This window comes from Paenibacillus sp. O199, from assembly GCF_001636635.1.
Classification (GTDB): Bacteria; Bacillota; Bacilli; order Paenibacillales; family Paenibacillaceae; genus Paenibacillus; species Paenibacillus marchantiae.
Map to the genome: position 1 here is coordinate 549,656 of NZ_LGRP01000001.1, position 57,017 is coordinate 606,672.

A 57,017-nucleotide genomic window follows, 5' to 3' on the forward strand; every position below is an offset into this window, starting at 1 on the left:
GTCCAGAAGCAGGTTTTTCAATTCTGCATCCTTGTCATATGCTTCTTTGATGTTTTGCAGGAACTGCGAACGGATGATACAGCCACCGCGGAAGATCATGGCGATGTTGCCGTATTTCAGATCCCAGCCATATTCGTCTGAAGCTGCACGCATTTGAGCAAAACCTTGTGCGTAAGATACGATTTTACTTGCAAACAGCGCTTTGCGCACATTTTCGATGAACGCTTTTCTGTCGCCAGAGAATGCTTCAGTTGCTGGTCCGTTCAAAATTTTGCTTGCTGCTACGCGTTCGTCTTTCATTGCAGACAGGAAACGGGAGAATACGGATTCCGTAATCATGGACAATGGTACGCCGAGATCCAGCGCGCTTTGGCTTGTCCATTTTCCTGTTCCTTTTTGTCCAGCTGCATCCAGAATGACATCAACCATTGGTTTGCCGGTTTCCGGATCGTATTTGGAGAAGATGTCTGCCGTGATTTCAATCAGGTAGCTATCCAGCTCGCCTTGGTTCCATTCAGAGAAGATTGCATGCAATTCTTCAACGGACACATTCAGAACGGATTTGAGTAAGTGATATGCTTCACCGATCAACTGCATATCCCCATATTCGATACCGTTGTGCACCATTTTCACATAGTGTCCGGCACCATCTGGTCCGATATAAGTGCTGCAAGCATCGTCGCCTACTTTAGCGGAAATGGCTGTCAGAATGGGTTCAACGAGCGCATACGCACTTTCTTGTCCGCCTGGCATGATTGCCGGGCCTTTCAGAGCGCCTTCTTCCCCACCGGATACACCTGCACCGATGAACCGGAAGCCTTTGGCTTCCAGATCTTTGCTGCGGCGTTGGGTGTCAGGGAAGTATGCGTTACCTCCATCAATGATGATGTCGCCTTCGTCCAAGTGTGGCAACAGTTGTTCAATGGTTGCGTCCGTTGCTTTACCCGCTTGAACCATGATCAGGATTTTGCGCGGAGATTCCAGGGAAGCTACGAACTCTTCAATCGTAAATGCGCCTGTCAGGTTTTTACCTTCGGCTTCTTTGAGAAGATCGTTCGTTTTCTCCGGGGAACGGTTAAATACCGATACCGAGAATCCTTTGCTTTCAATATTAAGGGCAAGGTTTTTACCCATTACTGCAAGTCCGATGACACCGATCTGTTGTTTACTCATTATGTCCTCCCAATACTCTTTATATATAGTAGGTTAAAATTCGAGATCAACAATCCGTTATTACTGAACTGTTTTTTTCCAGTCTGCTGCGAATTTCTCCATGCCTTGATCTGTCAGCGGGTGTTTGGAGATTTGTTCAATGACGGAGAATGGAACAGTAGCAATATGTGCTCCTGCCATTGCTACACGTGTAACGTGGTCCGGATGTCTTACAGAAGCCGCAATAATCTGTGCATCCAGGTTATGTGTACGGAACAGCTCAGCAACTTTGGCAACCAATTGCACACCATCTTCGGAGATGTCATCAAGACGTCCCAGGAACGGGGATACATATGTTGCACCAGCACGAGCAGCTAGCAGCGCCTGGTTCACTGTGAAGATCAACGTTACGTTGGTTTTCACACCTTTTTTAGTCAGGTATCGGCAAGCTTCCAGTCCTGCAAGTGTCATTGGCAGCTTGATTGTGATGTTTTTGTCGTTGTTATTGATTTTGATCAGTTCGTCTGCTTGAGCAATCATCTCTTCAGCTGTGATCGCATCTGGTGTTACTTCCGCAGATACGGATTCAACTTCAGGTACTTCACGCAAAATCTCTTCAATACGGTCTTCGAATTTCACGCCTTCTTTGGCTACCAGAGAAGGATTCGTTGTTACACCAGACAGGACGCCGATTTTGTATGCTTTTTTGATGTCTACCAAGTTTGCTGTATCGATGAAAAATTTCATATTCAATTACCTCCAAGGGATATGTTTATTGTTTTTTTATGTTACAGATTTGCATTAACAGCCAAAGGAACTTCAATATCATCTTCAGCCTGCTGATCGGCAGGTTGGTCAAACCACCAGTGGTGCCCTTCCGCAGCGAGCATCTCATCCGACTCTGCTGGTCCATAACTTCCCGCAGGGTACAGATGAAGTGGGAGCAAATTCTCCTGGAATGCATCCAGAATAGGTTGTACCCAAGCCCAAGACAGTTCTACTTCATCCCAATGGGCAAAGAACGTTGGATCACCATGCAATGCGTCATGAATCAAGTTCTCATAAGCCTCGGCCAGATCCTCACGATCTGGTGACAGATCGATATGAACAGGTTTGAACTCCCCTTTGTTTTGCGGGTCGCTGGCATTCAGCTGCAGCGTCATGCTCTGGTCAGGACTCATCTCAATCACAAGCAGGTTCGGTTTGGAACCGTTAACCACGTTAGCCTGTCCAGATGGTTCTTTGAATTCGATGACAATGCGAGTTGATTTCTCCTTCATTCGTTTACCGGTACGGATATAGAAAGGTACTCCGCGCCAGAAGAAGTCATCAATCTGCAATTTTGCAGCGATAAACGTATCATTCATCGTATTCTCGGCAACACCGGGTTCAGCTGCATAACCGCTAACGGATTTACCTTGAATGTTTCCTGCAGCATACTGTCCGCGAATGACACTTGCACCCACGTTTTGCTTTTGCAGTGGCTGAATCGATTCCATAATGTGTTTTTTCTTCAAACCGACTTTTTCCGTGGTGCTGTTATATGGAAGCTGGATCGCCATCATCATAAGCAATTGCAGCATATGATTCTGGAACATGTCACGCACGGCGCCTACATGATCATAATAGGATGCCCGTTCTTCCACGCCAACAGTCTCATTAGCGGTGATCTGCACATTGGAGATATAACGGTTGTTCCACAATGCCTTCATGATCGGATTGCTTTGATGCAAGGTTTCAAGACGCTGCACCATCGGTTTTCCCAAATAGTGGTCAATCCGATAAATTTCTTCTTCTGTGAACGCCTCGCTTAATTTGCGATTGAGATCACGAGCCGATTGTAGATCATGTCCAAATGGCTTTTCGATCACAAGGCGTTTCCAGCCCTCAGTTGATCCAAGTCCACTACCCTGAATGTTCTCTGCAATGGGTTCGAAGAATTCTGGACCAACCGAAAGGTAGAACAGACGATTGGATGGAATGCCAAGTTCAGCCTCTCTTTGTTCCACTAAATTTAACAGCTCTATATAATCTTCCTTATGGCTTATATTCAATACACTATAACGGAAAGCCTGCACAAATGATTTCACAACTTCAGGATCAGCAGGGCGTCTGGAAAATTCATTTAATGATTTTTCCACTTGTGCCTGAAAGAATTCATCAGACCATTCTCTGCGTCCTAAGCCAATCAGCGAGAAGGATTCCGGAAGTTTCTGCTCAATGTATAAATTATATAAGGCTGGATATATTTTTCTTTTGGCTAAATCGCCAGTCGCACCAAATAAAATAATGCTCGTTGGTTCCATCTCACTATTCTCCTTCCAAGTAACTCTGGTTTCTTTGCTGTAGTTACACTATAATACGTTTCATAGCCATACAAGTAATTAATATATTTCACAGGAGCTATAGACGATATCTATGACAACAAATTATGAATTATATAAGGTATTTTATTGGGCTGCCAAAACAGGAAGTTTGACCCAAGCCGCCAAAGCGCTATATATTACTCAACCAAGTGTCAGCCACGCCATCAAACAGTTGGAAGAAAGCTTTGGTCTCACGTTGTTTTACCGGAATTCCAAGGGAGTTGCGTTAACACAGGAAGGTGTGAGTTTGTATTCCTATATTGAGCAATCTCAGATTCTGATCTCGCTGGCCGAGGAGAAAATGGCTGCATTGAAGAGTTTAGACAACGGAGAGCTAAGGATTGGTGGCAGTGATTCGCTGTTCAAGCATTACATGCTTTCCTATCTGGAAGAATTCCATGTGCTCTACCCTAACATCAAGCTGCATCTAAGTCATGGGACAACGCCTGAAGTCATCACGTTTTTGAAAGAAGGCAAAATTGATTTGGGTGTTGTGCGGATGCCCATCGTTGATCCGCAGCTTGAGGTCAGGGAAAGTATCCAACTCAAAGACTGCTTTGTCGCGGGCGAACGTTATGCTCAACTGAAGGATAAAGTTATGACATTGGAAATGCTGCTGGAGCATCAACTCATTCTTTTCTCCAGAAACAGCCGGGTTCGGATGGCAATTACGGAGCTGTTCAACAGTTATGGCTACACACTCAAACCTGAGATTGAGGTCGGCAGTGTGGATTTGTTAATCGAATTTGCACGGAGGGGATTGGGCATATCGTATGTCACCCGTGAATTTATTTCCAAAGAACTGGAAGAAGGATCTCTCTTCGAAATTCAGCTTGATGTTGCCCTGCCCCCTTCACATGTAGGCATCATGACAAAGCGTAATATGCCAATTTCACTGGCAGCCAACCGGTTTATGGATCTGATTTTCAAGGCGGATTAAGATTCGTCGGTCTACTGGTCTACAAAAAAAGTGCCTCGTCATCCCCAAAGGATGATGAAGCACTTTTTGTTATATCCATTTTTCTAAGTAAACAACCTACCAATTCTCATCTTAATTCAAGTTCTCTCAATCTGCTCTCAATTCTCTCAGGAATCATAGCAAACAGTTGCTGCCAGGGCATGAACAGACTGGGCTCAAGTACAAACTCCTCAAACTCCATAGAGGGTACAAACGCCTTGGTCTGCAGAAAACTTCGCACGCTGGCGTCAATTTCTTCATTGGTCTGGAAATAACCTTTGAACATCTCGTTTACGAGCAGACCATCACAACCCGCATTGGCGCCTGCTGCACTATACAAATCCGGCAACAGTTCAAACACCACAGGGATCGGAGAAAAGGCATGTTTGCCAGGTTGCGAGTAAAGACACACGTGGCGTCCAACCACATTAACTCGATTTTTCAGCAATCCCCGAAGTACTCTCCCATGGAAGCTGGCTTCACAGTCCACGACTTCACCGTCATGGCCCACATATATCCACACATGCTCCATTTCGTACAAATGCCCAATTTCATAATCCCACCAAATCGAAAATTCAATCACATATTGGACCGCCTCAACCGGAAAATGAATCTCCCGTTGAAATGACGGTGAAGGTCCTGATTGATCCAGAATGGAAACGCCTACAAAATCCGGGTAAAAGGGTTCATTTCGATCAAACATCAATACAGGTGCATAGCTCATCGCGGTTTCCAGCATTTCCTGCTCAGTCATAGTCATGGATCGTCCCTCCACATTCTTTGAGTGCTACTACTGTAACAAGCCAATGTTATGCCTATCTTAACAGAGAATCCGGAATGTGTTAATTGGAACAAAATTTAAGCCCGTAACTGGAAAATTTTCCGGTCACGGGCCTAAAATCGGTCATTTGATAGGAGAACGAGATAACGTTATCCCTTTGAGTTTTTGGATGATTTAGAAGCTTTGATCGCCTGATCGGAAACAGAATCCACACATCCAATCGGCGGTCCCAAAATCGCGTCATTTTTGATGGATGCCACCGCCGTCCTGTACGCCTCCTCATCAATACAGTATGCACGATGGGCTACTTCAGGCGGTGTTGCAGCCAGGAAGTCAGCCCCCAGCACAATGTCCGGTGTAGGTTGATCAAAAATCGTCAACAAGTGTACATCATCGGTCTCCGCCACAAACCAGTGAAACCATCCTTGAGGGAATATCGAAACCTGGCCTGGCTTCAAGTGATAACTTATCCGCTCCCGCTTGAACGGATCGTAAACAGAAGTGGTAATTTCCCCGTTGATCAGAACGACCATCTCGGTCACATTTGTATGCCAATGTGGCTGCACAATAATACCTTTGCTCATGTGTACATTGAAGAATCCATTTTTGATCGTAGGCAGCTGCGGTCCAAATAACTGGGTAATATAATTGCGCGAATCACGCTGATAATTCAACACCGCTGTCGAATCGGCCGCCAACTGAACATTCGGGGCTTGTAGAATCGGATTAGTCATACCGCTGTTTCCTCCTTGTAGGCGTACATCTCATTGTTGTACTGTATGCGCTAATTAGCGGAGATAATACCGAGGACACGGTTCCAATGCAATTTTTATCCGACCGTGTAACTTCATTTGTCAATTAGGTGAAGATCATCCACTCATAAGTAGAACACAAAAACACCCTTTTCCTGTTAAAACAGGTCTGGGGCGTTAAGTGTTTTATCTATAGGCTTGGCTTATATTAAGCAAGGCCAGGGTATCTTCCCCCTGCGGCAAATCCTTTGGGAGATATCCGTTCAATCTCAGCCCATTCATCATTGGTGAAAGAAACGTGCAAGGCACCAAGATTCTCATGAACTCTCTCCAAACTGCGAGTACCAGGAATCGGAACGATATGTTCTCCCTTTTCGAGTAACCAGGCGAGTGCAAGCTGAGAAGCAGTGCATTCTTTTTGCATAGCCAGTTCTTGGATCAGGCGCACCACCTCCAGATTTTTCTCGAAATTCTCACCCTGGAAACGTGGATAATGACGACGATAATCGTCCTCTGGCAGATCGTCTATCGATCGGATCTGACCAGTTAAGAAGCCGCGCCCTAATGGACTATAGGGTACGAGCCCAATGTTCAACTCGCTGAGCAATGGCAATATCTCATCTTCGAGCTCACGACTCCACAATGAATACTCCGTTTGGAGTGCTGTGATGGGGTGAACGGCATTCGCACGACGAATAGTCACTGCAGACGCTTCAGACAGACCTATATAACGGATCTTTCCCTGCTGTACCAGATCGGCAAGTGTTCCCACCGTTTCCTCAATGGGAGTATTGGGATCAGGGCGATGTTGATAATAGAGATCTATATAATCCATGCCCAGGTTGTACAGACTGGCATCTACTGATTTTTTGATATACGCCGGATCTCCCTTGGGCCCCTGGGTATGTGTTATACCGAACTTGGTCGCTACAATAGCATCGGCTCTTCGCCCTTTGAGCGCGCGCCCAAGCAATTTTTCGTTGCCTCCAAATCGCTGCTTTTCATATTCACCGTACAGATCAGCTGTATCGAACATCGTTACTCCCGCATCCAGTGCACCCTGGATTGTATGAACGGATTCTTGGTTGTCTGGCATCATCATCACGCCCAGCCCAAGCCCGGATACCTGCAATTTATCGCTTCCCAACGTTCTTGTCTTAATCATGTGGTTCCCTCTTTTCGTTAATAAATAGAAAGATATTGAACTTGTATTCATTCTATTTCACGAACAAAGACCCAACCACAGTCTGTTTATGCTAGTACTAGAATTACCACCCTGATCGTTATTGTCACTCCACAACGGGGATGTACACACAACAATGAATACCTGACTGTTCGTTAAGATTGCTCATGGAAAAGATATCATAGGCATGGGCAATACCATCCGTCCGATCTGTTGTCTCGAGAAAGATCCGGTTGACTTTTTTCTGTTTAATCTGGTGCAGGCTCCAAATATTTTGAAAATCCGTGCTGTCTTCGATCAATTGTTGAACTATCTGGTAAAACTCAGGTTCACCCGGGTACTTGTCATAGTACGTACGAAACACCGCTACCGAATGCCGTGCAAATTCATCCCAATTATGCATACGTTCCCGGAGCGTTGCATCTAGAAATAACATTCGCATCATGACACGGTCGTTCACGTTCATCGAGGAAAAGTCAAAAAGCTTCTCATTCGCTGCCTCATTCCATGCAAGTACTTCAGACCTTTCATTCGTAATAAATGAAGGGTATGCAAGTTGACTAATGATACTCTGCCATCCCCCTTCGAGATGTGAATAGGAGGCAGGGAATTCATGCTCTGCATTGGGGTCCCATAAACGAAATAGGTGTCCCTTCTCTTCCTCACTTAACTGGAGTGCACCCGCTATACTTTCCATAACCTCTCTAGACGAGTTAACCTCTCTCCCCTGCTCAAGCCACGTATAATAAGTTGCACTGACACCCGCAAGCACGGCAACTTCCTCACGTCTTAATCCCGGCGTTCTGCGTTGTCCATACGATCCGGTGATCCCTGCTTGCTCTGGCTGAATCCGGCTCCTCCGAGATTTCAAAAATTCACCTAGTCTTTTACTTCGGCTAATACCTGTAGTCATAAATAACCTCCCTTAGATATTCAGATTTCTATGGATTCAAATACGGCTCTATCCAAAATGGATGTAATTGAACGCCTTTGATATAATTCTTTTATTATCATTTTGCAAAATCCTTAGTTTACAAGAAGCTTAGCATTGATTTATACAGAACGAAAGGAGCACAACATGGTCCCAACGATCGGAGACATTTACTGTGTATACGTCGAAAGTTTACAACAATATGCTGCCTGCCAGGTAACTGGCCTGAAAGAAACCGGGAGTAAGGGGTCACGCCAGCTGGCCGCAATCCTGCAATTGGACTGGTCAGGAGATCAGCCGCCCGATGAAACGGAACTTCTGGATATGAAACCGTTGAGCTGCAATTACTATTTTTGGAAAGGCAATTGGGATCACAGCTTCGTGAATGCTGAGGTTCCACCGCATTATGTTCTTGCAGGTAATCGGGCTCCACTCATAACGGAAGAAACCCGAAGTTATAGCGCAGGATGGCAGATCGGAGAGAGTCTGTATTGGCAACATCAATGGGACGCCATCGATGAATCACGAAGGGAACAATTCAAACAAGCTGCCGAAGACTATAGTGAAATTCCACTAGGTGATGCAATGGTGAGAAAAAACACCAGTATCCTGCGCAACTTCAGACCAACCTCTGCCGAGGATGTCGTCGCACTAGTCCAGTTTCCTTGTCTTACACATATCGAAATGCGTGGATATACGGAAGACATTATTCCTTTTTTGGAGCAGAATCCCTTTATATATGAACTTCATATTCATGAACATGGACAAACCGCGCTGGATTTAAGCAAAACACATCTAACCAAACTTGTGCTGGATATGAACCGTGTGAACAGCTTGACTCTTCATTCCAGGATCGAGTTTTTAAGCTTTATGGGAGACGTGTCCCCTGACTTGCATGTGAATGCTTATGAAGAAGGCCACCAAATGACGTTGAATGTAGCAGCGACCGTACCTCAGATTACAGCGTTATCTCGGCTTGGAGGTTTGTATGTTCGAGAGATTACGGAGCTTGATTTGCAGCCTGTTGTACATACTTATCCTGAGCTTTCAGAATTAAGATTGTGGGGAAAACCCGGCAACGTAAGCAATATACAGTCAATTCAGCAATTGACCTCTTTGCAGACCTTATCCATTAACGATCTTTTTGGATTTAAAGGAGAAGATTTCCCTGGCCCCGAGCAGCTTCCCGAACTAAGTACACTCAGGCTGACCAGCCTTCCCTCAGACGCCGCCAAAACCATTAAGGCAAACTATAAAAAGGCAGCTCAAACCCGAATCGCTCTGGAGATTGGCAAACCACGCAAACCGGAATGGCTTGCCGAAAATCTCAACAATCCTTTTCGGGATTGGGACGGGAGGGATCACATCAAAGCAGCGTATGCCAAAAAAGCAGCTCAAACCTACAAACAACACCTCAAAGAAATTCGAAGATTAAGTCAAAATATGAGCGATTTGGACCTTATACAGAAACAACTGATGTTATTAGTGGAGAAGTACACTGAGACGTTTAACCAAATGGAGGCCAAAGCCAACTTTATTGAAACAATCGAACGTGAAGAAATTTATAATGCCCTTGTTGAATTGTTGGATCAATTGGAATCACAACCGGGAATTGACCAGACAAGTGCTATTAAAGTTAATCGCAAGGAGCTGGATGAAGTGTTTGAACACAGGAGAGATTTTTAGATTCAGGATGTGTGAGATAAGAGGTTCTTTCTCTTACTTTTATCCGCAAAACGAGCTAAAGATAAAAGCCTGACTCCATAGGAATCAGGCTTTTATCTTTTTCGTGTCCATTCAGAACTATTTTACGGAGCTTCAACAGTTGTTCCACAATATTCACAATCCGTGGATTGCTTCCGATATACCTTCGCCTTCGCACCACATCCCGGACAACTCACCGAAACCTTCCTTTGTGGTTCCTCGACCTTTTCTTCAGCGTCTTTTTTATCGGATATATTAATCTCTGTATAGTGGATTGTATTGTGACTGGTGTAACTAACGGTATTGCTATTGTAACTTGAATAAGGCAAAGGGTATGCCAATTGCATAAATCATAAAAATGATCCAAAAAACTTTCTCAACATCAAGATTCCTTCAAAAACAAATCTTTATAACCGGCTTCTATCACATCGGGAATCAACAAAATGGTCATGGTGTCTATTATGTTAGCTAGGAGATCCTCATCGTTGTTCCACAATACTCACAGTCCGCAGACAAATTCGGATATACCTTTACCTTGGCTCCACACCCCGAACAATTCACAGATACAGGTTCTTGCGGTTTCTCGTATTCATGATCGTGGTACTCATCCTCATAGTACCCTTCATCATCATATTCCTCGTCACTGTCGTAATGGTATTGATACTGATCAGCCTTGGGATGGAATTTAGGTCGACTACACATTTTAATTCCTGTAACAAGTACGATAACGCCAGGTATAAAAAGAATAATCGTACTAATAATAGCCATTTCGGTTCCCTGGGATATTAATAATATAGATAATAAGATGGTCAGAGATGAAAGTATAATGAATATAATTCCAAAAAATTTCTTCACAGCTTTTCCTCCTATGAATTTATGATTTGCTTGTCACGATCTGTTGATTCCGCTCTTTCAAACGGGACTTTAATCGGGATAGTTGTGAAGCAAGATGCTCGCTATTCACCAGTTCCCCTGCTTCGTAATGAGCTGAAAGCTCACTGTTTATCTTTTCAATATCCATCAAAATCTGGCGGTCATTATATTCAAGTGAATGTGGAGTGATCGGGTCACTATATTTTACAAGTTCTATTAATGTTTGAACGGTCTTCCTATCTTCTTCCGCAGTCAGAACGGAATGGCGCTCCATCGTGTGAAACAGCTGCTGCAAAGCGTTTTCAATCAAATGTAGATTGACCAATTTCGTTTGCTCAACGGCTTCATTACGACGTGTACTTTGAATAAAGATCAAAATGATGCCACACAGAATGAGGGCGATAGCTAAAGTTACTGTATGTAACAAAACGAACCAGCGGAGACCATGATCTGCTAAACCTGTAAACAGAGAATATATCATTACACAAATCAGATACATCACCAACACAATCCCTAGTGCTGTGTAACCAGGAACCAATTGTTTAAAGCGATCCATATGTAGCATGACATACCTTATATAAATCCAAATCGCCGTAATCGCGACATAAGAAGCCACAAGATTCATCCAGAAAGAAAACGATACAATGGCATGATTAAACACTGTAAAAGAAACGACTGAGGCTACAAGCATGCTGATCAGATAGATGGCATCCAAAATGAAAAGGTTGCTCCGTTTAATTATCACTATCCCTGCCCTCCATCTTGCAGATTGTTTCCGCAATCCAGACAGAATTTCTGACCGGGCTTCACTTCGTGTTGGCATTGACTGCATTTCAAGGACAGACTGGAGCCGCAATTGCCGCAAAATTTAGTTTGACCCGAATTCATATGATTGCACTTAGGGCATGGGCTAGGCATCGGTTCGTGACACTGAACACATTCCAAAGCATTCTCCGCATTATCTGCCCCGCAGGATGGGCAGGCATAATATTTGTCACCACAATTAGGACAAAATTTGGTCCCTTTTTGCAAGGCATGTCCACAGTTGTTACAACCGGTCATTGCTGATTTTTCGGCAATTGAATTCCCACACTTGCTGCAAAAAGAACTATGCTCCTGGTTCGGATGACTGCAATGTTTGCATATGCGTACAGCAGGTGTTTCCGTTGTAGCCATCACTTTGGACATCTGGGACATCTCGCTGCTGAATGATCCTCCCAGTCCAACACCCATCCCCATACCAAGCCCTGCACCCATTATATCCGATTGCATGCTTCCTTCATTTTTGGCTGCACCTTCAAGCGTATCGAATGAACGCTCCTGTTGATAGGTGTACCCGATAATATCCATTTCGGCTTTGCGTGCCAACGCTTCTCTCAAACGAATGACCGAAGGGTCCTCTTCAGGCAGATTGACATTGTGGATATACAGGTTGATTAACTCAATACCAAATTCTTCGAAAGCAGATGCAATCGTATCAGCAAAATGTCGTGATATTTCTGCGATATAAGCATTGATTTCCAGTACACTTACTTTTCTATGTATTAGATAGGAAGACAGCATGGAGTTAATGTTCATAATAATTAGCCCGCGAAAGTAATTGACCATATTAGCCTGGTTAAATTCAGGCAGTGTTCCCACAAGTTTGACCAGAAATTTGCGAGAGTCTGCTATTTTTATTCCCATCTGTCCAAATGCTCTCACGGGAACGATAATATTATATTTTGGGTCCTGTATCTGAATTGGATTTGCTGTTCCCCATTTCACGTCTAGTGCGCTTACTTGGTTGACGTACCACACTTCTGCTGCAAAAGGTGATTTACCTCCGAACGGAAGGTTAACGAGCCGGTTTAAGATCGGGATATTCGCTGTACTTAGCGTATGTCTTCCTGGCCCGAACATATCAAGCGCCCTTCCATCCTTAAAGAGGATCGCCTGTTGGGATTGATTCACAATCAACTGGGTCCATGTTCCCAATTCATTCTCAGGATGTTTCCAAGCAAATACATCTGGTGAACCGTCATACTTGATTACATCAATAATGGCCATTTCTCTTCCTCACTCCAGTAGTAGAATACTATAATTTCATTGAAACAATTGTACTAACAATCGATTTCTAACAATCGCTTTCTAACAATCTAAAGTTAACCATTTTATATCTTACTTATCTGCTAATCTTTCAACTAAAATGTTTTTTCATGTTTAGGCATTGCTATTTTACCATTTATAACCTCCTTTCGCACTAGTATAGTTCATATTTCATGAGATATTTTTCCTATAGATGAATGGTATAGACACTAAAAAACCTCCTGTATATCGACAATATACAAGAGGTTCTTGTGATAGTGGAGTCCCTCTGGTTAATTCAGGAGATTATCCATATATGATGCGGGATCGGCCATGAACGCTTCGAACGTCGAAATCGTTCCAATCACCTGATGTTCAATATCTGCGTAGCCAATCATTTTTTTGCTTGGATTCCAGACGATCAGGATATGGGAGTACTGATCCACGTCAGAGGATATACGCAGCAGTTTCTGTCTGCCCATCTTCATTTCAACCGTATCGACCAGATGGAAGAATTCGATGTATCCCACGCCGGACGATTTGTTCGGCAAGTCGATTCTTCGCGGACCTTCCGTTAGAAAACGGATTAATGCATCCGGCAGCTTGTACGATTTGAGCACATGCAATTTATTGCTCAGATTGTGAAAGTCTTGCGGCTCATGAGCTTTCAAATACTCTGCCATTTCCGCATTCTTCTGACTGATCGCAATCGTATACGCCCGTTCCCCATCCTTCTCTTGAATAGTTACATCCGCTCCACGCTCTACCAGAAATTGAACCATCTTCATATGGTTGTTGCGAGCCGCTACCGTAAGTGGTGTAGCCTTGTATGGATACACCATATCGGACTCGTTGTAATTGATGTCCACGCCCTCGTCTAGCAAATACTGAACCATCTTCATATCGTGATTTGAAACGGCTTTTCTTAATGTTTTTCCACCATATTTTCGAATATCCAGTCCGAGGCCCTTCAGCACTGTGATGTTCTTTTTGTTACTGTAATAGGCTTCATCATACGCATTCGACTTCACCTTGCTCAACCCGTTCAATTTGGCACCCTTCTGATGCAAATATCGGATGATCTCTTCCCCGCCATATCTGACCGCCTTGAGGATTGCTGGATTATCCTCCACATTTAGGTTTACTCCGTTATCTACCAAAAGCTTGACCACTGCCTGTTGATTGGTGATTAGAGCAATATCCAATGGCGTCAACGCTATGTATTTACTCAGCGTAATCTCTCTTTCGAGATCCATGCCCTGTTTAATAAATTCTTCTACAGCAATAACATCTCCCTTGTAAATCGCTATGGCGTGATCAGGCAACGTTTCAAACGTACCTTGATTTCCGATTTTGAACAAAAGATGTAACCTCCTTCTGGTTAAATATCTCATGATTACTAGTCCTGTGATGCTCATTATAATTAGTATACCTGCTATCCTTTTCATTTGTACAAACCTCTACCAAAATCATGATTCCAGTCCTAAAGCCTTTCAAACAAACCAACCCCGAAACATAAAGTTCCGGGGCCAATATCATCCTTTAAACTACATCACATCAACTCAATCAATCATGCGCTAAATTCGTTGGGTCTGTTGGCACAATATCAACCCCCTTCTCTAATCCCTTAATGGATTTAAGTTGAGAAGTGATGACTGCAATAACGATAACAAACACCCCTGCAATAATAAACAACAACGCAATGCCTCTTCCCGGACCAACGCCGATATATGATCCTACGGTCGAAGCTAGTGCTCCACCTTCCACCAAAAGCGGGTTGAAGACACGGTCTGCCAAAAAACCTGCGAGACTATAGGATACAATAAAACCCAATTGCGATAATATGCCGATGATTCCCCACACCCTGCCTTGCTTCTCGTTGGATATGTTATTACGCACTAATACATCTGCACTCATATTGATAAAAGGCAGGGAGGCCAAAAACAGGAAACCTGCAAAGATAATGATAAAAATATTGGTGGAAAATCCCAAGAGGGAGAATGATATTCCGGACATAACCAGACCCAGAACAAGTATTTTTGAATATTTTTTACTCATGGTGAACATGCTAATGCACAGGCTGCTAATCAGCATACCGATCGCGCTCACAGATAGAAACGTGCCAAGCATCCTTGAATCCGAAAATGATAAGATCATAGGACCAATGAGTGTCTCAAGAAATCCAAGATAAAACGTGATGATTGAAATAATAATGACGAGCAGAAGCACGCCTTTATTCGTCGTGACTTCAATCCAGCCATCGTTTAGCTCAACAAGCCAAGGCTTCCTCTCATCATCGCTTCGCGCTGCTTTAATGCTTTTCCGGATAACAAGCACCGCTAGAATGGCAACCATATACGTCAACATATTAATGACCAGAATGACTTCAATGGTTGTTATACTGAGCAGAATTCCCGCTAGAATGGGCGAAAATAGAAACTTGGATGATTCGGCGAGCTGCATCAGCCCGCTGCCCTTTGAATATTGATCTTTATCGAGTAAATCGGTGGCTGAAGCCTTATAGGCTGGACTTTGAATAGCCGAGAACACGGAACTGAAAGTGACCCCAACATAGAGATACCATAGTTCAATATTTCCGATCAGGATCATGATCCAGATAAAAACGAGACCACCGGCAGAACCAAGATCACCTATGACCATCATCATGCGCCGGTCAAAACGATCTGCAAGGACTCCACCTATAGGACGCAACAAGATATTAGGCAAAAAGGTAAACAGTGTAATCAGCGCCACAGCTGTCGCCATATGGGTTTTCTCAAATGCGTACACTCCAAGGGAGAATGCCGTCATTCCGATCCCCATTGTAGATATGAGCTGTCCGAACCATACCATCAGAAATTTGCCAAATGACTTGTTCTCCATCTGTTTCATTGGATAAACCCCTCTCCAATTAACCGTGTTAGAACCCGTGATCCGTTAGCCATTTACCTAAGCTACTCTCTCTCGCTTTAAGGTCATGCTGTTTGTTAAACTTGCCCATGTTACGATCTGCCACCAGTTTGCCGTCCATCATGAATAAAACCCGTTCAGATCGAGCTGCGACTTTGACATCATGGGTAACGATTAATATCGTTGTTCCAGAAGCATTAATGTCTCCAAGAATATCCATGATTTCATTGGTTGAACGTGAATTCAGTGCTCCCGTGGGTTCGTCGCCAAACAGAATATCAGGCTGATTGATCAGTGCCCTGCAGATGGCGATCCGTTGCAATTGCCCACCCGATGCCTGAGTGATATTGTGGTTGGCCAGTTCATTAATCCCCATTTTTTTCATCAAATTGAGTGCTCGTGTATTAATGGAATCTCTACTGCTTTTTTTGGCCAGATAAGCAGACAGAATGATATTGTCGAGTAGATTCAGATTTTTCAACAGATGGATGTTCTGAAATATAAATCCCATCTTGTTCAAGCGAAGCTGTGCCAATTCTTTCTCCGAGAAATCCGAAATTATCTTGCCAGCAAAATAAACACTCCCGCTACTTACCTGATCCATGCCGCTGACATTGTATAGCAAGGTTGATTTTCCTGATCCCGACGGACCCATAATCGAGACAAATTCGCCCTTCTTCAATTGAAAATTAATATCCTTCAAAATAGGATGCTTCTCACGCTCACCAGTACTGTACGATTTGTTCACGTTTTTGGCTTCCAGGATTATAGTCATGGTTGTCCCCCTATTCGATAATCATTTTGGAAATGCTGGATTCTTTGATGGATTGAATACTGATTAGAGCGGTACAGATAATCGTTACTGCCAGCAGCAGCGGACAAAGTACGTACGCCTGTAGCGGGTCAATGACAAAAAACATATGAGACGCTCCGAAAGAAGCCATTATTGCACTGATCAACCACTCGCCTGCAGTATTCGATAGCACGGTTCCTACAAAGACGCCAACACCCAAAACAATAAGGGACATTGATACATATTTGAATTTAATTGTGGAGATGGAAAATCCCAGACTTCTGAAAATCGCGATATCACCGCTGTCCTTTGCGACAAGCATTTTCAGGAATAATGATGTGATCAGGATCGTAACCAATACTGCTACAACAAGCGCCAACACCGTAACCAGCTTAAGCTGATGAATTGTTCCTCCGAGTGTTTGATATAAGTAGCCTTTTAAATCGGTCACCTTTGCAGGAGAGAACGCTTGCTCATATTCCGCAATTTTATCTGAAATCTTACTACCGTCATCTTTCAAATCCAAACTTACGACATACCAGAGCACACGATCCTTGTTATAGGGCAGCCGTGCTTTGGCAGTCTTTCCACCATTGGTCACATCCTGATATACACCACTGACGGTCATTGTTTTTTCCTGTCCATTTACGATCAGTACCAAGGAATCTCCTGTCTTCTTCTCCATGTCTTTACTGTTCGCATCAGACAAAGCAATTTCATTTTCATTTTTCGGTGCTGCGCCATTCACGTAAGACAAAGGAAAAACGTCAAAGTCACCTGTCTCTACGCTTAAATGATCATAGCTACCTTCACTGTTAAACACTTTGAATTGGCTTGTGACAAGGGGTGAGTATCGAAGTACGTTCTTATCCTTTTGAACATAATCAATTAATTCAGCGTAACGCTGTTCGATATCTTCAGAATGCCTCAGATCAATACGCATATCGCTTTGACCTACACCCATGTAAGAAATGAAGCTAGGAGCTTGTAACGTATGGAGGAAATTTATAGGTACGATCATAATAAATGAACTTATAATAAACACAAACAACAGCAAACGGAACATTTTCATTCGTTGGATGACTTCTTTTAAGCCTAGAAAAACTGGAACCGATAACCACCGATTTTGAGACAGGCTTAGTCTGTTTTGACTTATTCTCGTCTCACCCATACTGCCCGAACGTAATGCCTCAACAGCTGAAATGTGATTAAAACGCCGAAGCACACGGTTGCAGAAAAATACAACGATGGCAAATATGAAGACAGCCGCAAACAATGTTATGCCGTAGTGCAACCATGTCTTGGGAGCTGCCCCCATGTAGAGCAACATATTGGACATGAACAAACGGTTAACCCATAGTGATGCTAGAAATCCTACGATAGAGCCCAATCCTGCCATAACAACATATTTGCTCAAGTAGAGTTTCTTAATATTACGCTCGGATATGCCGATAGCTTTCATGACGCTAATCTCTCGATAATCTTCTTCAATAGTTGCGAGCATAGTGAAACGAATGCAGAGTAAAGCGATCACAATCAAGATCAAACTGACCAGAATGACTATAGCTGCGACTACCCCATCCGTCAACGCATTCAACAACTGAAACAGATTGTAGTTCACAATAGGACCAGCGTTCGGCAAACTCGTATTTTGATAGGCTTGGGTAAAGTCGCTAATCATCTTGGAATCTCTAAGTCGAAATTCAATCAGATACTCCGACTCTCCCGTATTTTGTTTCAAGGTTTGGAATTCACTCTGACTGATGACAAAACGTTTGGAGTGAATGATCGATGGATTCATTTGAGCATCACGTACAAATTCCACAATCTTGTATGTTCTGCTGAAAGAACCGTCTTTAATATGAATACGGTCACCAATGCTCAATTTCTTCTGCTGCAAGTAGTAAACGGGAACCGCGATTTCTCCATCATTCACCTGCACAATCTCACTATCCAGATTCAGCAGAAAATCAAAATCCTGATTTTGTACAACAAAATCAAGATCCATGATACTGTTTTTCTGGGCCTCCGCTCCAAAAAACAAATGAGAACCGTCAATGTTAATCATTTCTACGATCTGGTGTTTATCTACCATTTCATTTGTCTGTGCCCATGTATTCACCTTCATTATATCCAGTTTACCTGCATGCATTTGCACAACATGAGGCGTCTTGGATTCTGTAAATAAATAGTGAATTGAATTGGTTAACTCCATAATCATTCGTGTACCTGAAGAAACAAGTAAAGCCGCTAGTAAAATAAAAACAAATAGAGCGATGTTGATTCCTTTTTTCCTAAAAAGATCATTTCTCAACATACGTAATAGCATGAATAACACTAGCTCCTTTGTATGGAACACTACTTTGGAATAATCAGGTACACTTTATGTAATTAATTTTTGCCGATATGTCCAACCCTACAGACCAAAGCTCATGTTCCTCTTTTCCTGTAAAATAACCCCATTTATTATGTGACCCGATTGTATCAATAAATATGAACAACTGAATCAGTCTGCGGTCCAGTTCTTACTAATCCCTGAGTCTGAGTGAGGTGGATGAATTGAGAACTTATTTATTCCTATGCTATGATAATGATTCAAACCTTTTTCTAATGAATACTCAATTTATGGGGTAAGTCCCAAATAAGAAAGGACACTATGAATCCTTCATCCATACCATCCATGTTGCATCAAATCATCCCGCCGCTGGATCTGCGCAGTTGCTTAGTCAGCGTGCGTGATGAGATCATATACGAACACTACCGTAATCAAGAAGCAGCTACCCATATTGCCAAAATCAATTCCTGTACCAAAAGTGTGTTGTCCGCGCTCATCTGTATTGCTATGGATCAAGGGGTGCTGCCTGAGGCTGACACGCCGATCTCCACCTTTTTCCCTGAGCTGGTATCAGACTCTGACCCCCGCAAACCTGAAATAACGTTAGAGCAGTTATTAACCATGACAGCTGGATTCAACTGGGACGAATTCGGAGGACAGAATTCATTTCCGCGTATGACGCGTACGGATTACTGGGTGAAGTTTGCGTTGGAGCAACACTTAAGTCATGTGCCAGGTACATATATGGAATACAATTCAGGGGTATCGCAGATATTGTCTGCCATCCTCATGCAAAGTACAGGTATGTCCGTAGCTGGGTTCGCGGAACGTTACTTATTTGGCCCGTTGGGGATTCAACAGTATGAATGGGAAAGTGACCCACAAAGTGTACATACCGGGGGGTTCGGTTTAAAAATGTTGCCGCAAGATTTACTAAAATTCGGACAACTGTTTTTGCAACAAGGCATGTGGAACGGGCAGTCGCTGATTTCGAGTGATCTTGTTAGCCGCTCTACAAAACCTGCCATTTCGGTTACTCCACCCAATCATGGTAGTTACGCTTGGCATTGGTGGGTAGATGCTTATACCAACGAAACTTCGGAAGCTAAGGTTGCGGAACAGCCCACTTCCATACTCCACTATTATTACGCCCGTGGATTTGGTGGTCAATTTGTATATATCGTCCCGTCCCTGGAACTCGTTGCCGTGCTCACCAATGACAAACGAAAGAAGGAAAAACCTCCACTGGATGTGTTCCCCCAGCGGATTGCTCCTGAACTGTTAAAATGCTTGTAGCTTTCTTCGTTTTCATTTAATGGGTAATAAATAACCCCCAACCGTTAGGGAGTTTTCCCGAATAGTTGAGGGTTATTTATTACGGCTTTATTAGAACTAGACATGCCAGGCTCTCGATTATCGCAAGCCTTGCAGTTCAGCCTCTGAACTTCCTACCTCCGTCTTTCTATCACGGTAAGATCTGGTATTAATTAGATAGTATAACGTTGCGTAGATCGTAAGAATAAACGTGCCAAAGAACATACAGAAAGCCAGCGATGGACGACTTACACTCTCATGCATAAGTTCAACCAGCGTCTCTCGATTGGTTAACGCATCCCAGCTGTTCAAGCGATATACACGTCCCAGCAGAACACCGTAACTCCCCAGTGCACAACCCGCTAGCACAAATATCCATGAAAACCATCGTCCCAGTTTGTGATGGATCACTTCCTGAAGCTGATACATCGAAAGAAATCCGAGCAATAAACCCGTCCAAACGAACATCAAAACCACAATTAAGTCATACCAGTACTTGTAGTCCAATCCATTGCCTCCGCCATAATAGCGGGAACTGCGTGCCGTCAGGTGGACAAGATCCGTTACAATGTAGGAAGAGTTCGGGAAGAACAATAGCCAGAGCAGTCCGCTTGCAACGACAAACCATGTTGCCCCTTTCCATTTAACATGGCTAAAGCCATAGGCCACATATGAAAACACAAAAGGAATCCAGCCCAAAAACAGATTCCAGATAAGGAAGCGAAAATAGCGCTGGTCCAGCCAATCCGCAGCTGCGTAATACAAACCTAGAGTCACCACTGTGACCACACTAAGGAAAATAAATACTTTGATATAATTCAGTTTTCTCAATGATATTTACCTCACTTGATCCAATGAAATACATTCAGTTCCGAAAATAACGGATAATCTCTTCCTTGTTCTTTTCCACACGCAGATTCAGTCCACGTTTATCCTTTAACCCATATTGCTGTAGTTCATGTCCCGGATCAAGCACCAACGGTTTTGTTACTACATCCTCCAACAAGTTCATTGTCAGTTGATAGGCTTCACGCAGCTTATCCACCGGAATAATCGATTCATATCGCTTGATCAACTCAATCAGACGTTCCGCATACACTAGACGCACCATACTGTCCGCACTCATCAGTTGTCTTGATGCGAATGCTGTGACTGCGGCAATAATCAGCGGATTTGCATGATATCTGGCAATCGACGTAAGCTCATCAACCGCGTCCCAGTTCATGATGGATAATTCAGAGGTTAACTGACCTATTCTTTCTTCCATCCATGTCTGCTCCAGCTCTTGCGGCACATCCCATTGTTTATATTCTGCATAAACACCACCACGATGCATCTGAACAGCGCTCCCATAATGTTTAACGAATAACGCTTTGGGAACACTCCAATCGATTTCCATCCAACCACCACCATACCTGTCTCTATTTTCGCTTATAACCAGCACACATTACATAAATTTACTGTTGAAGACCATACTAGGATCATACCATTTCCCAAAGGAGAATCAAATTCACAATGAATCCAAATTCAATGCAGCCTCCAGACCGAATACAACCAGCTAACAACACAAATTCAGACTTCACACCCCACTTGAACCATGGCGGGCATGAAATGTTCGATATGCATGAAATTCTGTCAGGAGCCATCAACGTATTGGATCAATACATGATCTTCAGGACGTTTGTACAAGATACTGAACTTCTTCATATTCTTGATCGTCAATACAACTTCATGTTATCCCAATATAATCTGACTGCAGAATGTTTCTCAACCGGGCACAAGCCTCATCACGAGACTGCAACCTACATGATTCCGAACATCGTGCAACCTGTGTATGGCCTCAAGCCGTCCGCTCCGAAAAAGCCAAATCAATCCCTTTCGGATGTCAAAGATGCAGGCATCAGCGGTCATATGCTGGGATTAATCAAGTCTCACGCCTCTTTGCTGGCTATGTCTGCACCTGAAATTACGAATGGCGCCGTACGCCGGGTCATCGCTTCGCAGGTTCAACAGTTTATCGAGATGGCTTACGAAATTTTCACGTATCAAAATCAACATGCCTACTATCAAGTGCCTCAACTCAGTACAAATGATACCACACAGATGCTTCAGGCCTACGTTCCAGCAAACGGCACACCTCAGATGCCAATCAACAATAAACCACCTCTCCATTAATTTAAAATAAGCTTAATCAACAAAGAACAGTATCTTCAACCCACTCAAGGTTGAAAGATGCTGTTCTTTGTTATTTCCAGAATCAACTAATATTTACAGCATGTCTTGAATAACACATTTTATTTTAAAAGAATTCTCCCTTGATTCGATTACCAGAAACTGGTTTAATCAGAATGTGGTCACAATTACTCATTATGTAACATGGGAGGTTTTTGAATGCGATTGAATCCATCGATTAAACTTGGTTTTCTAGCCATTACATTAAGCTTTACGGCCATCAGTGCAACTCTGATAACATCCCAAACTACATTGGCTGCACCTGTCCCAGCTTCCAAAGCGGTATATCATCAATTTCAAATGTATTCAAAAAATGCAGTGAAATCCACGCCCAGCCTGGTTCAGGCACGTAAATATCTATTGAATCATATCGATGAAGTCGGACCTTGGCAGGCCACTTTGATGACCCTTCAACTGGAGAATTTGCAAAAGATCAGACTGGCTGACTTGGATCAAAAAATGTATACGGAACTGTTTCAAAGCGTTCTCTATGAAGCCCATTCCAACATAGGTTATGAACAAAAGCTTACATATAGCAATCTGCTCAAAGTGATTAAAGATCCGACGGTTCGCAAGCTCTTGCAGGAAGCCTCCGATCTGGGATTCAAACTGGAAACTAGTGAAGGTCTATACTATCCCATCCTCAATTATGAGATGTACAAAAAGTTTCAGCCCTACGTGAAACCTGACATTGTTGCTTACATTGATATTATGGCTGCGGAATCCAACCAGCCCACAACTTCCGATGCGGCCTTTATCATAACCTGGGATGAACTCATCCGGCGTACTCTAGAAAAGGAAGCTTTCCTGAACAACTTCCCAAGCTCTAATCGTACGTCAGCAGTTAAGAATTCACTGTACGTTGGTTACCTGTTTTATGGAAGTGATAACTCTCCCGCCTATGACTGGTACACGGAAGAAGAAATTCGTACTATCGATCCAGAAGTGAAAAAAGCATATGAGAAGGCTGTGGCAAATAGGGAGCCTAACACGAAGAGTGTACTTCTGGATACAGTGGATAAGATTTTGCATCTTCTCGATAAGAGTAACGACGAACTTACCCCAGAAATCAGAGAGATTACTGACCATGTTGAAAGCCTGTTTGCCAATAATTAATAAATAATAACCGGTCCAAAATGGATGTTGTTAGTTCACAATAAAATTAGCTACAATCTCAAAGCTAAAAAGAAGCGGCACTCCTCTTTACAGGATGTGCCGCTTTAACATGCCTTGAGCCCTTCTTATTCCATTCCAGAAAAGTATTATCTCGATACCGATGTAAGTTTGTCTGGATTCACAACGAGATAGAACCCCTCAATTCGCTCTCCAAGAGAGTCCAGTTCCAAACACAGAACTTCGGACAACTGTCCGTTTTCCAGTAACACAAGGTGCTGCTCTCCGTTGATAAATGTAGGCACCCAATCTCGTTTTCGCAATCGGGTAAGCACCCGGCGAGAGGTCAACAAGGCGAGTACACCCTTACGAACCCTCATCGTTCTCATGACCGTATGCACACGTCCACCGCCATCTGCCGTAAATACCGGTTGTTCAGCAAGCAGCTCCAGCATCTCGGAGACATCATAATTCAGAAAAGCCGTTGTAAAACGAGCCAGCAATTGCTCTTTTGCAGCATAATCTGCAGAACTCTGTTCCATCGGCGGAAGTCTATCGGGAAGCTTGCGTCTGGCCCGGCTAAAGATCTGACGGCAGTTGCTCTCTGATTTGCCCAGCCAATCCGCTATTTCCGTATATTCATACTGAAAAGCCTCACGAAGTACAAAAACGGCACGCTCCATTGGGGAAAGCTGTTCCAGCATAACCAGATAAGCGTAGGAAATCATCTCCTTCTGCTGTACGGTTTCTTCCGGAATGTTACCCATTTTACCATCACTCATCGGCTCGGGAAGCCATTCTCCAACATAACTTTCCCTTTGATTGCGGGCAGAGTTTAGCAGATTCAGACTTCGGTTTACGATTAGTTTAGCAATATAGGACTTGGTATTACGGATATCATCAAGAGACTTGCTCTGAAGCTCTGCAAAACAATCCTGCACAATATCTTCAGCCTCCACAACACTGCCAAGCATGCGGTAAGCAATGGAAAAGGCATAGGCTTTGTAACGAATATACAATTCACCAACTTCCAGAGAAGACACTTCTGGCTCATTGGTGAGGGAATTGAATTTCATGAGAATGGCCTCCTCTGGCAGATGGTAGGATGTTTACTTAATTAAAGCAGCCTGGATACATCCCTGTTGTAATGGCAATCCGGTTCCAGCTATTAATTGTGTTGATCGCCATGATCAGATCCACCAGTTCGGCCTCACTGAAATGGTCTCTAACTTTTTCATACAATTCAAGTGGTACGCCTTGTTCCGAAATAAGTGTTACGGCCTCAGCCAGCTCCAGCATAACACGTTCTTTTTCCGTAAACAAAGGCACCTCGCGCCACACACTCAGCAGCAAAATGTGATCAGCATAATCTCCAAGCTTCAACAGATCTTTAGCATGCATATCAAGACAGAACGCACAACCATTGATTTGGGATACACGGATTTTCAGTAGCTCATATAACGGTTTGTCTTCAAACTGACCTGAAATGTGCTGCTCCAACGCCATCATTGCTTTGAAAGCACCCGGGTTAGCCACTCTATAATTCACTCTTAAACTCATTGCATTCGCCTCCGTATTTTGGTCTACAATCTTAAGACAAACCAAGGCTCACATTTGTGACATTTTTCTATAAAAAATTTCTTCAGCATACTCAGGCACAGAATATAGCTCGATTAACAATTAAGTAATTAATCTGCGTGGAGCATAACCGACATGAATATAGTTCACGTAAAGCGTTATGTATAAACAGGGGTTTCCGTATTTATGTTAGCTGTTTGATGTTTTGTTTGTGATTTTGAACAAATAATCATTAAACATATTGATACACGAAACAAAAGAGTAGTAACATACGGCTACAAAGTAAACTTTCCTGACATAAAAAAATGAACGATTCATTATCCTAGCAAGGAGTGACTTCCATGATAACTTCCAATTCCAATCCTCAACTTACATCTGAACTGCCTCGCGGCTGCACGTTCTCCGCAGAAGACTGGCATGTATTATCTCAATATTGGTATCCCATTGCCCAGGCAAGCGAAGTGACAGATAAACCACTTGCCGCTCAATTGCTTGATGTCCGCCTGGTGCTGTATCGCAGCAACGACAAAGTTGTAGTTGCCAAGGATCTTTGTTTTCACCGTGGTGCTCCGCTCAGTAAAGGTTGGGTAGAAAATGGGGAAATTGTCTGCCCATATCATGGTTTCCGTTACAACTGTGAGGGTAAATGTACCGCCGTACCTGCACACCCCAGCTCCAAAATTTCTCCCAAATTGAAGCTTATCGTATATCCTGCAGTCGAACGTTATGGCCTGATTTGGACTTCACTCGCCGGTACCGACGAGCAGATTCCCGCATTCCCGGGATGGGATGATCCAGATTATATCAACATCTTGCCCCCGAACTTTGATATCGCAGGTTCTGCTGGACGTCAAATGGAAGGGTTTCTGGATGTATCCCATTTTGCCTACGTGCATACCGAAACGTTCGGCGACCGGAACAACACCGAAGTGCCCCAATACAAAGTAAAACGCGTAGGCAATGAACTGCTTGCCGAATACTGGAGTTCTGTCAGCAACTATGGCAAAGGTCAGGATAATGTCGCACCCGAAGGTTTTCAGTGGCTGCGTGAATTCCGGGTATTTCCGCCATTTGCCGCATCACTTACGGTTCACTTCCCGGAGAACGACAAGCTTAACATTCTGAACTGTGCCTCTCCCATCTCTGCACGTTTTACGCGGTTGTTCTGTCCGATTACCCGTAATTTTGACAAGGATGCTCCGATTGAAGATACAATTAAGTTTAACTTGCAAGTATTTGAGGAAGATCGGGAAATGGTGGAATCACAGAAGCCAGAGGATTTGCCACTGGATCTGCATGCAGAAGCGCATATTCCCGCAGACCGTACCTCTATCGCTTATCGTCAGTTATTGACAGAGCTTGGTTTGGGACGAAATTACACATCATAAATTGAAAACAAATGGACAAAAAAAGAAGCGTTTCTACGAACGCTTCTTTTTTGTATAATTGCTACACTTTCACTCGTGACAATGTACTGGGTTTTACCCCATTTAAATGCCTTATATCGTTCACTTACCCTTGATTATTCGTGTTCACAGGAGGTTCTGTATAATACGGACAGCCTGGTTCGTGAATAATGCGTGGATCAACCCATGTTCCCCAATATGGAAGTCGATTCACATAAGGCTGCACGTTGGGATGGCTATTCGAGTTAGGCATGTTGGTGCTCGGGGAAACTTGAGTAACACAGTCCACTGGCGGACCAACGATTACCGTTTTTTGAATTGGAGCAAGCGTTTCCTTCACCTTGTTCTCATCCAGACAATACGTATGAGCCAGAACACTCGCAGGTGTTAGCCGTAAAATATCCGAACCAAATATGGCTTCAGGAACCGGGGCATCGAAGATAGCCAGCAGATGAGTCTGATCTACCGTTGCAATTTCATAGTGCCACCAGCCTTGCGGAACATTCGCTACTTGACCCGGTGTGATCGTAAAATTCAACAACTCTTTGGTAAACGGGTTAATAAGGGAAACGACCGCTGAACCACTGATACAATACACCAGCTCGGATGCATTCTGATGAATATGAGGATCAACCACATTGCCCGTGCTAAGAAAAATGTCCAGCAAGGATACGTTACCCAATGTGTTTAATTGCTGAATGGAGAGAACATTAATATAGTTATTTCCGTCTTTTTGGAAGAAAGAATTCTGGTTCACGTCAGCTGTAAATTGGGTGGTAGGTGAGGTGAAGTCCATATAAGAGGTTGCCAAAATAAAACGCCTGCCCTTCGCTCTCGGTTTAGGTGATAACCTATAACGCCAGCTTATGCTCTGGGCTTCTATGCGTGAGCCCATTTATGCTGCAGGGTTACGACACAGCTACCAAATCATATCCCCCTTCACCGTACCACGTTCTATTAACCCCTCTGTGTCACTCCATTGCATCGCAGCATAGGCTAATATCATCAATCAAACACTGGAGGCATGCATCATGGCATACGGACCTGGTTCAGTTCCTATCCCGCCAACTGCGGGTTATCCTTACCCTTATTATCCACCGCCACCCTATCCATACCCCTACCCTTATCCATATCCCTATCCACCCATCGTACCTTTTCCGCTGCCCTTTCCCATCGGACATATCGGAGGCCCAGGATGGCATGGCGGTTACCCGGGAGGTCCGCACGGTTCATTCCCTGGAGGCGGCTATCCTGGCGGACCACATGGCGGAGGACCCGGCGGCCCTGGTGGACCTGGCGGAGGTTTCCACGGCCATCGTTTCTAATGGTAAAATAGCAATGCAGGAGCTGCTGTCGGCAGCTCCTGTCTTTGTTCAACTTTCTTTAAAATATCCAATGCCCTTCTGTTGAACAGATTCTACCTGCTCAATACTCAATCTCATCCATAATCTTCAGATTACGGTTGGACACTTCCAGCAAGTCTGTAAATGTCTCAGACACATAATAAACAAAGTCCGGATCATGCACATACATAATCACTTGCCCGTAGGTTCCTTTCTCTGTCGGATCAAAATCAAGCATCAAATACAGCGAGCCTCCCGCCATCGTTGCAAAAGGAATCCACTCTTTATGGAATAAGTAGGGCTTAATCTCCGGGTCTAGTTTGCTGATCTCTTCGTCAGAATAGTACTCGTCCAATTTCTCATCTACTTCACAGAAATATTGTTTGGTTTCCCGAATTTCCTTCAATGACATCAGATAAAACGGATTACATTCCTCTGCTTCCGCATCACCCGGATACAAGATATGAAATGCATAACCACTGCCGTCTTTACTCTTATAGAAGGAACGGAAATCCTCCGGCAGCCGGACGCCATACTCTGTTTCAAATGCATTTAGACTTTGCTCAGAGGCACCCTCCCGATGCTGGTATTCGTCGTATAACTGCCGAATTTCATCATCATGGATTTTTTCGTTCAGGAGCTCATTCAACGCATCAAACAAATCATTCCATTTTGCATTAGCCTCAGGTGTCATACACACCCCTCCCTTTTCAACTCTTTTCAACCCGTTCCTGCACATATTCCTGATATCCCCAGAACGCCTCTTCTTCTCCTCCGTCTTCGATCAGAACCATAACAGCGTAGGAAAACAGATCCAGCCACCGTTCCATCAATGCAATCTGTTCATTTGAGATCAATTGATTACTCTGCAACATTCCTTCAGGTTCGACGGCCCATGCACGTCCAAGGTGAGTAATTCCCCATAGTGAAGCCATAATTTCACGATCCAGCATAGGTTGTTTTAGTTCAGGAGCCAAAACATGCAAGATTTCCATGAGTTCATGAAAATTTTCTTCATTTAGGTTACCGCGAAAGGGGCGCAAGCTACCAAGAAAACCGGTTTCCATTGTCGAATGCTTCAGATCATCGCAGGCAAAGGCATGACATTTCAACAAAATTACTGCTTCTTCACGCTTCATTTCAACCCCCACTTTACCCAACCTTACTTTATCCAGTCTTGATCTTCAATCATTGGTGTTCACCAACGTAAAGGTTCTTCTCCACGCCATAACACGTAGCGCTCAATTTCACGGAGGGTGCCTGTGCCTATACCATACTCATCCATCTGATCAGAGTGCAGATCTAGAATATGCAGCATGCCCCCGAACGTACCCACTGCAAGCTTGGACTGGTCAGGCGAGATCGCCAAGGAATAGATGGTGCTGCCTACAAAATGTCTCCACACTTCCTGCCCATCACCATTCACACAATATAAATATCCGTATGCGTCACCAAGCACCATGCCTGCATCCAATTCTACTGCAGCGTAAACACGGGCATTCTCATCCATTACAGGCCAATCTTCCTTACTTTCATTACCATCAATCGTTTCCAACTGAACTTGTATTGTAGCACCGTTATAAAAGTGACAGGCATTAAACCATACCTTCAAACTGTCTGCGGTGAAAACCGCATAATGAGGATAGCTGGACTCAGGATAAAGCGAATATGTCTTATTCTGTTCGCGATCCAGAACCATATGGTTACTGACCTGACTACCGTAGGCAATCCAGCGACCGTCACGTGAGACTGCGGCATGACCCATATCAATCTGTGTATCTTCCAACTCATATTCTTCGATTTCTGCAGGATCCGGGTGCAGCAGGGATACCTGCTCTTGGTCTACCAGGTAGATTCCATAATTGGAGAAGATAAGAACAGATTTCCCATCATTGAATGGAATAAGTCCTTCAATTGTGCGTTCCGGATGCTCACAGTCAGCAAGGGATTCAATACGTGGCAAAGCCATCTGAATACTGGATTGAATATCTTCCCAGCGATACACCGCAAGCTCTTTTCCTTCTAGTCGACGATCTGGTTGTCTGATGATACGAATACCTTCTGATCCGGCCAGCGCATAGTCTCCACCGTCTGGCGAACAACCTGCGAAGGTATACTGAGAGAATAGCAACCATCCATGTTGATCAGCCGTATATACACAGCCATTCTCCGTGAAGGTGCTGGTTGTGAATACTATTGTTTCTGTGTTCAGATAACCTACCACCCGAACGGCCTGCATGGAAGATTGAAAATGTTCGTTCATTGGCCATGTTGCAGCAGGCAGTTCAAGCCGAAGCCGTTCCAAATCCCCTTGAAGATTGGCTTGCTTCACCATATTCCACACTTCAGTACTAATCGAGGCTCTGGCATCCTCCGCGAGCTCCGATTCATCCAGTTGCTCTCCTGCCATGCCTCTGCGTACAAATGCATTGACATCTTTTGCGTATCGTTTGCCTTCACTTCGCCACGTTTCTGCAATATTTTCTTTCAACCAATTCAATTGTTATTCCTCCACTCCGCCTCTATTGATGACTGTACAATGATTTGCCAGCAAAAATTGATCCAGATCGTGATCCCTTGCACCTTCCGTCCCGTGCATCTCTTCATAGAAAAGCGCAATTTCCCTGCCGTTCGCATAATTAAAACGTAAATATCCACCCATGGAGACCATAAAAAGCTTACATGTGTACTCATTTTCCATCACTGCATCCCACTTGAATTTACTCTTACACAAATCGGCCAGTTCTTTCATAGAGCCTTCACGCTCAACGTTAACCAAGTGGTAGAACGTGTGGTTTCGCAGCTCATTCCACGGTTCAAAAAACGCCGGGGTCAGCGGTTTATCCTGATGGTAATATCCGCAATAGATCCGGTCCAATGTCTCTCCAAAGTCAGCTTCTGAGCAAGTCCACAAGATAATATGCTCATCATGACGCGGGAGCCATAACAATCCCTTCACCTCTGGATGAATCGCCAGGAAATCACCATCCACCGAACTGCCGATACTGATGCACTCCTGAAGCTGATCCTGGGTAACCGGTGTATCCTCCGTATGCATCCAAAAATCATATTCAGCAAAAGGTTTCAATACCTCCTGATCCGGCCGCTGCACATTCATCCAGCCCGTGTACGTTCCTTCCCCGTATTGTTCCAGCCATTGGCGATATGACGCAGGTAACGAGGTAGAATACTGTTCTTCAAAATGATCCAGTTCCTTAGCCGGTATGGGCTTCAACGCACGAGTTACTATATACATTCACGACATCTCCCTACGATCGTTTCGTTCAATTCACCAGTCATTCAACCGGTCAGCAAATTCAACTAGCCTAAGCCAGTTCTTCCTGCACAATCTCGGTTATTACGCCTTTGCGGTTTACAATGCGTATGGCAAATGCATCATAGCCGTCACGTTTCACCTGCTCAAAATCCATGCGCTCTCCCGTAATTAATTCGAAGGTTCCACCTTCATCCACATCTTCCCCGAACTCTTCATCCCACGGCACATTGTAGAAGGCAGATAGCTGTACTTCAAATATGTCTTCTCCTTCGACGTCCAGGTAGGGCCGTAGCGGCCTGTTATTCAGGTCTTCCTCTGGATATGTCTCACACAACATCGCATCATAACCTTGTTTGGCTGAATCGATGAGTAAGTAACGTTCTCCTGTTATAGTGTGCTCTGCATATACAATGAGAGGTGTCGAATCATGCCAGGTTATCAGATCATCTTCGGTTAAGTCACCATAATAAAAAATATGGAACTTGTCATGCCCATCGCTCGTCTGCAACTTGCCTTTCCATTCGACTTCATGAGTCTGAACATCCGAAATCTCCCGAACCGAACCTTCCAAATATGTAGGTCCTTTATGTACACCAAATAAATTCATCATCTCGCCTCCGCTTTATTCATTCGAATGGTTACGACTTTATGTTCTTCATCCACATCCAGCTTCACATCGATGTCCAACTTATCATAGAACAAAGCCGTAACGTTGATATAAGGATCACGAGCAGCTTCGCTGCCTCCATTGCTAGAACGACTCATCCCCTGATGAATAATGGATTGTACCAGCTGTCCATCCTCTTTTCCAGTATTTTGATAAGTATAAATCACCTCTTTGTCCTTATTATAAAAATTCAACAACGTTGTAAAATCTTTAGCATTAATATATTGCTTTTCGGATTTTACATATTCATTCTCTGTGGATTGATATCTCACTGTACCCGCCAGATAGGGATTATCTTCACTGGATCGAACATCAAACTCCTGATAAGCGATGTGAAAAAGGTATTGAATATGATTCACATTTTTGACTCGCGTTCTGCTGGTTTATCCAGTCTTATGCTGAAGTTTGGTCAATGTGCGGATAACCAGCTCCCTGTTCTTGGCGTTCTTAATATAAGCGGGAATGGAATGTGAAGCCGTCTTCAAAGGTACATTTCCAGGTTTCACGCGCAAATCAGCCGAAATATATGAGATCAGATAGTTTAAATGCTCCCGATTAACAGCCCATAACACCTTACCTCTGATATAGTCCAGAAAGTACAATTCCATATCAAACACAGGATCTCGCCCCTCTCGAATATCGGGATAATACCCTAGGTATGCTAGCTTTTTATGTAATTCGACATCATTAACGGTCCCGCAGTGCGGGCATTCAATATGTGATGCTTTGTGAGTTATCTTTTTCTCATCCGTCACTTCAATATTGAACCAGCGCTCACATCGGATGCAATTGTTCTTGGCATTGTACTGATATTCTGTCTCTTGAATTCCATGAGCGTAACATTGCGAACATTTCCATGCTAGATGATCTTCTTCTATGACAATAAAGGCGTGCCCGCCGCATGGTTTACATTTCACATCGACCTGCTCTCCCCGGCGAAGAACAGCGTAGAAGCTGTATTTATAATCCCCTTCATCCTCGAAACGTTTCATTTTCAATCCTGCCTTCCCCCTACATGATGACAATCGCTAAAAGCAATCACTCAGCATTTCCCAGTTGTTCTACCTAAAATTATATGTAACTCCAGTGCTTAGCACAAGAAAACACAACGTAAAAAAGAGTACCTTACTCCAGATCATCATCTGAAAGGTACTCTTCTCCCCTATTAAATTGAATGAATCAAAGGTCAAGCAAAAGGGATACAAGCAATCCCATCGAAGCTATAAAACCTACTACCGGCCCACCTTCTTCGAACGCTTCCGGCATCATGGTGGAGCAGATCATTGCAATAATGCCTCCTCCGGCAAATGCCCCAATAGCCGCGGCCATCTCATCAGGAAGCTGCTCCAGGAACAGGTATCCTCCCAATGCTGCAAGTGCAGAGATGATCAGTACACCCAGCCACAAGAGAATAATCTTGGAGCGGGAGTATTTATTGCGTTGAAGTCCAACCGTACTGGACAGACCCTCCGGAATATTACTCACAAAGATAGAAACAACCAACACAACACTGACACCTTTCCCGGCGAGTAGACTGGCCCCCAGCATGATCGATTCGGGAATGGCATCCATGACCGTCCCTGCAAAAATACCAAGTCCGCTCTGGCTGGAATCTCCGTTCCCGGTGTTTTCCGAACGCTTGCGCCCTGCTCCCCCTTTACTGGAAATGAGCAAATCGAATAGCGTGTACACTACGGCCCCTGAGGTAAATCCAATCGCCGTCGGCACAATTCCACCATCATTGAGCGCATCCCCAATTAATTCAAATGCAGCTGCACCAATCAGGGTACCTGTACCAAAAGCCATGATCCAGCCAATAACTCGTTTCGGAATTTTCAGAAACAGCGCAGCAAGTGCTCCTATGACAACAGCCGAGGCGGAGATGCCGCCCCACATGAATGCAGTCCACATCCGGGATGACCCCTCTCATGTTCATATATGATCTATCACTCCATTAACCGGAGCATAGAGAACAAAAACAGGGGAGATGACCAGATTAATATAAAACCGCTAACTTTAAACCATCATTTTGCGTAGTGAAGATATATATCTTGAACGAATGACGAAGAAATAGAAGGTCTGTGCCAGCAGAAATGCACCAAATACGGTTAATACCGGAACAGTATAATTCGTAATACCGAATTCAGTCAGAAACGGCTTAACAACAACGAGCGTTTCAACAATTGAGATCAGGATTGGGAAGAAAAAGAGAACCGCGATCTGAATTGTGGATGATCGCTTCATCTCCTGAAAACTGAGACCCATTTTAGACAAGGAATGCACCATTTTCCCATCTGCCTCCAGATCCGTGTGCAGCCTGAAATAGAGAAAGCTCGCTGAGGAGATCGAGAAGATCAGTCCAATGAATATCCCCAAAAAGGTGAAGAGTGCCGTTGTCTGTCTGAATTCTTCGAAGTCAGCATATCGCGTCGTGAAAAAGCCCGAAAAATCTTTATCATTAGAGTTATTCCTAATGATTTCATCCATGCCCGCCAGCCGATCGCTTACCATCACTTCAGATGATTGCCGATCGGGCACCGATCCCCCCCATGAAGGGATATGATAAAGATATTTACCGGACACAGCATCTTTGTCCAATTGTCCGGCAAGAGCCTTAAACTCTTCATCACTTACAATAACTAGGGCTGATGTATACAGAAGCCCGTTGAATTCCGGTTCATTTCCAGTGTATTTAATATCGAGTGTAACAGGCCCTGAATTCATATCCAGCGTTAACTGATCGCCCTTGGCATAGGAACGAAATCTTTCTTCATGTCGAGGCTTCTCCACATTGCGTGAATCAATGAATATACTGGAATGAGCTGAGAGCTTATAGGTCGGTTTGTTCTGGATTGTGTTGAACTGATTGAAATCACTTAGAGACATCACACTGATGCCGCTATCATCCGTACTTGTCCAAAAATATTCCAGATAAGCGTTCTGATATTGAAGACCCGCAGCGTCAAGAACCTCATTGACGGGTGCCATGTTAGGTTCTTCCGATGCACTGTACACGTTATAACGAATCGGAAAATAATTGTCTCTAAATACTTGTCGATTCTGTTGATCCAGCGACAAAATGACCACTGCACTCATGGAAGCAATCGCAATAACCACCGTCACCATAAACAGCATGCGTGCATTATCTTTTATTTTGTAACTCATCTCGGAAATCCATAGCAAGCGTGTACCATGCCACACCCGTTTGCGGTTACGTTTCAACAGACGAATGGCCAGCACGGAAAGCTGCGAGTAGAAAAAATACGTACCTGCAATGCCTGTCACAGCAGCGATCAGAATACTCTCACTCGACAAACTGCCGTATAGCGCAATGAATCCCGTAGCGAGAAACGCAAGCCCAAGAATAGAGAATACCCATGATGCTTTAGGTTCCTTTTTGGGTTTGCTCGTGCCCGTTAGCAGCTCCAATGCGCGCTTATTTCCGATAAAGATCAGTGTGAACAGGGAAATGCAAAAGAACAGTACTAAAAAAGCAATCACTGTAATCAACATGGCCTTTACCGGGAAATAAAAAGGCAGGTCTTCCATACCGATAAATCGGGTGGTTAACATCAGGAACAGCTTGGATAATAACATGCCTCCACCTATTCCAGCCACAATGGACAGACATCCGATAAACATATTTTCCAGAATGACCAGTCTTCGAATCTGTCCTGGTTCCGCGCCCAAGATGGTTAAAATACCGAATTCCTTGTTCCGTGATTTCAGAAATGCACTAATGGAATACATAACAAAGAAGATCGCGAAAACGTATACGATGACGGAGGCAACCTGCATTCCCGCTGCCGTAGTCTTACCAATCGGCAATTTCTCAACAAACGGATGATAGATAAACATCGCATACGCGAAGAATATCATGACCATGAATGCACTACTTAGGAAAAAGGCGATGTACGCTCGCCCGTTTCGGCGAATGTTGTTAAAGGCGAACTGAGGAAAGCTCATGCGAATTCCCTCCCCAGAAGGATAATGTATCAATAATCCGTTGAAAGAACGTCTGTCGGTTATCGCCACGATGCACTTCGGCTGCGAGCTTGCCATCCTTTATAAATACAATCCGATGGCAGTAACTTGCGGCAAGTGGATCATGCGTGACCAGCATAATGGTTGTTTTCTCTTGCTGGTTGATCTGTTCAAGCGATTCCATTACCGCTTGAGATGAGGTGGAATCCAGCGCACCTGTCGGTTCATCGGCCAGTACGATGGATGGCATATTAATCATGGCCCTGGCAATGGCTGTTCGCTGCCGCTGTCCGCCCGAGATTTCATAGACTCGTTTATCCAGAATGTGATCAATTCCAAGCTGAGTGGTAATCCGATCGAGTCTGCTCTCCATCTCCTTCAGCTTGACCTTGTCCAGCGTCAAAGGGAGTACTATATTTTCAGCAACGGTCAAGGTATCGAGCAGATTAAAATCCTGAAATACAAATCCGAGTTCCCGGCGTCGGAACATGGCGAGTTCTTTCTTTTTCATATCAAACGGATTCATGCCATTAATCAGCACCTTGCCTGAACTTGGCTCATCAATGGTCGAGACCATATTGAGCAACGTCGTTTTCCCACTGCCCGATGGCCCCATAATCCCTACAAATTCACCCTGCTTGATGGTCAGATGAATATCACTAAGGGCTTTAGTCTGCACTTTGCCCTGATACACTTTGTTTAGTGCCGAAACTTGCAACATTTCCATGGTGTTTCCCCTCCAAATAAACTATGCTTTCTTTTCATATCCTTATCCTAAACGACCTCCTCCAACCCTGCTATCGATTTACCTTAAACTTTCCTTACACAGCGTTTAAGGTTATGTTCCCCCTTCTTCCTATTCCATAAAAAAAAGCACCTCGCCCATAGGCAAAGCACTTCTATTTTCGATTCATCCAGCTGAATCGGACCAATGTTCCTTCATCGGGTTTGGAGAACAATTCTATCTGGTTACCCAAACGTGTACTGATCTCACGGACCAGATATAGTCCCATACCTGTAGATTCATGATACTGTCTTCCCCGCTCTCCGGTGAAGTAAGGATTAAACACACGTTGAATATCTTCAGCCGATATGCCGATACCCTGGTCCTGAATATCTAATACGATTCGTTCTTCCTCAATATAGGCGGTAATCATGACTTTTTTACCAGCTTTGCTATCTGAGTAATTAACGGCATTGGTCAAAATCTGGGTAAACATGAACCGCAGCCATTTGGAGTCACTGTAAACTCGAAGGTCGTTGTCCATTCGAATATCCGGTGTAATTCCTCTGCGAATAAACAAACGTCGATTCTCAGCTACGCTGCTTCGAACCACCTCGGGTAGAGACAGAAGCTCTACGCGAAAATCCCCTTCGAACTGTTCCAGGCGTGAAGAATGAAGTACCATTTCCAACCCTTTGCGCATTTTATCCAGCTCATCCTGTATGCTGCCTGCAGTTTTATCATCATCCACATCTTCCAGGGTCAACTGAATGATGGACAGTGGTGTCTTCATCTGATGGACCCAGCGATTCATGAACACAACCTGCTGCTCACTATGAATTCGCAATTGACCCATCTCATTCTGACGGTTACGCTCCAGTTCATGCATCAATTCCTGTAAAGAATTAGCCACAGGGGCATTACCAAGTGATTGGAAAGGTTCCTGTACCAGCCGTTGTGGCTGCTGGAGCACACGGTAATATGGATGGAGCTGGAAATAACGTACGATCAGATACACGAGCAATACAACTGTACTGAGAAACATGCCATAAAGAACAATCCTCATGGGGCGATCCTCACCAGAAAGCCAATATACACTTGGGACAAGCAGCATTTGCAGCAAATAAAATCCGATGAGGGGTAGCTGATCTCTTAAGAACAGTTTCATTGTCGGTCCTCTTGGACAGGTGACTCCAAATCAAGCAATCGGTAGCCCGCTCCGCGAACGGTTTCCAAAACCTCTTCTGCCCCCAGATCCTTCAGCTTGCGGCGAACACGTGTAATGTACACATTCAACGTATTATCATCAATAAAATGCTGATCTTCCCACATCAGTTCGAGCAAACGTTCCCGGCCCACCACCCGACCGGCCTTGGCCATCAGCGCTTCGACCAATATGGATTCCTTCTGAGTCAGCTCTACGGAAAGACCATCGAACTCCAGTACATATCTTTCGGGGTACAGTAGCATAGAGCCATTTTTCACTTTCATTTCTGGTTGAACAGCTGCATACATCCCATATGCTCTACGCAGGTGACTACGAACTTTAGCAAGTACGACCTCGTATTGAAAAGGCTTCGTAATATAATCATCCGCCCCATGTTCCAGCGCCATAACCTGATCCATGCCACTGTCACGAGCCGAAATAAATAGAATGGGACATATAGAATGCGAACGGATCTGTCTACACCAGTAGTAGCCATCAAATTGAGGTAGATTTACATCCATCAATACCAAATCCGGACCGATCTGCATGAATTCATCCAGAACATGACGGAAATCTGCCACAATCTGCACTTGAAAACCATTTCGGATCAGATATTCACCCAGCAATCCTGCGAGCTTGGCATCATCTTCAACCAGCAATATCGATTGCATCGTCAACCTTCTTTCCGTTCCCTGACATATCTTCTACATCTAGTTTACCATTCTAGTCAAAAACGGATTGGAAATAAAGGATTAGACCACCAAACGTCCACGTTTCTCTGCCAAGCCAATAGTCGCTTCCACTCCGGAATTAAATTCAAGAAAGTCCTGTTCTACCCCGTCACTGAAAATAACGCCGTCCTCCGGCATCTGGGAGACAATCTGCAAAGGCTGTTTCGGATGAATCTGTCCAAACACCAGATTGGCTGCAGTCGTCCGGCTGGGGAAGGGTTCACGTACTGTAAAATACAAATAAGGCGCATCCCAGCCAAAGTGATTCATGTCGCTCATGCTCCCCTGTGTAGATGCCGTCGCAGCGATATGTGCTTCTGAATAACCCTTCCCTCTAGGGTCCGAGTCTGAATGAGAGCTTATGCTGTCTCTATCGGGAATGAACCCTTCACCCCATTGGATGTGCTGCCACGCTTCCGAGCCCACGACTCCAGCAGCACCTGCCAGCACACTTTTGAACCAGCCCGTCGATCCCATTCCCGTGGATACAATCACTCCGCTGGAGGATTGTTGTTCTACCGATGAACCCATGCGAACTTCATAACGAGCAGATACATGCGTCTTTCGGCCAATGAACAGATCGTTGACGCCATAGAGATACTGCCCATCATTCAGCTCCACTTTGGCCAGAGTCACTTCTTTCAGAGAGCGACGTTTACGAATAACATCGGGAATAATGAAGCTCAAATCCTCTACCGTAAATGGCAGCAATACCCCATCCCAACGCATGGGGTCAGGATTAACACCAATGAGCGGCTGCTCGGTTACATACTTGAGCGTATTGGCAACAAGACCGTCCTGTCCAATCACTACCACAATGTCCTGTGCTCCAAAAATAAAGTTGGGCACATGTTCCCGATCAATGGTCTGAACCCGGCCCAGTTGGCTGAGCTGCTGCTGGGCTTGCTGCACGGAATGATGATAACGTCTGTCCTCCTCCAGGTAATCACTGAAGTCTGCTCCCAAGCGTTCGATATAGAACTGCGCTTGTTGGACCGTATTATAGCGGACCACCAATTCTTCCAGCCTCGTTCTGCGTTTGACCAGAATCAACTTGTATTCGGTCATCGGTTCTCCTCCAGTAATGTGTGCGGCTACAGTCTGGCTTGCCTTCCCAAGTCTCATCGTGCCCGACCTCCCTGCTGCTCTCTTGTCGGTGGATTCATCAATCCTTGCAGCAGATCCGGCGAAATGTTAAGCTGTCCAATTTTCCCTGCATTCTCAGCCAGCTCCTGGAATGCAAGGGCAATCAGTTTATCCGAGTTCATACCCATGTTAGCCATCGCCTGTAGCACGCTAGGCTCCACCTGTTGTAACGAGTTCATCACGGCAGCAATTTCATAGGCTTTGGCATCAGCTTCGGCATTCTGATTGGCAATCGTCAATTCAATAAGCTGTTGTTTCCGTTCCTCCATCGCCGTATTGAATTGGAGCTGTTCCTGTTCCATCTCATTTTGTTTCTGTTTCACCGAACGCTCTGCATGTAATTGTGTTTCTCGAATCTGCTGTTTCTTCGTCTCAACGGCAATTTCCGTGTTTAGTTCGTTCTCCTTCACTTTCCGCTCCTGTTCAATGGATGCGTTGCGACGTACATACAGCGCTTCGTCGGCCTGGCGTAAAATCTCTTCCCGCGCTTGTGCTTCCAGTGCACGCATCGTCTCTTTATTGGGCAAAATGGCCAGAATGGACAGACTCATCAGCTCTACGCCCAATTTCTCCAGTTCCTGACTCTGCACCACTTCCCGTTTCATGCTGCTGGCCAGCCGTTCGCTCGATTGAATGGCTTCCTTCAGGGGCATTTGCTCCAGATGTTTTTTGGTCAGCACTTTGGCGGTCGTAATCACACGTTGATCCAACTTGCCAGGATCGTCGGAAATATATCTGTTTTTGCGCAAATTGTACGTGTAGTTCAGGCTTTGGGTGATTTTCATATAATCAACGATACGATAGCTCAGTTGACCCTGAACCGTAACGGTTTGATAATCAGCTGTTATTTCTTCGAACATAAAGGGCACATCCACCGAAGATACAGGCAGAACCACCACCGACGTCGTCGGCTCATAATAGTAGAAGGACAAACCCACTCCTTGAAGCTGCACCTGCCCATTCTTCACTTTCATTACGTACTCACTGGGTTGAAACTTCACGAATCGGAATCCAAACATCGCTCATTCCCCATTTCTTAATATTGTCGTTTTGATATTATCGAAATGATAACAAATGAATTTGATATTGTCAATATGACATTAACAACTTTTTTTTGCTTTTATATAAAAAAAACCTACCTTAGGCAGAAGCCTTAAAGCAGGTCGATTTTCTATAATTATAGTCAGTAATGACAACTCATTGTGGGTTAAGTTATGCGAGGCGCTAGCCTAACATTAGAAGTCATCAAGCTGTTAATCATTTATTTGTTTTGTTCAGCGCTCTTCAAGATCAGATCAACAAACAAATCGATCTGGGCAGTAATGGCGATTGGATCATATCGATAGAATGTATCAAAATCATTCTCGAAGAACCGGTGATTCTTCACCGCATCCAGACCGTTCCATACTTTGGACTGTTTGAATTCCTTCAGTGCTTCGCCTTTTTTCTCAGGATCGTACACCGTCATGAACATGTAATCCGTAGCGTATTCAGGCAGTACTTCGAGCGATAGCTGCACGGTCTGATTGTCTTTGCTCACCTTGCTCGGCATTTTCAGCTTCAAAGCATTGTATACAACTTGCCCGCCCCGGCCTGCGTTGTCGCCAAAGATCCACAGATCCCCTTTGTCCGTCAACTCGTATAATCCAACGGTTGTATTTTCGTCCACGATACCTTTCAGCTTCTCGCGTCCCTCTTCCGCCTTTTTCTCATAATCGGCAATGAACGCCTTCGCCTGATCAGGTTGACCCATTAAATCACCAAACAGCTCAACTGTCTTGTAGATATCTGTAGCTGTACCATATGGGATATGCACAGTTGGTGCAATTTTGGACAGTTCCTCGTAGTTATCATCATACATCACAACGATCAAGTCAGGCTGTAATTCCAGCGTCTTCTCCACGTTCACCGGATAACCCACGTCTGTGGTGTCTTTCAGCTTGTCCTTAATGAACGGATTATCAAAGGCACTTGGCTCCACACCAATCAGATTACCGCCTACAGACAGAATTTCGCCCCCGTAGTAATCGGTCACGATGCGTTTCGGATGTGCAGGAATGGTAACCGTCCCTTTATCCGTCTCATATTCACGTGTTTCACTTTCCGCTGATTCATTCTGAGCTGTATCGGTTCCAGTGGATTCCTGATTCTCACTCGTCTGTCCTGAGCCGCTCCCCGTTTCATCCGTTGTCTTTCCTGCATTTCCGCAGCCCGCAAGAACTAGCGTAAACACAATGAATAACGTGCAGATGGAAAGAATCGATTTGGATTTAAACATAAACATGATGCCCCCTATAATTCATTGCTTTTTGTGATAATGGTAATCATTATCATTGGAATCATAGCAGAATTGATTACTAACTGTCTACCATTTTAATTGAAATCCATAAACATAGGGATCGAGCCAGAAAGACCCGATCCCTATATCATATATAAACTTAGAATTTATAAATCTGCTCCATCATTCTGGCTACAGCGACCGCCCCCTGTGCACGGTTGGCATGCTGTTTTGGCGCAAACGTGCCATCCGCCATTCCTCTAAGTAGACCTTGCTCCTGCATGGATGCAACAGCTTGTTTTGCATATTCAGCGATATCTGCGTTGTCATTAAATGTGGTGCTGTTGGTTGTTGTATCAACGGTTGTACTGGCGTTCTGCTTCATGACCTGTACCGCACGGTTTAACATTACCGCCATGTCCTCACGGGTAATACGTTCATTTGCTGCAAACGAACCGTCTGCTCGGCCTTGCACGATTCCCATCTCCAAACCAAGACGTACGGAATCTGAATACCACTGATCATTCTTCACATCCATTGGAGCTGAAGTGGATGTATCCGGCAACCGTGATTCGCCAATCCCCTTCATGATCATTTGCAGAAATTGTGCACGTGTCAGTTCTGCTTGCGGACTGAATCGGGTATCTGTCATGCCTGAAATGATTCCTTTTCCATACAAATTCTGAATCTCTTTAATGGCCCAGGAGTAGGATTGCAAATCATTCAACGGCACCTGTACTTCAGTAATCACGAAACGGCCTGATTGAAGCGGCTTGAAAGCAAGACTTTGGGTCATTTCATCATATTGAGTAAAGGTTACCGGTTTCATTTCACCATTTGGCAAAAGGGATTGGATAGCCAGCACATTGTCTTCTGCATTTGAATTTTGCACATTAGACATCGCTATTTCAATGGATCTGTCAGTCCACTGTAACGGCTGCCCGTTCAACAATAGATCCACGCTGACCACGTTGCGGTTACCGATGGCTTTCTTTTGCGCTTCAGACAGATTGGCTGTGGAGTCTTCGACCAGAATGACATCCATTGTAACTCCATCTTCATTACGAGCATCCTTCAATAGACTTAATGGGATGCGGACAGATGTCTGCTTCATGATCAGCTCCAGCGACTGTAATGCCTGAGTACGTGCCCATTCCTGAAGTTGATTTGCATTGAGCCGGAAGGTCGCAGCCTTTGTATCCTTAGGAACATCTGCAATCAAGGTGAGCTGTTTGCTGCCTGCTCCCATTCCGTCAATCGTTTGAGACAACTAGGTTGAATCACATAGGAGCCCGCTCCGGTGCTTGTACCTTTGAATGTAATGGAACCACTTTCTCCTGGATTACCGGATTCAACAGGTGGCGTTACAGAAGGATTGCCGGGATTCTGCGATGATCCAGGCGTAGAAGGCTGTGCAGGTTGACCGGGCTGTGACGGCTGACCCGTAGTCGACTCTTGCCGTACAAGCTGACTAACCGCCTCTTTCAACGCGTTATCTGCAGCACTGATTTCCTGTGCACTGGCTTCTGTATCATCCATAAGCACACGGGCAAACGACAATGCCTGTGCAAACACATTCCAGCTTGCGGCCGTGTAATCATTTTGATGCAGCTTCGCAGCGGAATTCACGGTAGTCTCCAACGCAGATTTGTCCGCCGGGAACATACCATAAGCTTCAAAATCCATAAAGCCTACCCACTTAGAACCAGCGGTAATGGTCAGTTTAATATAACGCGCCTCCGTGCCTGCGGGCAGGATATGCCTTGGACTGGTGGATACAACCACATCACTTGTTGTATCCACGACTTTGACAAAGTACTTGTTATCGTTGGATACTTCGATCTTGTATTTAATGCCTCCACTCCACATGGACATTTCCAGCTTACGGATCACAGCGGTCGCCCCCAGATCCACTTGCCACCAACTATCCACACTTTGGTCTGTTCCCCATGAAGTAGTGGGGTCACTGTCAATCGCTCCCCCAGGCGAGTTGTCTTTTCCACCACCTGTACCGGCACTGCTTGATGCGGTAGCTGTTTTACCTGTTGTTAATGCCTCCAGCAAAACAAGGTTGTTATTGGCTTTCTGAAGTATTGTCAGAGCCTCCTGCACTTCCGATTGTATGGCATCCTGCTTGTCTCTGACCGTGATTGCCGATAACAATGCCGCTTTCAGGTTTGCCCAGCTTCGCTGAGTATACGAAGATTCGGTCAGCTGCTGGATTTCACCGATAAACTGTGTCAGCTCAGTTTTGTCTACGTTGGACAACCCATGGATGGCTGCTTCCACTTGTTTTGCTGCTGTATTCACCTCGGTCTGAGTGGCTCTTAGATCTGCCATGATCTGTTCTGCACGAGTAAGAGACTTAGTCAGAACAGCCCAGGTTGCAGCAGACCAATCTGCTTGCTTATATGTTTTGGCTTCGGTAATAATCTCCTCGAGAGTGTTCCGATTCGCCGCTATAACATCAAGCTGCTGCATAACCTCATGAAGAGTGGCAGTCGCAGCGTCCGTATCCTGTTGTGTCACACCAGATGTATACGCCAATTTGTACGTATGCTCGGCTGCCGCAATGGCCGGAGCGAGTGTGGTCCAGCTTTCAGGTGTAAAATCACTGGATACCAGCGCCTTTGCACGCGTAATGGCTGCCGACAAATCTTTCCGATCTGCGGGCAGAATGTCTAAACCACGTTTGTACACATCCAGCGATGGCAGGGCACGCCCTTCATACGAGTAACCGCCATTCGCCGGATATTCGTCATAATCAAACATGGCGTGATTCTCCCATGCGTCTCCCTCGGAAGCAATCCAGCCTACATTGGCCGCAATCCATGCAGGCTCCCAATAGAAGAAACCCGCTCCCTTCTGATCCGGAACTTGTGAGATCATGTCCATGATGCCTGCAATCGCATCGTATTGTCCCTGCACGGTTGCCGGGAAGGTAGCACCTCCCACATTCAGCGTTTCCGGGTTGCCAATAATATTGCCGTGAGCGTCCCCGTTTTTATACGAGAATGGATAGGACGTCTCAGCAATAATGACTTCTTTTCCATATTTCGCAGATACTTCATTCATCGTTTTGCGCACATCTGCGAATGTTCCGTGCCAGAATGGATAATAGGACAGCCCGATAATATCGTACTGCAGCCCCTTTTTCTGCAATTCGCCGAAGTACCAGTCAAATGTATCCGCTTTGCCCCCTTCAGCCAGATGGATCATAATTTTGACCTGATCTCCTCCAGGGACATCGCGTACGCCGTCCACACCGCGCTGAAGCAAAGCTACATTTTCATCAAAATTGACGTTACTCTTCAATCCGTTTAACACGCCACTGTTAATTTCGTTACCGATCTGAACCATGTCGGGCATCGCGCCCGCATCCTTCATCTCGCTTACCACTTCACGCGTGTAATCATAGACAGCGTTCTTCAATTCGTCGAATGAAAAGTTTTCCCAGGCCTTTGGACGAAGCTGTTGGCCCGGATGTGCCCATTCATCAGAATAATGGAAGTCGAGCAGGACCTTCATGCCCTTGACCTTTACCCGCTGGGCCAGACGAATCACATCTTCCTTGTCGTTATATCCATTGGATTTCTGTGGATCATTCCACAGACGAAGCCGCACATAGTTCACTCCACGGTCTTTGAGAATATCGAGCAGATCGCGCTCAGCTCCATTGCTGTCCAGATAATAACCTCCATTATCCTCAATGGCTGTTAACGTGGAAATATCCACCCCTCTGACAAAATCACTACGATATCCTTCTACCGTAACGGTAGCTACAGGTTGAATGGGAGCTCCATATACATCACCTGTAACGGTAAAGCTGCCTGCTGATGCATATTTTGAAGGATTAATTTCCTCCCATGCAACCGGGACAAGGCCCGATTTCTCGTTCTGGTAATGTGCCATGACTTCATTAGGCAGAACTGGGGCACTCCGGCTTACGGTTGTTACGTTGACTGTATCATACTTCTCGATGTCTGCCGGGTTCCGCACCTCTTCCTCCCCCCAGATTTGGAATTCAGAAATGCCAGGCCACCAGTCGGTACCCGCATAATAAGGAATCGTGACCTTCACATATTGAACCGCATCTGCCTGAAAATCCAGATTGACCTGTGATTCCGCTTTATCGTTGGCAGAGTGATCTGCCACAGGTGTCCAGGTATTTCCGTCCTCAGAAACTTCAACCAAAAACTTCACAACCTCGTTTGCATCCTTCCACGTTAGTTCCGCACCGGAAAGGTTGTATGAAGCTCCCAAGTTTACCGTCAGCCAATGCGGTTGATCTGCTGAAGTAGGACTATTCGCACTCCATTTAGTATCTCCTTTGCCATCCACCGCTTTTTCTTTATTGCCCCCCCATTGTAGATCCTCCGAGCTGACCGTAACCGCCTTATTCAGCGCAACGTTTACTTTCGCCGCTGCCGCTGCGGGCCGAACTACCAGCCCCAAATCACAGAACAACAACAGTAATACGAGACAGCCACTTATGTATCTTTTGTGCACGCTTGATCTCCCCCTAATCGTATTTGGTTCAACTTGAACAATGAATGTTGTAAATCATTATTATTGTAAGCGCTTTACAATAATCGATGACACGGTATTATGCCAAGGAAACAGCAGTTATTTTAACACATCGAATGGTAATTCCTTGCTCACTGTGGATCGATTCCCATTCCTAACAAAAAAAATCTGTCCCTCTGCCTGATTAGGCAGATTGGAACAGATTTTAGCCTTACTATATGCTTACTTGCTGAGCTTCAGCTCCAGTTGAACCTGAATGTCATTTTCAGTAGAAAGGACCACCGAATGTGGATTCTCCATACTAAAATCTTCAAAGGTAACCATCGTTGTGGCGGACAACAACACCTGGTCATTTTCATAAGCGGCTTTTACGTCAAACGTTACCTCTTTCTCAATCCCTTTTACCGTTAGGGTTCCGTTCATTTTAAAATCTACGGTCTGCCCTGCCGGCCATTCCGTGGGTACACCTTCAAATGAGGTAGCCTTAAATGTAGCTTGTGGATAAGTACTTGCATCGGAGAAATCAGCCCCCTTCACATGTCCATCCCGCTGGCTATTGCCTGAATCAATGTCACTCATCTCAATCTGTCCATCCGCCTTCATCTGGGACGCATCGTCTACATTAAGGGTCAGGTTACCACTCACCTGCTCGTCGGCAAAATTGACGGTTTCCTGTGATGTCGTTACCGAGAAATATACTTTTGAACCTTCGCTGATGCTCCAGTCTCCATTCAGTTGCTCTGCTCGCGCTGCATCGTTGGATACGCTTGTACCACTGTCCGATCCGGCTTCCGTTGTGGACGCGGCGGTACTGGCAGGAAGCACCTGTTCAATCTCAACGTTATTGCCCAGGTAACTGTTTGCGAAATAATACCCTCCGCCTCCAAGAATAACAATTGCTGCTGCCCCTGAGATCATCCATGTTTTTGTCTTTTTATTCATCTCTATTTTCCTCCAATGGGTAACTGTATAAGTTGGTTATTTATCAGCATCTTAACAGCCCAATGTGTCAGGATGACGTCAAGAAATGACATACAACGCATTTTTTTCTGAAAATAATTGCCTCATTGGCATTGTGCTTCCGCTCATGTAAAATCAGTACACAAGCTTCTGAAGTGAAAGGAGACACCTTCTTGAAATCCATACTCATCGTCGAAGATGAACAAGCTATCGCCCGTGTGCTGGCTGCCTATCTTCGAAAAGCGGGATTCGATGTTCGTCATGTAGCGGATGGACCCACTGCTTTAACTCAATTTGATGCGGATGTTCCTTCCTTGGTTTTGCTGGATGTGATGCTGCCCGGAATGGACGGTTGGGATCTGCTGCGAATCATCCGCGAAAAAAGTGCTTGTCCCGTCATCATGCTAACCGCACTGGATGATATTCAGGACCGACTGAATGGGCTGAATGCCGGTGCGGACGATTATATGAGCAAACCCTTTGTGCCCGAGGAAGTGGTCGCCAGAGTCAATGCTGTGCTTCGCCGCAACCCACACTGGACAGCCGAAGGTGAGGGCAAACGTTACTTTGGCAATCTGGTCATTGACCTGGCTGCCAAACAGGTACTTTTGAACGGCGCCGAGGTTGCACTGACACCACGTGATTTGTCCCTGCTCCTGTTTCTATCGGAATACCCCAACCGCACATTTACCCGAGACCATCTGATCGAACAGGTATGGGGCATGGACTATGACGGAAGTGATCGGGCTGTGGACCTGTCGATCAAACGGCTGCGTCAGGCGTTATCTCACTGGCTACCGGAAACGGGAGAAATCCGGACTTTACGGGGAATGGGGTATCAATTTTGGATCGCCAACTAAAACGAAATACACCGAAACGTAAAACATCCATTCTGTCTTACTGGACGCTTCGTTATTTTCTAATCCTCTGCATCGGCTTTACCATTATTGTTGCAGGGGCACTTTACTGGATCAGAACCACTTCCATTGAGAAAGGTCTCAAAACGGCCCAACTATTAGGTCTGGAAATCGCCGAGAAGGTAACTGGCACAGAAAACAAACTGTATATTCCCCCGGATCTTGACAGACTGGTGGACAAACGTACCAAGCTTTTCAATACAGATAATTACTTTTGTATTATGGTGCTCGACAACAATAATCAATTGATTTATTCCAAACCAAAAATGACGCAGCAGGATGTGTATTATCGGCTGTCTGACGACCTGCGCGAACCAAGAAACAATAAATTCGCCGGGGTTACGGTTAACGTCACAGATGACGATCAGACGCTCGGTAAAGTGTGGGTCATGCAATCCAAAAAGTCCATTGCATACAATCCGGAAACGATGCTGGTGGTGTGCATCCTTTTCGTTGCTTTAATCCTGTGTGGTTGGTTTACAATCTACCTCCTGTCCCGCAAGCTCTCCAAGCCTATTCGCCAGGTCGCCCACGCCGCGGAGCAGATTCGAAACGGAAACTATGAAGTCAATTTGGATCTGAATACACGGGAACGGGAGATGAATGAACTCGTTGAATCTTTTCGCGAGATGTCCATTCGTTTGCAGCAATTGGAGGAATGGCGTGCCCTGTCACTTGCTGGGGTAACCCATGAATTGAAAACGCCGGTAACGTCCATTAAAGGGCTCGTGATGGCTGTCCGGGATGATATCGTTAGTCCGGAGGAAGCAAAGGAATTTCTGGACATCGCACTCAAAGAATCCGAACGTATGGAACGTATGGTCGCTGACCTGCTGGATTACAATGCGATGAGCGCTGGAAGTGTTGCTGTTCGTCGGGAACGCATAGATCTGAATTTGCTGGTGGGTGAGATTATCTATCAGTGGAAAATCGCTTATGAGGACAAGTCTCCCGAAATTGAATTGCATACACCTTCGGGTACGCTCTATACCATCGGTGATACCCTTCGGATTCAGCAGATCATTGTCAACCTGCTCAATAACGGACTGCAAGCAGCCGCTTCCGACCATGCTGCCGTCTTTCATATCCGTTTGCGTGCGGAGGAGGACAACCTGTTTGTTAATGTGCAGGATAACGGTACGGGTATCACCAAAGACGATCAACCCAAGATCTTCGAACGTTTCTACCGTGGCGAGATCAAAAAACGCCGTACCCGTGGACTAGGTCTGGGACTGACCTATAGCCGCTTGCTTGCTCGAGCCCAGGGAGGGGAGCTGTCCCTGACCTCCAGCAGTCCTGAAGGCAGCCTTTTCACCTTAACTTTGCCACGATGGTCTGGTCCTGAAAAAACAGAGATAGAACCATCTTACCGCGCAACGGCTAACGCTTAGCAGGACACGATGTCTGCATCTCATAAACGGGCTTTCTTCATCTGCCAAAGAACCATGAGCAAACGGCCCAAGTAAATTGCTGAAATATCGAATAGCCCGACATTCCTTCATAGGAACCGGGCTATTCATTATGTGAGAGTGTTTGCTGATATTCATATACAAGCTATGTGGCCAGTACCCGCGGCTTATATTCTGCATACGCATCATTAATGAATTGCTCATGTAATGGGATGTTGGCAATAATGGCTTTCCGTTTAGCTTTTAAGACAATCTGCTCTACATCGGCATAACTGCATCCTGTGAGGCGTTCACACGTGAATTCTTCCAGTCGGCTCTCCTGCTCAAACTGCCCCATCAACTTGCTAATATATAATCTACGGCTCGATTCATCCGGCATCCCATAAGTCATTTTGGTATCAAATCGCCGCCATATCGCATGATCCAGCTGGGTCTCCAGATTCGTAGCAGCAACCAGAATGCTGTCTCCTTCGAATTCGTCCAGGCATTGCAACAATGTATTGACGACACGAGCCATCTCTTTAACCTCATCATTACTTTCACGCGTACGACCTACGGCATCAAATTCATCTAGAAATAGCACACAGGGGTTAGCCCGTGCATATTCGAATAGTTTACGGACATTGCTTCCCGTCTCCCCAAGGTGGCTGTGTATAATGGCATCGAGTCTTACAAGAACCAGGGGAAGCTGAAGTCGGTGTGCAAGATGAAAAGCAGTTAATGTTTTGCCTGTACCCGGAGGACCAAACATCACCATTTTGTTCGGCATTGGCACATCATGTTCTGCAAACTGATCTTTCATACCGAGAATCGTAATAAACTCCTCCACAACCCGTTCATTGTCTGCGGAGAATACAATATGCTTTGCCTTGCGTCCACACTCTTTCGGTGAATAAAAAGAGGCCATATCGATGCCTTTCGCTCCGGGTATCCGGTTTACATGGTTGGTTTTGCTCATCGTTGATCGTTCTCCTTCTTCTATGTCTCAGGGGATCATCCAAGTTAAATGCTATCGATTCATTCTCCTCCATATTTAACGATCTTTTAATCGTAATTATTACTATTAAATAATAACATAAGACGGCCTCTTTGCAAAGTTTCCGTGACTTGTCCATCATTTTGTGTAAGGTCCCGTCCAATTTGTTGCAAGAGGAAGCAAAATTTGCTATTCTAAATATGCATCGTTGTGTATAACGCAAAAAAGCCCTCTATTTACTCGAGAGAGCACAAAATTTTTCCAGATTTGCAAGCGGCAACTTGCCATTTCCGGAAGTTCTTTTATACCAACGAATGTAATCCAATCAAAGCGAGGTTATCAATCATGGCAAAAGACGTATTATGTGAGGTTAATTCATGTCGTCACTGGGCTCAAGAGAACAAATGTAATGCATCTTCAATCTACATCGTGAGTCACAGTTCCAAAAAAGTAAGTGAATCCGCTGAAACGGATTGCAAAACATTTGAAGTAAAATAATAAAAATTCAGTTTGTTCAAGTTAAAGGAGCCTTCGCGGTTCCTTTTTCTTTTTCTATTGTAACAAGAATGATAATTATTATCAAGCTCTTTTCTGCAAAATCTGAACTCCCCTCTCTACATGCACATTGGACTGCCTATTAACGTACACTACGAGAGCAGTCAAACTGCCCATGAACGAATAGATCATAGAGGTGAGTAACGATGCCCGTAAAAAGTGGCAAACAGTATATCGAACGTATCGATGCCCAGACAGTCCCCTGCTGGTACAAAGGAGAGCTTATTACCGGAAAACGTTCTGAACATTTTGCGTTTGCAGGTTTGATGGAAACACAAGCGAAGTTGTACGATCTTCAGTCTGATCCACATCTAATCGATACGATGACTTATGCATCTCCTGCTGACGGAAAACCAGTAGGTATGTCCTTTCTGCCTCCAACCAGCGCAGATGACTTGCGCAGACGCCGAGAAGCAATGAATATTTGGTCAGGGACTCACCATGGTTTTTTGGGACGATCACCCGATTATATGAACACAGCAATTATGGCCTTTTATACTGGAGCAGATATTCTTGAAGAAGTATCGCCACAATACGCCGAAAATTTGAGAAACTACTATGCCTACTGCCGTGATAATGATATTACCCTCTCCCATGCCTTTATCCAGCCTCATGCCAGTAAAATTTCAGGACTATTGGACGCGACCGAAGATGCCATTGCCGCCAAAGTGGTTGATCGCACTGAAGAAGGTCTGATCATTAATGGTGCATTCATGATGGCCACTCAGGCCGCCACGTCAGACGAAATCCTGGTGTATCCTTCCCCTTCACCGGCACCGTTCGAAGATGAAAATCCGTTCGCTTTTGCCTTTGCTGTACCGAATGACCTGCCTGGAATTAGCCTGATCTGCCGGGATACCTACGCAGCCGAATCTAATTTCAACTATCCACTCAGTTCCAGATATGAAGAGATGGACAACATCGTCATTTTTGATCATGTGCTTGTTCCTCATGAACGGATATTCTTCGCCGGTAATGAGGAAATGTCTGGCCGCCTCTTTAGCGGAAGCCATTTTCACATTCACGCAGGACATCAGGTCGTATGCCGGTATATTGCCAAAACGGAATTTGTTCTGGGCACCATTCAGTTACTCGCTGACACGCTCGACCAAGCTGCTGAAACGCATGTGGTAGAGAAAACAGCCAGGGTACTCGCGGGTCTTGAAACGTTAAAAGCACTGGCTCTGGCAGCAGAAGACGGTGCTATGGAAGATGGACGGGGATTTATAATACCTGCCTCCAAACCGTTAATGGCAGCAAACCTTTTATTTCCCAAACTGTATCCAGAGATGATAGAAATTTTGCAACTCTTGGGTTCCAGCGGCGTAATTATGGTGCCTCAGGAAGAAGAATTCCGCTCCGAAATCGCGCCGCATCTGGATACGTACCTGAGAGGAACCGACATGGTATCTCAGGAACGCACAGCATTGTTCCGCCTAATCTGGGAGCTTGGAGCAGGATCATTCGGAGGCAGACAGACCCAGTTCGAACGGTTCTTTTTTGGCAACACGATCACTGTGTCGAATCGGATGTATTCAGCAAGCTCAGCAGATCAATCGTATCGTCAACTCGTACGCAATTTTATTGCCAAGACCGGCAAATAAGAATGAGGGATGATCCCCTCGTTTAAACCAGATGGTCGTAGACCGTCATCAGTTCAGAGGCTGGTCTGCCTGCGTCGGTGTCCCGAAGTGCAGACTGGTCTCCGTAACCGATGTGGAATACACCCAATACCTTTTCCTCACGCGTTAAACCCATCAAATTCATAAACACGGGATGCTGTTGATAATCATTGATCTTCCAGACGGCATTCAAACCTTGTTCCGCTGCCAGGATGCAAAAACGTTTGCTCCAGGCTTTTGCAGACAATAAATAGTCCTCCCTGGCACTTGAAGGGGCGACAACAACCAGATGTGCCGGAATAGCTTCTGTATATTGATATGTAGCCCAGTCCCCGTAACGATCTGCCAAATGTGGTGGGTAACTCTGTCTGACCGCCTCCAGATACAGTTGACGTCCTTCATTCGCGAACAACATAAACCGCCAAGGCTCTGAACTTATCACATATAAAGATGGATCTGCTTCATCAAGCAACCGTCTTATAACCGACTGTGGTACAGGCAACGGGCTGAATTCACAAGTTCCTGTACGTTTCTTGCCGCTTGCTGCATCTTGTCTCAAACCGGTAGACATGGCTCATCCCTCCTTAATCTGCACGATAGTTCACAACATCCCTTGTCATTCTTTACATCAACCAGTTTTTTTTCGGTTCAGTCTCACTTCTCCACCGATCGACCTCTTCATGTACTCTGGCTTTGTCCTGAACCGTAAATTGATCAGATTCCACCTTCTCTGCGCTCGGAATGCTGTCACGAATCAGTCGAATATAATCCATCGAACGGATAAGTGATTGTCGTCCCGGGATATATCGAATCTTGCGACCTTCAAGCAAACAATAGATTTCGATCATACCTGGCAGCTTGCCAAATGCTTCCCAGCAGAACACGCTCACCATATGCTGGAACGCCTCAACCACGTTTGGATCATGGACAACCATATATTTTTGGATGAGAAGCGAATCCCAGCCCTCTGGCTGCCAGGCCGCCTGGAAGATCATGGACAGATGCATCGACAAGGTAGGAAGCTCCGTTCGCCATTGTTCAAACAGAATGGTCGGATGCTTCAGATCATCGTTCATTGCAATTGCAAGGGATAATTCATCGGTAATTTTGTTTTTTATATCCCAGTAATGAAGTACTGATTCGAATCCGGTTGCCTTTCTAGGCCACCACTTTTCGAGTAAATACTGTACAGGCACCTCTTTGCGGACTTCCGGGTCCATACTGTAAAAAGCATTAACTGCATGGCTGACTGCATATTGTACACGGTGTCTCCATTGCAGCGGAGAGCGCTGTTCAGCCTCCGGTTCCGGGCGGATGAACCGATGCGGGCTGCGCAGCATCTCTTCCAATCTGTAATCTTCAAGCAGCCGTACCGGGGCGTCTGACATTCCCGGCTGCAGAGCTGCCTGAACATTATGTCTTAACATGAGTTCTTAGGACACCTGTAATCCGGCAGCAGCAAAACGTTTGCCAAAGTCACGGCACGTGTCCTTCTCCTGCTCCATCGGACTGTATTCAATCTTCAGCATCTCTGGAGATACCTCCGCCCCACGTTCCACCAGCTTCGCTGCCGCGAGATCTACGGCTCCGCAGTACTGCTCGTAAGAAGTATCCCCGCTTCCGAACACCGCTGCCCGTTTGCCACTCAGATCAATCTCATCCAGCTCTTCGTAAAAATCGAGGAATTCATCCGGCAGTTCACCGTCTCCCCACGTGTATACTCCAATGAGAAACCCGTCATAATCAAGCACATCAGCTGCATTGCAATCCGTTACGGACTTGAGATCCACTTCATGCCCACCTTGTTTAATTCCTTCGACGATCAGTTCCGCAATCTCTTCCGTATTTCCTGTCATACTTGCATAAGCCACTAACAATTTAGCCATCTATTTTTCCCTCACTTTTTATTGATCATGTCATACTGTTCCTGAAGAAGTAACATTTGAATTTATCAAAATCATATGTGATAATGATTATCATTGTCAAATTAAATTTTCAATCGGTTTCCATTTCAGTATATGGTGATGGACCAAATTCAACACCATATTAGGCACTGCACCCTTTCAGGCGCCTACCACAACTGGCGTACAGGCCCTTTTTTGTTGTACAATAGTATCCAAATGACTTTTGAAGGATGGATAAATCATTATGTACGTAGCAAAGAACTGGAAGGACTATGAAGTAATCGATACAGGAGGCGGCGAAAAGCTGGAGCGTTGGGGCGATGTGATTTTGCGTAGACCCGATCCACAGATCATTTGGCCCCTTGAAAAAGAAACCAATGAATGGCGCCAGGTTCACGGCCATTATCACCGCAGTTCTTCGGGCGGCGGCAGCTGGGATATGAAAAAACCGATCCCGGAACGCTGGACCATCGGATATGAGAACCTGAAATTTCATATTAAACCAACCAGCTTCAAGCATACCGGTCTGTTCCCTGAACAAGCCGCCAACTGGAGCTGGATGATGGATAAAATTGCTGGGGCAGGTCGTCCCATCTCTGTACTAAACCTGTTTGCCTATACAGGCGGTGCAACAGTTGCTGCTGCTTATGCCGGTGCTTCAGTTGTGCACGTGGATGCAGCTAAAGGCATGGTACAGTGGGCCAAAGAAAATGTTCAATTATCTGGCCTCGCGGATCGTCCTGTTCGTTTCATTACAGATGATGTATTCAAATTCGTACAGCGCGAACAACGTCGCGGCAATCGGTATGACGCGATTATTATGGACCCGCCTTCCTATGGCCGTGGCCCTAACGGAGAAACATGGAAGCTGGAAGAGAACCTCTATCCTTTCCTGAAATCCTGTATGGAAATTTTGTCGGATAACCCATTATTCATGCTGGTCAATTCCTACACAACCGGTATTTCTTCTACCGTTCTGCGCAACATGCTGACAATGACGATGTCTGCCCAATACGGCGGTCAAATTACAGCAGGTGAAATTGGTCTTCCCATTACCCGTAGTGGTCTGGATCTGCCATGCGGCATCTTGGGCCGCTGGGAGTCCTGATGATGTCCGAACATTCGCAAACAACGGGAAATATTCCGATTCTGTTTGAGGACAATCACTTGTTAGGCATTACGAAACCGGTCAATGTACCTACCCAGGAAGATGCATCAGGTGATCCGGATTTGCTTACACTGCTGAAACAGGATTTGAAAGAACGCTATAACAAACCTGGCAACGTTTATCTCGGATTAGTACATCGTCTTGACCGCCCCGTTGGAGGTGCCATGATTTTTGCCAAAACATCGAAGGCGGCTTCAAGATTATCCGAGACGGTTCGGGGACGTCATTTCCGCAAAATATATGCGGCTGTTGTACATGGCAAGCTGCCTGCACAGCACGGGACGTTAAAACACACGCTGCTGAAAGATGCGCGTACCAATACCGTCACCGTTGTGCCTAAGGGTACAGCTGGTGGTAAAGATGCTGTTTTGGATTACCGGGTCATCGGTGAAAACGACCGTTACAGCCTGGTTCACATTGAGTTGCACACAGGCAGATCTCATCAGATTCGGGTCCAAATGAAAGAAATCGGCTGCCCGCTGTTCGGAGATCAAAAGTACGGTGCAGGTGTGAATAAACCTGGACAGCAAATTGCTCTATGGTCTGCCATCGCTGCTTTTCCCCACCCGGTAACGAAGGAAGAAATTGTGCTGCAGTCCCTGCCTCCCCGTGAATTTCCATGGGCAGAGTGGCCAGCTGCTGTATATGATAAAGCATTTAAAGCCGAACATTAATCGATAAACTTAAAATAATCATTCACAGGATCAGGTCAAATCTGACCGTAAACCGTGTCATCCAGATTCCTTATCTGAATGGCGCGGTTTTTTTACTCCAATGGAAAGGAAGACCTACTACTATGACACCTTTTACGAAACAGGTCGTCGCCATCATCGCAGCAATCCCTGAGGGAAAAGTCATGACCTATGGACAGATTGCCGCTCATGCAGGCAGCCCGAGAGCTGCCAGACAGGTTGTACGCATTCTGCACTCCATGAGCCGGAAGGAGCGGCTTCCCTGGCACCGCGTCGTCAACGCCAAAGGTCTGATCTCCATTCCCGACGAGCATTCCCGCCTGATGCAGGAGACGGAGCTTATTAGCGAGGGTGTTGAATTTCAGATGGATGGAAGCATCAACCTTAGACTCTTTGGTCATGATCCTGGTCCTACCTTCCTCCTTGATCTATCGACAGATGAAGAATAACGTCCAAACAAGGCATAACAAAAAGAGAGTTCA

General features: G+C 45.1%; 55 protein-coding genes. 14 read left to right on the forward strand and 41 right to left on the reverse strand.

All coding sequences use genetic code 11. The features are described from left to right. The 3 genes from gndA to zwf form a co-directional block, all read right to left on the reverse strand. The coding region (gene gndA, locus A6049_RS02830; protein ID WP_240321283.1) for an NADP-dependent phosphogluconate dehydrogenase at window positions 1-1,173 on the reverse strand (1,173 nt) is incomplete at its 3' end. Window positions 1,174-1,233: 60 nt separating this feature from the next. Continuing rightward, the gene (gene fsa, locus A6049_RS02835) at window positions 1,234-1,899 is read right to left on the reverse strand and encodes a fructose-6-phosphate aldolase (protein WP_063563123.1); all 666 of its coding nucleotides are present in this window, start codon (window positions 1,897-1,899) and stop codon (window positions 1,234-1,236) included. A gap of 41 nt (window positions 1,900-1,940) precedes the next feature. Further along, window positions 1,941-3,458 (reverse strand): glucose-6-phosphate dehydrogenase, encoded by a 1,518-nt coding sequence (gene zwf / locus A6049_RS02840; RefSeq protein ID WP_063563124.1) that lies wholly within the window; start codon window positions 3,456-3,458, stop codon window positions 1,941-1,943. Window positions 3,459-3,570: 112 nt separating this feature from the next. Here zwf and A6049_RS02845 point away from each other — a divergent pair, with 112 nt between their 5' ends. Next, on the forward strand, window positions 3,571-4,458 hold the full coding sequence (locus A6049_RS02845; RefSeq protein ID WP_063563125.1) for a LysR family transcriptional regulator: 888 nt from the start codon (window positions 3,571-3,573) through the stop codon (window positions 4,456-4,458). 106 nt (window positions 4,459-4,564) lie between these two features. On the opposite strand, the gene A6049_RS02850 is transcribed toward A6049_RS02845, so the two are convergent. From A6049_RS02850 to A6049_RS02865, 4 genes are all read right to left on the reverse strand, one after another. Further along, on the reverse strand, window positions 4,565-5,236 hold the full coding sequence (locus tag A6049_RS02850) for a hypothetical protein (RefSeq protein WP_063563126.1): 672 nt from the start codon (window positions 5,234-5,236) through the stop codon (window positions 4,565-4,567). 170 nt (window positions 5,237-5,406) lie between these two features. Continuing rightward, window positions 5,407-5,991: a cupin domain-containing protein gene (locus A6049_RS02855; RefSeq protein ID WP_063563127.1), complete on the reverse strand. Its 585-nt coding sequence runs from the start codon at window positions 5,989-5,991 to the stop codon at window positions 5,407-5,409. Between the two features lie 226 nt (window positions 5,992-6,217). Then, window positions 6,218-7,171 carry an aldo/keto reductase gene (locus A6049_RS02860; RefSeq protein WP_063563220.1) on the reverse strand — a complete coding sequence of 318 codons (954 nt, stop codon included), beginning with the start codon at window positions 7,169-7,171 and terminating at the stop codon, window positions 6,218-6,220. Window positions 7,172-7,298: 127 nt separating this feature from the next. Continuing rightward, window positions 7,299-8,105, reverse strand: a complete 807-nt coding sequence (locus A6049_RS02865) for a helix-turn-helix transcriptional regulator (protein WP_063563128.1) — start codon at window positions 8,103-8,105, stop codon at window positions 7,299-7,301. 165 nt (window positions 8,106-8,270) lie between these two features. Here A6049_RS02865 and A6049_RS02870 point away from each other — a divergent pair, with 165 nt between their 5' ends. Next, window positions 8,271-9,809, forward strand: coding sequence for a hypothetical protein (locus A6049_RS02870; protein WP_063563129.1), 1,539 nt, complete (start codon window positions 8,271-8,273; stop codon window positions 9,807-9,809). Between the two features lie 486 nt (window positions 9,810-10,295). On the opposite strand, the gene A6049_RS02875 is transcribed toward A6049_RS02870, so the two are convergent. The 7 genes from A6049_RS02875 to A6049_RS02905 form a co-directional block, all read right to left on the reverse strand. Continuing rightward, window positions 10,296-10,682, reverse strand: coding sequence for a hypothetical protein (locus tag A6049_RS02875; RefSeq protein WP_063563130.1), 387 nt, complete (start codon window positions 10,680-10,682; stop codon window positions 10,296-10,298). A 19-nt stretch (window positions 10,683-10,701) separates the two neighbouring features. Next, window positions 10,702-11,445, reverse strand: coding sequence for a hypothetical protein (locus A6049_RS02880; protein WP_063563131.1), 744 nt, complete (start codon window positions 11,443-11,445; stop codon window positions 10,702-10,704). Next, the gene (locus tag A6049_RS02885) at window positions 11,445-12,749 is read right to left on the reverse strand and encodes an SPFH domain-containing protein (protein ID WP_063563132.1); all 1,305 of its coding nucleotides are present in this window, start codon (window positions 12,747-12,749) and stop codon (window positions 11,445-11,447) included. Before A6049_RS02885 ends, A6049_RS02880 begins: the two co-directional genes overlap by 1 nt. A gap of 311 nt (window positions 12,750-13,060) precedes the next feature. Continuing rightward, window positions 13,061-14,128: an ankyrin repeat domain-containing protein gene (locus tag A6049_RS02890; protein ID WP_063563133.1), complete on the reverse strand. Its 1,068-nt coding sequence runs from the start codon at window positions 14,126-14,128 to the stop codon at window positions 13,061-13,063. Between the two features lie 205 nt (window positions 14,129-14,333). Further along, window positions 14,334-15,659, reverse strand: coding sequence for an MFS transporter (locus tag A6049_RS02895; protein WP_240321284.1), 1,326 nt, complete (start codon window positions 15,657-15,659; stop codon window positions 14,334-14,336). A 28-nt stretch (window positions 15,660-15,687) separates the two neighbouring features. Then, window positions 15,688-16,452 carry an ABC transporter ATP-binding protein gene (locus A6049_RS02900; RefSeq protein WP_063563134.1) on the reverse strand — a complete coding sequence of 255 codons (765 nt, stop codon included), beginning with the start codon at window positions 16,450-16,452 and terminating at the stop codon, window positions 15,688-15,690. 10 nt (window positions 16,453-16,462) lie between these two features. Continuing rightward, complete coding sequence (locus tag A6049_RS02905) at window positions 16,463-18,799, reverse strand: ABC transporter permease (protein ID WP_063563135.1); 2,337 nt, start codon at window positions 18,797-18,799, stop codon at window positions 16,463-16,465. Between the two features lie 327 nt (window positions 18,800-19,126). On the opposite strand from A6049_RS02905, the gene A6049_RS02910 reads away from it, so the two are divergent. Next, a complete protein-coding gene (locus A6049_RS02910) occupies window positions 19,127-20,101 on the forward strand; it encodes a serine hydrolase domain-containing protein (RefSeq protein ID WP_063563136.1) in 975 nt (324 codons plus the stop codon). A gap of 117 nt (window positions 20,102-20,218) precedes the next feature. Here A6049_RS02910 and A6049_RS02915 read toward each other — a convergent pair whose 3' ends face one another. Further along, complete coding sequence (locus A6049_RS02915; protein WP_063563137.1) at window positions 20,219-20,950, reverse strand: DUF1361 domain-containing protein; 732 nt, start codon at window positions 20,948-20,950, stop codon at window positions 20,219-20,221. 34 nt (window positions 20,951-20,984) lie between these two features. After that, window positions 20,985-21,518 (reverse strand): hypothetical protein, encoded by a 534-nt coding sequence (locus A6049_RS02920; RefSeq protein ID WP_063563138.1) that lies wholly within the window; start codon window positions 21,516-21,518, stop codon window positions 20,985-20,987. Window positions 21,519-21,649: 131 nt separating this feature from the next. Here A6049_RS02920 and A6049_RS02925 point away from each other — a divergent pair, with 131 nt between their 5' ends. Together A6049_RS02925 and A6049_RS32440 are read left to right on the forward strand one after the other, a co-directional pair. Further along, complete coding sequence (locus tag A6049_RS02925; protein WP_063563222.1) at window positions 21,650-22,294, forward strand: spore coat protein; 645 nt, start codon at window positions 21,650-21,652, stop codon at window positions 22,292-22,294. A gap of 216 nt (window positions 22,295-22,510) precedes the next feature. Next, window positions 22,511-23,467 carry a hypothetical protein gene (locus tag A6049_RS32440; RefSeq protein ID WP_095205929.1) on the forward strand — a complete coding sequence of 319 codons (957 nt, stop codon included), beginning with the start codon at window positions 22,511-22,513 and terminating at the stop codon, window positions 23,465-23,467. Window positions 23,468-23,613: 146 nt separating this feature from the next. Here A6049_RS32440 and A6049_RS02935 read toward each other — a convergent pair whose 3' ends face one another. Continuing rightward, on the reverse strand, window positions 23,614-24,540 hold the full coding sequence (locus A6049_RS02935; protein ID WP_063563139.1) for a sigma-70 family RNA polymerase sigma factor: 927 nt from the start codon (window positions 24,538-24,540) through the stop codon (window positions 23,614-23,616). Window positions 24,541-24,577: 37 nt separating this feature from the next. Next, window positions 24,578-25,024: a carboxymuconolactone decarboxylase family protein gene (locus A6049_RS02940; protein ID WP_063563140.1), complete on the reverse strand. Its 447-nt coding sequence runs from the start codon at window positions 25,022-25,024 to the stop codon at window positions 24,578-24,580. Between the two features lie 359 nt (window positions 25,025-25,383). On the opposite strand from A6049_RS02940, the gene A6049_RS02945 reads away from it, so the two are divergent. Next, window positions 25,384-26,430, forward strand: a complete 1,047-nt coding sequence (locus A6049_RS02945; RefSeq protein ID WP_063563141.1) for an aromatic ring-hydroxylating oxygenase subunit alpha — start codon at window positions 25,384-25,386, stop codon at window positions 26,428-26,430. Window positions 26,431-26,554: 124 nt separating this feature from the next. On the opposite strand, the gene A6049_RS02950 is transcribed toward A6049_RS02945, so the two are convergent. Beyond that, on the reverse strand, window positions 26,555-27,259 hold the full coding sequence (locus tag A6049_RS02950) for a cupin domain-containing protein (RefSeq protein WP_063563142.1): 705 nt from the start codon (window positions 27,257-27,259) through the stop codon (window positions 26,555-26,557). 220 nt (window positions 27,260-27,479) lie between these two features. Here A6049_RS02950 and A6049_RS32445 point away from each other — a divergent pair, with 220 nt between their 5' ends. Further along, on the forward strand, window positions 27,480-27,773 hold the full coding sequence (locus A6049_RS32445) for a hypothetical protein (RefSeq protein WP_095205930.1): 294 nt from the start codon (window positions 27,480-27,482) through the stop codon (window positions 27,771-27,773). 100 nt (window positions 27,774-27,873) lie between these two features. Here the strand turns inward: A6049_RS32445 and A6049_RS02960 are convergent, their stop codons facing one another. The 18 genes from A6049_RS02960 to A6049_RS03045 all read right to left on the reverse strand — a co-directional run bounded on the left by A6049_RS02960 (window position 27,874) and on the right by A6049_RS03045 (window position 47,274). Continuing rightward, window positions 27,874-28,485 carry an SMI1/KNR4 family protein gene (locus A6049_RS02960; protein WP_063563144.1) on the reverse strand — a complete coding sequence of 204 codons (612 nt, stop codon included), beginning with the start codon at window positions 28,483-28,485 and terminating at the stop codon, window positions 27,874-27,876. A gap of 16 nt (window positions 28,486-28,501) precedes the next feature. After that, window positions 28,502-28,930, reverse strand: coding sequence for a hypothetical protein (locus tag A6049_RS02965; protein WP_063563145.1), 429 nt, complete (start codon window positions 28,928-28,930; stop codon window positions 28,502-28,504). A gap of 59 nt (window positions 28,931-28,989) precedes the next feature. Then, window positions 28,990-30,291, reverse strand: a complete 1,302-nt coding sequence (locus tag A6049_RS02970; protein ID WP_063563146.1) for a hypothetical protein — start codon at window positions 30,289-30,291, stop codon at window positions 28,990-28,992. 3 nt (window positions 30,292-30,294) lie between these two features. Beyond that, window positions 30,295-31,047 (reverse strand): SMI1/KNR4 family protein, encoded by a 753-nt coding sequence (locus A6049_RS02975; protein WP_063563147.1) that lies wholly within the window; start codon window positions 31,045-31,047, stop codon window positions 30,295-30,297. Window positions 31,048-31,117: 70 nt separating this feature from the next. Continuing rightward, window positions 31,118-31,678: a hypothetical protein gene (locus A6049_RS02980; RefSeq protein ID WP_063563148.1), complete on the reverse strand. Its 561-nt coding sequence runs from the start codon at window positions 31,676-31,678 to the stop codon at window positions 31,118-31,120. Next, complete coding sequence (locus A6049_RS02985) at window positions 31,675-32,094, reverse strand: hypothetical protein (protein WP_063563149.1); 420 nt, start codon at window positions 32,092-32,094, stop codon at window positions 31,675-31,677. The genes A6049_RS02980 and A6049_RS02985 overlap by 4 nt, the downstream gene beginning before the upstream one ends. Window positions 32,095-32,118: 24 nt before the next feature. After that, the gene (locus A6049_RS02990) at window positions 32,119-32,727 is read right to left on the reverse strand and encodes a hypothetical protein (protein WP_063563224.1); all 609 of its coding nucleotides are present in this window, start codon (window positions 32,725-32,727) and stop codon (window positions 32,119-32,121) included. Window positions 32,728-32,914: 187 nt separating this feature from the next. Continuing rightward, on the reverse strand, window positions 32,915-33,646 hold the full coding sequence (locus A6049_RS02995) for a ZIP family metal transporter (RefSeq protein WP_063563150.1): 732 nt from the start codon (window positions 33,644-33,646) through the stop codon (window positions 32,915-32,917). Window positions 33,647-33,751: 105 nt separating this feature from the next. Continuing rightward, window positions 33,752-35,701, reverse strand: a complete 1,950-nt coding sequence (locus A6049_RS03000; RefSeq protein WP_063563151.1) for an ABC transporter permease — start codon at window positions 35,699-35,701, stop codon at window positions 33,752-33,754. Next, a complete protein-coding gene (locus A6049_RS03005) occupies window positions 35,676-36,446 on the reverse strand; it encodes an ABC transporter ATP-binding protein (protein ID WP_063563152.1) in 771 nt (256 codons plus the stop codon). Before A6049_RS03005 ends, A6049_RS03000 begins: the two co-directional genes overlap by 26 nt. A gap of 172 nt (window positions 36,447-36,618) precedes the next feature. Beyond that, window positions 36,619-37,611, reverse strand: a complete 993-nt coding sequence (locus A6049_RS03010) for a sensor histidine kinase (RefSeq protein WP_063563153.1) — start codon at window positions 37,609-37,611, stop codon at window positions 36,619-36,621. Continuing rightward, complete coding sequence (locus A6049_RS03015) at window positions 37,608-38,321, reverse strand: response regulator transcription factor (RefSeq protein WP_063563154.1); 714 nt, start codon at window positions 38,319-38,321, stop codon at window positions 37,608-37,610. Before A6049_RS03015 ends, A6049_RS03010 begins: the two co-directional genes overlap by 4 nt. 81 nt (window positions 38,322-38,402) lie before the next feature. Further along, on the reverse strand, window positions 38,403-39,506 hold the full coding sequence (locus tag A6049_RS03020; RefSeq protein ID WP_240321285.1) for a diacylglycerol kinase catalytic domain-containing protein: 1,104 nt from the start codon (window positions 39,504-39,506) through the stop codon (window positions 38,403-38,405). Then, window positions 39,503-40,546, reverse strand: coding sequence for an SPFH domain-containing protein (locus A6049_RS03025; protein ID WP_063563155.1), 1,044 nt, complete (start codon window positions 40,544-40,546; stop codon window positions 39,503-39,505). Before A6049_RS03025 ends, A6049_RS03020 begins: the two co-directional genes overlap by 4 nt. Window positions 40,547-40,788: 242 nt before the next feature. Next, window positions 40,789-41,805, reverse strand: a complete 1,017-nt coding sequence (locus A6049_RS03030; protein WP_063563156.1) for an iron-hydroxamate ABC transporter substrate-binding protein — start codon at window positions 41,803-41,805, stop codon at window positions 40,789-40,791. A gap of 160 nt (window positions 41,806-41,965) precedes the next feature. After that, window positions 41,966-43,075, reverse strand: a complete 1,110-nt coding sequence (locus A6049_RS03035) for an S-layer homology domain-containing protein (protein WP_145921892.1) — start codon at window positions 43,073-43,075, stop codon at window positions 41,966-41,968. After that, entirely contained in the window at window positions 43,024-46,314 is a 3,291-nt protein-coding gene (locus tag A6049_RS03040) for a glycosyl hydrolase 53 family protein (RefSeq protein ID WP_063563158.1), read from the reverse strand. Before A6049_RS03040 ends, A6049_RS03035 begins: the two co-directional genes overlap by 52 nt. Window positions 46,315-46,554: 240 nt before the next feature. Further along, a complete protein-coding gene (locus A6049_RS03045; RefSeq protein ID WP_063563159.1) occupies window positions 46,555-47,274 on the reverse strand; it encodes a YceI family protein in 720 nt (239 codons plus the stop codon). Window positions 47,275-47,465: 191 nt separating this feature from the next. Between A6049_RS03045 and A6049_RS03050 the strand changes: the two genes are divergently transcribed. After that, entirely contained in the window at window positions 47,466-48,152 is a 687-nt protein-coding gene (locus A6049_RS03050; RefSeq protein ID WP_063563160.1) for a response regulator transcription factor, read from the forward strand. Beyond that, on the forward strand, window positions 48,137-49,600 hold the full coding sequence (locus tag A6049_RS03055) for a HAMP domain-containing sensor histidine kinase (protein WP_063563161.1): 1,464 nt from the start codon (window positions 48,137-48,139) through the stop codon (window positions 49,598-49,600). The genes A6049_RS03050 and A6049_RS03055 overlap by 16 nt, the downstream gene beginning before the upstream one ends. Before the next feature lie 163 nt (window positions 49,601-49,763). On the opposite strand, the gene A6049_RS03060 is transcribed toward A6049_RS03055, so the two are convergent. Continuing rightward, the gene (locus A6049_RS03060; protein WP_063563162.1) at window positions 49,764-50,576 is read right to left on the reverse strand and encodes an AAA family ATPase; all 813 of its coding nucleotides are present in this window, start codon (window positions 50,574-50,576) and stop codon (window positions 49,764-49,766) included. Window positions 50,577-50,939: 363 nt separating this feature from the next. Between A6049_RS03060 and A6049_RS32450 the strand changes: the two genes are divergently transcribed. Both A6049_RS32450 and A6049_RS03065 read left to right on the forward strand, forming a co-directional pair. Further along, on the forward strand, window positions 50,940-51,092 hold the full coding sequence (locus A6049_RS32450) for a DUF1540 domain-containing protein (RefSeq protein WP_072733378.1): 153 nt from the start codon (window positions 50,940-50,942) through the stop codon (window positions 51,090-51,092). A gap of 203 nt (window positions 51,093-51,295) precedes the next feature. Further along, complete coding sequence (locus A6049_RS03065) at window positions 51,296-52,753, forward strand: 4-hydroxyphenylacetate 3-hydroxylase family protein (protein WP_063563163.1); 1,458 nt, start codon at window positions 51,296-51,298, stop codon at window positions 52,751-52,753. 22 nt (window positions 52,754-52,775) lie between these two features. On the opposite strand, the gene A6049_RS03070 is transcribed toward A6049_RS03065, so the two are convergent. The 3 genes from A6049_RS03070 to A6049_RS03080 are packed head-to-tail and all read right to left on the reverse strand — an operon-like array spanning window position 52,776 to window position 54,657. Further along, entirely contained in the window at window positions 52,776-53,342 is a 567-nt protein-coding gene (locus tag A6049_RS03070; RefSeq protein WP_063563164.1) for a nitroreductase family protein, read from the reverse strand. A gap of 52 nt (window positions 53,343-53,394) precedes the next feature. Further along, the gene (locus A6049_RS03075) at window positions 53,395-54,198 is read right to left on the reverse strand and encodes a hypothetical protein (RefSeq protein WP_063563165.1); all 804 of its coding nucleotides are present in this window, start codon (window positions 54,196-54,198) and stop codon (window positions 53,395-53,397) included. A 6-nt stretch (window positions 54,199-54,204) separates the two neighbouring features. Next, the gene (locus tag A6049_RS03080) at window positions 54,205-54,657 is read right to left on the reverse strand and encodes a flavodoxin (protein ID WP_063563166.1); all 453 of its coding nucleotides are present in this window, start codon (window positions 54,655-54,657) and stop codon (window positions 54,205-54,207) included. Between the two features lie 262 nt (window positions 54,658-54,919). Between A6049_RS03080 and A6049_RS03085 the strand changes: the two genes are divergently transcribed. From A6049_RS03085 to A6049_RS03095, 3 genes are all read left to right on the forward strand, one after another. Further along, window positions 54,920-55,783: a class I SAM-dependent methyltransferase gene (locus tag A6049_RS03085; RefSeq protein ID WP_024630567.1), complete on the forward strand. Its 864-nt coding sequence runs from the start codon at window positions 54,920-54,922 to the stop codon at window positions 55,781-55,783. Continuing rightward, window positions 55,783-56,517 carry an RluA family pseudouridine synthase gene (locus tag A6049_RS03090; protein WP_063563167.1) on the forward strand — a complete coding sequence of 245 codons (735 nt, stop codon included), beginning with the start codon at window positions 55,783-55,785 and terminating at the stop codon, window positions 56,515-56,517. The genes A6049_RS03085 and A6049_RS03090 overlap by 1 nt, the downstream gene beginning before the upstream one ends. Before the next feature lie 122 nt (window positions 56,518-56,639). Further along, on the forward strand, window positions 56,640-56,984 hold the full coding sequence (locus A6049_RS03095; protein WP_063563168.1) for an MGMT family protein: 345 nt from the start codon (window positions 56,640-56,642) through the stop codon (window positions 56,982-56,984). Window positions 56,985-57,017 lie beyond the last annotated feature (33 nt).

Excerpts from the sequence above, each read along its gene's own strand:
- fsa (WP_063563123.1), bottom strand. The coding sequence starts at position 1,899 with ATGAAATTTTTCATCGATACAGCAAACTTGGTAGACATCAAAAAAGCA.
- zwf (WP_063563124.1), bottom strand. The coding sequence starts at position 3,458 with ATGGAACCAACGAGCATTATTTTATTTGGTGCGACTGGCGATTTAGCC.
- A6049_RS02845 (WP_063563125.1), top strand. The coding sequence starts at position 3,571 with ATGACAACAAATTATGAATTATATAAGGTATTTTATTGGGCTGCCAAA.
- A6049_RS02850 (WP_063563126.1), bottom strand. The coding sequence starts at position 5,236 with ATGACTATGACTGAGCAGGAAATGCTGGAAACCGCGATGAGCTATGCA.
- A6049_RS02855 (WP_063563127.1), bottom strand. The coding sequence starts at position 5,991 with ATGACTAATCCGATTCTACAAGCCCCGAATGTTCAGTTGGCGGCCGAT.
- A6049_RS02865 (WP_063563128.1), bottom strand. The coding sequence starts at position 8,105 with ATGACTACAGGTATTAGCCGAAGTAAAAGACTAGGTGAATTTTTGAAA.
- A6049_RS02870 (WP_063563129.1), top strand. The coding sequence starts at position 8,271 with ATGGTCCCAACGATCGGAGACATTTACTGTGTATACGTCGAAAGTTTA.
- A6049_RS02885 (WP_063563132.1), bottom strand. The coding sequence starts at position 12,749 with ATGGCCATTATTGATGTAATCAAGTATGACGGTTCACCAGATGTATTT.
- A6049_RS02895 (WP_240321284.1), bottom strand. The coding sequence starts at position 15,659 with ATGAAACAGATGGAGAACAAGTCATTTGGCAAATTTCTGATGGTATGG.
- A6049_RS02900 (WP_063563134.1), bottom strand. The coding sequence starts at position 16,452 with ATGACTATAATCCTGGAAGCCAAAAACGTGAACAAATCGTACAGTACT.
- A6049_RS02905 (WP_063563135.1), bottom strand. The coding sequence starts at position 18,799 with ATGCTATTACGTATGTTGAGAAATGATCTTTTTAGGAAAAAAGGAATC.
- A6049_RS02910 (WP_063563136.1), top strand. The coding sequence starts at position 19,127 with ATGAATCCTTCATCCATACCATCCATGTTGCATCAAATCATCCCGCCG.
- A6049_RS02920 (WP_063563138.1), bottom strand. The coding sequence starts at position 21,518 with ATGGAAATCGATTGGAGTGTTCCCAAAGCGTTATTCGTTAAACATTAT.
- A6049_RS02925 (WP_063563222.1), top strand. The coding sequence starts at position 21,650 with ATGCAGCCTCCAGACCGAATACAACCAGCTAACAACACAAATTCAGAC.
- A6049_RS32440 (WP_095205929.1), top strand. The coding sequence starts at position 22,511 with ATGCGATTGAATCCATCGATTAAACTTGGTTTTCTAGCCATTACATTA.
- A6049_RS02935 (WP_063563139.1), bottom strand. The coding sequence starts at position 24,540 with ATGAAATTCAATTCCCTCACCAATGAGCCAGAAGTGTCTTCTCTGGAA.
- A6049_RS02940 (WP_063563140.1), bottom strand. The coding sequence starts at position 25,024 with ATGAGTTTAAGAGTGAATTATAGAGTGGCTAACCCGGGTGCTTTCAAA.
- A6049_RS02945 (WP_063563141.1), top strand. The coding sequence starts at position 25,384 with ATGATAACTTCCAATTCCAATCCTCAACTTACATCTGAACTGCCTCGC.
- A6049_RS32445 (WP_095205930.1), top strand. The coding sequence starts at position 27,480 with ATGGCATACGGACCTGGTTCAGTTCCTATCCCGCCAACTGCGGGTTAT.
- A6049_RS02960 (WP_063563144.1), bottom strand. The coding sequence starts at position 28,485 with ATGACACCTGAGGCTAATGCAAAATGGAATGATTTGTTTGATGCGTTG.
- A6049_RS02965 (WP_063563145.1), bottom strand. The coding sequence starts at position 28,930 with ATGAAGCGTGAAGAAGCAGTAATTTTGTTGAAATGTCATGCCTTTGCC.
- A6049_RS02975 (WP_063563147.1), bottom strand. The coding sequence starts at position 31,047 with ATGTATATAGTAACTCGTGCGTTGAAGCCCATACCGGCTAAGGAACTG.
- A6049_RS02980 (WP_063563148.1), bottom strand. The coding sequence starts at position 31,678 with ATGATGAATTTATTTGGTGTACATAAAGGACCTACATATTTGGAAGGT.
- A6049_RS02990 (WP_063563224.1), bottom strand. The coding sequence starts at position 32,727 with ATGAAACGTTTCGAGGATGAAGGGGATTATAAATACAGCTTCTACGCT.
- A6049_RS02995 (WP_063563150.1), bottom strand. The coding sequence starts at position 33,646 with ATGTGGACTGCATTCATGTGGGGCGGCATCTCCGCCTCGGCTGTTGTC.
- A6049_RS03000 (WP_063563151.1), bottom strand. The coding sequence starts at position 35,701 with ATGAGCTTTCCTCAGTTCGCCTTTAACAACATTCGCCGAAACGGGCGA.
- A6049_RS03005 (WP_063563152.1), bottom strand. The coding sequence starts at position 36,446 with ATGGAAATGTTGCAAGTTTCGGCACTAAACAAAGTGTATCAGGGCAAA.
- A6049_RS03010 (WP_063563153.1), bottom strand. The coding sequence starts at position 37,611 with ATGAAACTGTTCTTAAGAGATCAGCTACCCCTCATCGGATTTTATTTG.
- A6049_RS03015 (WP_063563154.1), bottom strand. The coding sequence starts at position 38,321 with ATGCAATCGATATTGCTGGTTGAAGATGATGCCAAGCTCGCAGGATTG.
- A6049_RS03020 (WP_240321285.1), bottom strand. The coding sequence starts at position 39,506 with ATGAGACTTGGGAAGGCAAGCCAGACTGTAGCCGCACACATTACTGGA.
- A6049_RS03025 (WP_063563155.1), bottom strand. The coding sequence starts at position 40,546 with ATGTTTGGATTCCGATTCGTGAAGTTTCAACCCAGTGAGTACGTAATG.
- A6049_RS03030 (WP_063563156.1), bottom strand. The coding sequence starts at position 41,805 with ATGTTTAAATCCAAATCGATTCTTTCCATCTGCACGTTATTCATTGTG.
- A6049_RS03045 (WP_063563159.1), bottom strand. The coding sequence starts at position 47,274 with ATGAATAAAAAGACAAAAACATGGATGATCTCAGGGGCAGCAGCAATT.
- A6049_RS03060 (WP_063563162.1), bottom strand. The coding sequence starts at position 50,576 with ATGAGCAAAACCAACCATGTAAACCGGATACCCGGAGCGAAAGGCATC.
- A6049_RS32450 (WP_072733378.1), top strand. The coding sequence starts at position 50,940 with ATGGCAAAAGACGTATTATGTGAGGTTAATTCATGTCGTCACTGGGCT.
- A6049_RS03065 (WP_063563163.1), top strand. The coding sequence starts at position 51,296 with ATGCCCGTAAAAAGTGGCAAACAGTATATCGAACGTATCGATGCCCAG.
- A6049_RS03070 (WP_063563164.1), bottom strand. The coding sequence starts at position 53,342 with ATGTCTACCGGTTTGAGACAAGATGCAGCAAGCGGCAAGAAACGTACA.
- A6049_RS03075 (WP_063563165.1), bottom strand. The coding sequence starts at position 54,198 with ATGTTAAGACATAATGTTCAGGCAGCTCTGCAGCCGGGAATGTCAGAC.
- A6049_RS03080 (WP_063563166.1), bottom strand. The coding sequence starts at position 54,657 with ATGGCTAAATTGTTAGTGGCTTATGCAAGTATGACAGGAAATACGGAA.
- A6049_RS03085 (WP_024630567.1), top strand. The coding sequence starts at position 54,920 with ATGTACGTAGCAAAGAACTGGAAGGACTATGAAGTAATCGATACAGGA.
- A6049_RS03090 (WP_063563167.1), top strand. The coding sequence starts at position 55,783 with ATGATGTCCGAACATTCGCAAACAACGGGAAATATTCCGATTCTGTTT.
- A6049_RS03095 (WP_063563168.1), top strand. The coding sequence starts at position 56,640 with ATGACACCTTTTACGAAACAGGTCGTCGCCATCATCGCAGCAATCCCT.